Raw genomic sequence first — 51,537 nt, 5'->3', positions numbered from 1 at the left:
CGGGCCGTGTACACGGCCCGCCGCCCCTCACGTGTGTGGTGTGCCCTACAGCGCCTGCGCCGCCGGTTTCACCATGCCGCGCACCGTGCGCGACTTGACGAACTGCCCCATACCGGTCATTTCCCACTCGCCGGTGAACTGCTTGATGAGCTTGGCCATCATGACGCCCGTCTGGGCCTCGGCGCTGGTCAGGTCGAAGCGGACCAGCTCCTCGCCGGAGGCCGCGTCGATCAGGCGGCAGTACGCCTTCGCCACCTCCGTGAACTTCTGGCCCGAGAACGAGTTCACCGTGAAGACCAGGCCCGTGACGTCCTGCGGGAGGCGGCCGAGGTCGACGACGATCACCTCGTCGTCACCGCCGCCCTCGCCCGTGAGGTTGTCGCCGGAGTGCTTGATCGCGCCGTTCACGATCGACAGCTTGCCGAAGTAGCAGCTGTCCACGTGGTTGCGCTGCGGTCCGTACGCGATGACGGAGGCGTCCAGGTCGATGTCCTTGCCGCGGAACGCGGGCTCCCAGCCGAGGCCCATCTTGACCTGGGAGAGCAGCGGCTTGCCGCCCTTGACCAGCGACACCGTCTGGTTCTTCTGGAGGCTGACCCGGCCCTTGTCCAGGTTGATCTTCCCCGAGCCGGGCGCGGGCGCGGCGGGCGCCGGGGGAGCGGCGGCCGGCGGGGGCGGGCCCTGGACCGGCTGTCCCACCGGGGGAGCCATCGGGGCGGCGGGCGCGGCGGCCGGAGCGGCCGGGGCCGGGGCGGGCTCCTCGACCGAGACGCCGAAGTCCGTCGCGATGCCCGCGAGGCCGTTGGAGTACCCCTGGCCGACCGCGCGGGCCTTCCACGCGCCGTTGCGGAGGTAGATCTCGACGATCACCAGGGCCGTCTCGGAGCCGAGCTGCGGCGGGGTGAACGTCGCGAGGACCGAGCCGTCGTCGGCGTTGCGGATCGTGGCCGTGGGCTCGACGCCCTGGAAGCTCTGGCCGGCCGCGTCCGGGCTCGCGGTCACCACGATCTTCTCGATGCCGGACGGCACGGAGGCGGTGTCCACGGTGATCTTGTCGGGGGTCGTGCCGCCGCCCGACTGATAGGTCACACCGGGGCCGGAGGGCTGGTTGAAGAAGATGAAGTCGTCGTCGGAGCGCACCTTGCCGTCGGCGGTGAGCAGCAGGCCCGATACGTCGAGCCGCACCGGAGCGGCGACGTCCACCGCAACGCGGGCGGCGGTCAGCGGGATGTTCGAGCCGGGGGTCATAGCTGTCATGCCAGAGGTAACGAACGACCCCGCTTTGCCGTTCCCTTACCCGCGCAAGGTTTTTCTCAGCCGCGGTTACGAGGGTGCGCCCGCGCCGACCGTTCGTTGCCGCGCTTGTAGTTGCCGGTCCAGCGGGCCATGACGAGCTGCGGGTCCCCGCCGGCCACCTCCGCGAGGAACTGTTCGGCGCGGGGGCCGCGCAGCGTTCCGGCGGCGCGTGCGCCGTGGGTGATGACGACGGCGCCGTCGGCGCGCTGTTCGTAGGTGAATCCATGAGGTCTCGGCATGGCCGGGAGCGTATGTCCCGGCCATGCCGCCGCGGTAGCGGATTACGGCACGACGACGATCTTGCGGCCCACCCCGGCGGCGAACCGGTCCAGCGCCCGCGGGTAGTCGTCCAGCGGCAGCCGGTCGCTGATGAAGACCTCCGGGTCGAGGACGCCCGCCGCGAACAGCTCGGCGGCCCGCTCGTAGCTGTGCAGGACCGCCATCGAACCGGTGATGGTGATCTCCTGGTTGTAGATCCGGTATGGGTCGATGGTGACGCGTGTGGCGTAGTCGGCGACGCCGAACTGCAGGAAGGTGCCCGCCTTGGCGACCCGGTCGAGGCCGTCCTGGATGGCGGCCGCGTTGCCCGTCGCGTCGATCACCACGTCCCAGCCGTCGGGCCGGTCCAGCTCGTCGGCGCCGGCCGCCGACGCCGAGACGCCGAGCCGCGCCGCCGTGGCGAGCCGCTCCGGGTTGACGTCGACCACGTCGACGCTCGCGGCGCCGGTCCGCTTGGCGAGCTCCAGCATCATCAGGCCCATCGTCCCGGAGCCGTAGATCAGCACGTGCGCGCCGAGCCGGGACCGCAGGACGTCGTAGCCGCGCACCGCGCAGGACAGCGGCTCGATGAGGGCGGCGTCCTGGGTGCGTACGTGATCGGGCAGGCGCACGCAGTTGGCGGCGGGCGCGAGGGCGTACTGGGCGGCGCCGCCCGCCGTGGTCACCCCGATGGCGGCCCACCGTTCGCACAGGTTGCCCCGCCCGGCCCGGCACTGGCGGCACTCGTGGCAGTGCAGCGAGGGGTCGACGGCGACCCGGTCGCCGATGCCGAGCCCGGTGACGTCGCGGCCCCGCTCCACGACGGTGCCGGCGAACTCGTGGCCGGGCACCACCGGCAGCGTCGGCGCGAACTCGCCCTGGCGGATGTGGAGATCGGTGCCGCACAGGCCGCACGCGGCGACCTCCACGACGACGTCACGGGGTCCGGGCGCCGGGTCGGGCACCTCACCGACGACGACCTTGCCCACCGATTCGACGATCGCGGCCTTCATTTCACGGCTCCCAACGACAGGCCCTGGACCAGCTTGTCCTGGGCGGCGAACCCCGCGGCGAGCACCGGCAGGGAGATCACGAGCGACGCGGCGCACACCTTCGCCAGGAACAGGCCCTGGCTGGTGATGAAGCCGGTCAGGAAGACGGGCGCGGTCTGGGCGACGACGCCCGTGAGCACCCGTGCGAAGAGCAGTTCGTTCCAGCTGAAGATGAAGCAGATCAGGGAGGTCGCGGCGATGCCCGGCAGCGCGATGGGCGCCACTACGCGCGCGAGGACGGTCGGCAGCCGTGCCCCGTCGATCCGCGCGGCCTCGATGACCGCCTTCGGCACCTCGGCGAGGAAGGACTGCATCATCCACACCGCGATCGGCAGGTTCATCGAGGTGTAGAGCAGGACGAGCAGCCAGATGTTGTCGAGCAGCCCGGTGTTCTTGGCGAAGAGGTAGAGGGGCAGCAGGCCCGCCACGACCGGCAGCATCTTCGTCGACAGAAAGAAGAAGAGCACGTCCGTCCACTTCTTCACGGGCCTGATGGACAGGGCGTACGCGGCGGGCAGGGCCAGCACGAGCACGCACAGGGTCGAGGCGACCGAGGCCACGGTGGAGTTGATGAGCGACGGCCAGGGGCTCGCGCCGCCGCCCGCCCCGAAGAACTCGCGGTAGCCGTCGAGGGTGAGCGAGGCGGCGAGCGAGGGCGGGTTGGTGGCGGCGTCCTCCTCCGAGTGGAAGGAGGTCAGCGCCATCCAAGCAATGGGCAGGAAGAAGAGGATCCCGGCGAGCCAGGCGGCCAGGCCGAGTACGGACCCACGCGCGCGGGGACGGGCCTTCACGGGTGCGGCCATCAGCGGGAGGCCTCCTCACGGAACAGGGACGAGACGACCCGCAGCGCGAAGGTCGCGATGACGAGGGAGCCGATGACGACGAGCACGCCGGCCGCGGAGGCCAGGCCGTTCTCGTGCGCCTGGTAGAAGCTCTGGTAGACGGTGTAGGGCAGGTTCGCCGTGCCGAGGCCGCCCGAGGTGAGGGTGAAGACGGCGTCGAAGTTCTGCACGATGTAGATCGAGCCGAGCAGCGCGCCCAGTTCGAGGTAGCGGCGCAGGTGGGGCAGTGTCAGATGGCGGAAGACCTGCCAGTCGCTCGCGCCGTCCATGCGGGCCGCTTCGATCAGCTCGGTGTCTCGGCTCTGCAGCCCCGCGAGCAGGATCAGCATCATGAAGGGCGTCCACTGCCACACCAGGGAGGCCTCGATGGCCAGGAGCGGGGTGTCGGAGATCCAGTCGGGCTGTGCGGCCCCGTCGCCGCCCACCCAGTGCAGCAGGCCGTTGAAGAGGCCGTACTCGGGGTTGTAGAGCACGTGCTTCCACAGCAGCGCGGCGGCCACGGGCACCAGCAGGAACGGCGCGATGAGCAGCGTGCGCACGAGCCCGCGCCCCCTGAACCTCCGGTCGAGGAGCAGCGCGAGGCCGAGCCCGACGACCAGGCTCGCGAGGACGACGGAGGCCGTGAGCAGGATCGTGGTCAGGACGGACTTGCGCAGGCCGGGGTCGGTGAGGACCTCGGAGTAGTTGGCGAACCAGGTGAAGCCGCGGGCGTCCGGGTAGAGGGCGTTCCAGTCGAAGAAGGAGATCACCAGGGTGGCCACGAACGGCAGTTGCGTCACGGCGACCATGAAGATGAGCGCGGGCAGCAGGGGCGCCCTGGTGGCCCAGGCGCGCAAGCGGCCCGGGGTCTTGGCGGCGGGCACGCGCGCGTGGCCGACCGTGGCGGTGCTGGTGGCGGTGGCGGTCATCGTCCCTGGTACTCCTCGGAGATCTTCTCGGCGAGCTTCTGGGACTTGCTCAGGGCCGCGTCGACGGACTGGCGTCCGGCGATGGCCGCGCTGATCTCCTGGGAGACCCTGGTGCCGAGGTCGGTGAACTCGGGGATGCCGACGAACTGGATGCCGGGCGCCGGGCGGGGCTGTACGCCGGGGTCGCGGGGCCTGGCTCCTTCGATGGCGGCGCGGGTGACGTCCTGGAAGGCGGCGGCTTCCTTGCGGTAGGCGGGGTTCGCGTAGGTGGAGGCGCGTTTGCCCGCCGGGACGTCGGACCAGCCGGTCTGCTCGCCGACGAGCTTCTCGTACTCCTTGCCGGACGCCCAGGAGATGAACTTCCAGGCCTTGTCCGGGTTCCGTGAGGTCTTCTGCATGCCCCAGGCCCAGGTGTAGAGCCACCCGGAGCCAGCGGTCCGCACCACGGGGGCGGGTACGTAGCCGATCTTGCCCTTCACCGGGGACCTGGCGGACTCCAGGGAACCGGCGGCGGCCGTCGCGTCGTACCACATGGCGGTCTTGCCCTGGGTGAGGTTGTTGAGGCACTCGGCATAGCCGGACTGCGCGGCCCCGGACTGTCCGTGCTCGCGGACCAGGTCTACGTAGAAGCGAGTTGCCTTTTCGAACTCGGGGGAGTCGAGGCGGGCCTTCCAGTCCTTGTCGAACCACGTGCCCCCGAAGGTGTTCACCACGGTCGTCAGCGGCGCCATCAGCTCGCCCCAGCCGGGCAGGCCGCGCAGGCAGATGCCCTTCATCCCCGGCTCCTCGCCGTCCACCTGGGCGGCGAGCTTCGCCACCTGCTGCCAGGTGGGGCGCTCGGGCATGGTCAGGCCCGCCTTCTTGAAGACGTCCTTGCGGTACATCAGGAAGGACGACTCTCCATAGAAGGGCTGTCCGTAGAGCTTGCCGTCCTGGCCGGTGAGGGACTGGCGCATGGACGGCAGGATGTCCTTCTCGTCGTACGCGGTGTCCTCGCGGGCGTACGAACCGACCTCGTGCAGCCAGCCGTTCCTGGCGTAGATCGGTATCTCGTAGTTGCTGAGGGTGGCGACGTCGTACTGCCCGGCCTGGTTGGCGAAGTCCTGGCTGATCTTGTCGCGGACGTCGTTCTCCGGCAGGACGGTGAAGTTCACCTCGATGCCCGTCTCCTTGGTGAAGTGGGCGGCCGTGAGCTTGCGCAACTCCACCATCTGCGGGTTGTTCACCATGAGGACGTTCAGGGACTCGCCTGAACCGGCCCCGCCCGCGCCGGCCCAGCAGCCGGCGAGCAGCGGGGCGAGCAGCGTCCCTGCGGCGGCCGCGGCGAACGCGCGCGGCCCCCGTCGGCTCGGGGTTCGCATGAATCGCTCCTGGATATAGGGGTGATTTAGGGATGATTGGGGCATGCCGGGGTGTGTGGAGACCTGGGGCATACCGTGCGGGCGGGAGAAGGGGAGGGGCAGGAAGCGGCCGTCAGGCGCGGATGACCTGGGGGCCGAGAAGGGAGTAGCGGTGGGCCTCGGAGGCGGGCAGGCGGCTGCTCGTGACGATCGCGTCCAGGTCGCCGATCCCGGCGAACCGGCAGAAGCTCGTCGCGCCGAACTTGGTGTGCACGCCCAGGAAGACGGTGCGCCGCGACGCCCTGATCGCCTGCGCCTTCACCTCGCTGACCGCCGGGTCCGGCGTCGTCAGGCCGTGCTCGCGGGAGATGCCGTTGGCGCCGATGTACGCCAGGTCGATGACGAACCCGGCCAGCATGCGGGTCGTCCAGTGGTCGACGGTGGCGAGTGTTCCCGGACGGACCCGCCCGCCGAGCAGCAGCACGGTGACGTTCTCCGCCTCCGCGAGGGCGCCCGCGGTGGCCAGCGAGGCGGTGACGACGGTCAGCGCGCGTCCGGCCGCGGTCCCGGGCAGCGCCTCGGCGATCAGCTGGGGCGTGAACCCCTCGTCGACGAAGACCGTCTCGGCGTCGCCGAGCAGTTCGGCCGCGGCGGCGGCGATGCGCCGCTTCTCGGGGACGTGCATGGTCGTGCGGAAGGCGAGGGTGGTCTCGAAGCCCGCGCTCTCCACGGGGTAGGCGCCGCCGTGGGTGCGGCGGACCAGGCCGTGGTCCTCCAGGGCGCGCAGGTCGCGGCGGACGGTCTCCTTGGCGACGCCGAGCTGGGCGGCGAGCGCCGTCACGTCGACGGAGCCGGAGTGGCGGGCCGCGTTGACGATCCGCCGCTGACGTTCCTCCGCGGTCATCGGCGCCACCTTCTTCCCCTGGGTCACAGCGTGCCCGTTCGGGCCCTGTGGGGAAGTTCTACAGCGCGGGCAGGGGCGTGACCAGGTGCGCAGCGGGCGCGATGCTGCCCGCTTGTGCCCGCTCGTCGAGGCGGGGGCCTGCGGCGCGGGCGGCGGGCACGCCCGTTTCGGGTCGAGGGCTGCCCGCTCGCCGCCCGAACCGGCCTACTGGTTCAGTGCGGCCACACCGGCGGGTTGGTGCAGAAGTGGCCGCCCAGGTGCGCGTGGTCGGGGTTGGCGGGGTCCAGTTCGCCCTGCTCGGCGATGAGCTTCTCCGCGTACTGCTCGGAGTCGTCCTGAGGGTCGTAACCGAGCGCCCGCGCCGAGGAGAGGTCCCACCACAGGCGCGTGTTGGCGGACGAGCCGTGGACGACGGTGTGCCGCACGTCCTCGGCGGTGAGCGCCGCGTGGAAGAGCCGCGCGCCGTCGCCGGGGCTCATCCAGACCGACAGCATCCGTACGTTCGTCGGCTCCAGGAAGCAGGATCCGATGCGGACCGAGACGGTCTCGATGCCGTACTTGTCCCAGTAGAACTGGGCGAGATCCTCGCCGAAGGACTTCGACAGGCCGTAGAACGTGTCGGGGCGGTGCGGGGTGTCGACCGGGATCAGCGGGTCGTCGCCCCGCGGGCGCGGAGTGAAGCCCACCGCGTGGTTGGAGGAGGCGGAGACGATGCGCCGGACGCCCTCCGCGCGGGCCGCCTCGTAGAGGTTGTACGTCCCTTCGATGTTGGCCTTCAGGATCTTGTCGAAGGTGGACTCCAGGGAGATGCCCGCCAGATGGAGGACCGCGTCGACCCCGCGCACGGCCTCGCGCAGCGCGTCCTTGTCGGCGAGGTCGGCGGTGACCGCGTCCGGCTCGCCCTCGATGCCGCGCATGTCGAGCAGGCGCAGGTCGTAGCCGTAGGCCGGCAGGAGCCCGCGCATCAGCGTGCCGAGGCCGCCGGCGGCGCCGGTGAGCAGGAGGGTGCGGGGAGCGGGCATGCGGGATCTCCTCGGGGCGGGCATATGTATATCCACGTACAGGATTCACATTTGTAGACACGCTAGGGATCTCGGTCGCGCCGCGTCAAGTCTCTCGCGGAGGCGTCAAATCCGGTCCCGGGCGGGGAGTTCGCCCGCTTGACCAGCCCGAGAGCGCGCCTTAGCGTGGTCGCGTTCAGGGATATGGACACCAATCAGAAACGTGCACGCCTATGCGGCACACGTGCACGCTTAGGGAGAGCCCGTGACGTCAGCCCCTCTCGCTGCTCGACTTCGCGTCCCCAGTGGGCCGTTGTTCTTCCCGGTCACCGCGTACGGACGCGACGGCTCCGTCGACCTGGACGCCTTCCGCGCCCATGTGCGCGGCGGCGTCGAGGCGGGTTGCGCGGCCGTCTTCGCCTGCTGCGGCACGGGTGAGTTCCACGCCCTGACGCCCGAGGAGTTCCAGGAGTGCGTCGCCGCCGCCGTCGAGGAGGCGGCGGGGCGCGTGCCGGTCGTCGCGGGCGCCGGGTACGGCACCGCGCTCGCCGTGCGGTACGCGCGCCTGGCCGAGGAGGCGGGCGCCGACGGGCTGCTCGCCATGCCGCCCTACCTCGTCGTCGCCGGGCAGGAGGGGCTGGTCCGGCACTACACCGAACTGGCCGCCGCCACGTCCCTGGACGTCATCGTCTACCAGCGCGACAACGCCGTCTTCGCCCCGGAGACGGTCGTCGAACTCGCCCGCGCCGAGGGTGTCATCGGCTTCAAGGACGGCCTCGGCGACCTGGACCTGATGCAGCGCACCGTCAGCGCCGTACGCGGCGAGGTGCCGGGCGACTTCCTGTACTTCAACGGACTGCCGACCGCCGAACTGACCGGCCTCGCCTACCGAGGCATCGGCGTGAGCCTCTACTCCTCGGCCGTCTTCTGCTTCGCGCCCGACATCGCGCTCGCCTTCCACCGGGCGTTCAACGCCGGGACCCCGCAGGGCGACACCACCGTCAACCTCCTCATCGACGGCTTCTACCGCCCCTTCGTGGAGCTGCGCACCCTGGGTCGCGGCTATGCCGTCTCCCTCGTCAAGGCGGGCGTACGCCTCGGCGGCCTCGACGTCGGCCCCGTACGCCCACCGCTGCACGAGCCGGCCGACGAACACGTCAAGCGGCTCGCGGAGCTAGTGGAGAGGGGCCGTGAGTTGCTGCGTGATGGGGCTGTCGGTGACGAGGCCGTCGGTGACCTGTGCGACAGGGCCCCCGATGACCTGCGCACCGATGCCGACGGTGGCCCGGAGGCGGGTGCGTGAAGGCCGCCGCGTTTCTCTACCCCTGGGATGTCGTCGGTGATCCCGACGCGCCCGCACGTCTCGCCGCTCTCGGTGTCCGGCAGGTCACCCTCGCCTCCGCCTACCACTCCACGCGCGCGCTGACCCCGCGCCACCCGCGCCACCGGATCGTCACGGCCGCGCACGCCGCCGTGCTCTACCCGCCGGGCGAGCGGTGGCGGGGGCGCGAGCTGCGGCCGTACGCCGCCGGGGACTGGGCGCCGGGCGACGCCTATGGAGCGGCCGCCGAGGCGCTGGCCGCTGCCGGGCTCGACGTGCACAGCTGGGTCGTCCTCGCGCACAACTCCCGTATGGGCGACGACCATCCGGCCACCTCCGTGGTCAACGCCTACGGAGACCGCTACCCGTGGGCGCCGTGCATCGCGCAGGACGCCACGCGCGCGTACCTCGTCGACCTCGCCGCGGAGGCCGCCGTGCGCCCCGGAGCACACGGCACCGAACTGGAGTCGTGCGGCTGGTACGGCCTCGCGCATCTGCACGCCCACGACAAGACCGCGGGCGTCGGTCTCGGCGAGGCGGGCCAGTACCTGATGTCCCTGTGCTTCTGCCCCTCCTGCCGCCAGGGGTACGACGGAGCGGGCCTCGACCCGGACGAACTGGCCGCCACTGTCCGGCGCGCTCTGGAGCCCGTCTGGCGCGGCGAGGCAGAGGACACCGGCTGGGCGGCCGTCGAGAAGCTCATCGGCACGGACACGGCACAGGCCACGCGCGCGTGGCGGGACGAAACGGCCCGCACGCTCCAAGAGGCCGCCATCGGCGCCGTCCGCGCATCCGCCCCGCCGGGCTTCCAGGTGCTGCTGCACGCGGACCCGCTGTCGTACCACTGCGGGGCGAACGCGGGCGTGGACCCGGCGCACATCCTCTCCGTGGCCGACGGCGTGGTCGTGCCGTGCACGGGCGGCGCGCGGGCCCTGACGCCGTTCGCCGAACAGGCCGGGGCCGGGGCCGTCCTCGCCGCCAACCTCACCGTCGTGCGCGGCATGGGCGGCAGCCCCGCCACGCTCGCCGCCGACGCGGCCCGCGCCGCGGACCTCGGCGCCACGGAACTGCGGCTCTACCACGCGGGGTTGGCCTCGGACGCCGACCTCGCCCATGTCGCGGAGGCCCTGTCGCGCCCGCGGTGATCGCCGCTACGATCCGCGCACCACGAACCGTCGCTCCAGTACCAGGGGACAGAGGAGACAAGGTGCGCAACAAGGGGATATCCGCGCTGGTCTGCGCCGGACTGATGGCGGGTGCCGCGGTGCTCGGCGGCGCGGCACCCGCCGCCGCGCAGGCCACGTCGGCACCCGCCGCCGCGCGGCCCACGGCGGCGGATCGGCAGAGCGAGGCGGCCGACACCGTCCGCGAACGGCTGGAGAAGATACCCGGCATGAAGGTCGTCTCCGTCGCCGACAAGGAGGGCCACCCCCTCTACTCGCTGACGTACGTCCAGCCCGTCGACCACCGCAGGCCCCACGGCGCCACCTTCACGCAGCGCGCCACGCTCTGGCACAAGGCCACGGACAAGCCGACCGTGCTCTACACCGGCGGCTACACCCTCCCCGGCGGCACGGCCTCCCTCACCAGGCTGATCGACGCCAACCAGATCAGCGTCGAGCACCGCTACTTCGCCCGGTCCCGGCCCTCGGGCGCCGCGGGCGACGACTGGTCCAAGCTGACCGTCCGCCAGGAGGCCGCCGACGAGCACCGCCTCACCCGGGCCCTGCGCACCATCGAGAAGGGCAAATGGCTGGGTACCGGTGCCAGCAAGGGCGGCATGACGGCGACCTACCACGAGCGTTTCCACCCCGAGGACCTCGACGCGGTCGTCGCCTTCGTCACGCCCAATGACGCCAACAACCGTGACGACTCCGGCTACGAGCGCTTCTTCAAGACCGTCGGGACCAAGGAGTGCCGCGACGCGCTGAACGCCGTACAGCGCGAGATGCTCGTACGCCGCGACACACTGCTCCCCAAGTTCGAGGCGGACGCGAAGGCCAACGGCGACACCTTCGAGGAGACCCTCGGCACCACCGACCGCGCCTACGAGTTCGCGGTCCTGGACCAGGTGTGGAACTTCTGGCAGTCCGGCACCGCCGCCGACTGCCCGACCGTCCCCGATGCCAGGAAGGCAGGCGACGACCAGCTCTACGACTGGTCGAAGGAGCACGGCCTGAGCGTCTACCGCGACGAGGACCTCGGCGTCAACGGCTCCGGCCCCTACTACCGCCAGGCCGCCACCGAACTGGGCTGGGCCGACCTGAGGTTCAAGCACCTCAAGGGCGTCCGCCACTACCCGGACATCTACCAGCCCAACTCGGTGCTGCCCGCCGCCATGCGCGGCACCTACGACAACAGGACCGTCGCCGACGTCGACCGCTGGGTGAAGAGCCGCGGCCAGCGGATGATGTTCATCTACGGCCAGAACGACCCGTGGAGCGCGGAGCGGTTCACCCCGAGCCACCGCGACTCCTACCGCTACGAGGTGCCGGGCGCCAACCACGGCGCGTCCATCGCCAAGCTGCCCGAGGCCGAGCAGGCGGAGGCCGTCGCCACCATCAAGCGCTGGGCCGGCGTGAAGTAACCCGCCCCCGGGGTCTCAGCAGGGGCGCGGCGATCAGCAGCCGCGCCCCCGCGAGGACCGCCAGCAGGAGGCGGAAGTCGACGCACTCCACGAGGGCCGCGCCCGCCGCGACGCCGACCGCGGTCGGCGCGAACATCAGCGTGTTGGCGGTCGCCGCCACCCGGCCGAGCAGCTCGTTTGGGGCCTCCCGCTGCACCGCCGTCAGCCCGGCGATCAGTACGCAGGGCAGCCCGACGCCGTTCGCGAAGCTCCCCGCGAGGACCGCCGCGTCGCTCGGCAGCGCGCTCAGCACCGCCGCCACGCCGGTCAGCACAGTGCCCGCGCCGCCGAACCGCCACGCCCCGAGCCGCCGCGTCAGCGCCCCCGACGCCACGCCCACCGCGACGGAACCGGCGCCCTGCACGACGTACAGCACACCCGTGTACGCGGGTGAGTGGCCGAGCCCCTCCACGATCGCGTACACCGTCGCGCCGCTGATCCCCGACGTCAGCATCGTCAGGCCGCCCGCCACCACGAGGGGCCGCAGCCGCTCGTGCCCCCACAGGTAGCGGGCCCCCTCGGCGGTGCGGGCCCGCAGGGACGCGCGCTCGCGCACCGGGGCGGCCTCCCGCACCCGCAGCAGCGCGTACATGCCCGCGGCGAGTACGAACGTGACGGCGTCCAGGAGCGCCACCCGGGCGCCGCCGTACGCGGCGAACAGGCCCGCACCCGCGAGGGGCGCCACCAGCTTCATGCCCTCGTTCGCCGACATCCGCAGGCCGTTGAAGTCGCCGAGCAGCTCCTTGCCGACGGCCGTCGGGACCAGGGCGGCCTCCGCCGCGTCCGTGACGACGCCGCACGTGCCGTACACCAGGAGCACGGCGAAGAGGATCCAGAGCCGTCCCGCGCCGTCCACGGCGAACAGGGACAGGAGCAGCGCGCCGAGCGCGAGGTTGGCGGCCACTAGGAGCGGTCTGCGGCGCGTGCGGTCGGCGAGCGTGCCGAGCAGCGGGCCGATGAGGGTGGGCGCCCAGAGGGCGAACTGGCAGAGCGCGGCGAGCCCGTCGGAACCGGTCAGCTCCTTCACCCAGATGCCGGAGGCCAGCCACAGCGCGGAGGTCCCGAAGCCGGAGACCACCACCGCGCCGAGATAGAGGCCCGCGTCGCGGTCCCGCAGGACGCGCCCGATCGTCGATGTCATGCCAGGTGATGCTGGTTTCTAAGGCCCCCGGGGCGGAATCGGGCGCTTTCCCTACCGCGGACCGATGAGTTCGGGGAGCGGGGCCGGTCACCAGAGGAGACGTACCGAGAAAGCTGCCTTAAGTCCTTAGTGGAGGCCCTCATGACCGATGACACCGTGTCCGGTGACACCCTCGACCTCGGCCCGCAGGCCCGCCTGGTGGCGCGCCTCGCGGAGCAGGTCACGGACGAGCAGCTCGCGGCGCCCACGCCCTGCCCGGCATACGCCGTGCGGCATCTGCTGGGCCATGTGATCGGCCTCGCCCGGGCCTTCGAGCAGGCCGCGCGCAAGGAGTTCGGGCCGACGCTGGACCAGAACCCCGCGGGCGTCGTGCCGGACGTGGGCCCTGGCTGGCGCGGTGAGCTGCCCAAGGCCCTGGACGCCCTCGCCGAGGCCTGGCGCGACCCGGCCGCCCGGCAGGGCATGACCCGGGCGGGCGGCGTCGACCTGCCCGGCGAGGTCGCGGGCCTCGTCGCCCTCGACGAACTGGTCGTCCACGGCTGGGACCTGGCGCGCGCCACAGGCCAGGAGTACGCGCCCGACGAGGTGAGCCTGGAGGGCGCGCGGGCGCTCCTCGCCCCCACGGGGGAGGGGGACGAGGAGCCGGGCGGCCTGTTCGGACCGCCGGTCCCGGTGCCGGAGGGGGCGCCGCTCCTGGACCGGGTGATCGGCCTGAGCGGCCGCGACCCGGGGTGGCGCGCCGACCGCTGAGGGCGCGTACGTCAGGTATGGATCAGGTAAAGGGTCCGCCCACGGTCTCCCCAGACCCGGGTCAATGCGCGTAGACAGACGTTGACCTGCCCGAACCCTGATGCGGAGACGCAACGTATGCGGAAGTCCCTACGCGTGGCCGGCCTGGCCACGGCTTGTACCGTCGCCGGTGCCGCCCTCTACGCCACCGGTGTCGCGAGCGCCGACCAGGCCGGACCGCGCCCCACCAAGGAGCCCCACAACATCGGCCTCCTCGTCGGCGAGATCGACGCCTACTACGGCGCGACCAAGGGCGCCGACGGCGTGTGGAAGTCCTCGCCCGACAGCCCGTACGCCAAGGACCTGGCCCGCATCCAGGCCAAGGCGAAGAAGGACATGAGGAAGGCCGCGCACAAGACGCGGCACGGCAAGAAGCCCGCGATCGTCCTCGACGTCGACGACACCGCGCTGCTCAGCTTCGACTACGAGAAGTCCACCAACTTCACGTACGACAACGACAGCTGGGACGCCTACGTCAAGGCGGCCAAGCGCCCCGCCGTCTTCGGCATGCCCGAACTGGTGCAGTACGCCAAGAGCAAGGGCGTCGAGGTCTTCTTCCTCACCGGTCTCGCCGAGTCGCAGCGCGAGGGCGCCGTGACCAACCTCGCCAAGGCGGGCTACGCCACGAAGCTCGACCGCGCGCACGTCTTCACCAAGAACAAGCCGAACCCCCCGGCGTACCTGAGCCACTGCGCCACGCCCGCCGCCTGGAAGTGCGACACGGTCCAGTTCAAGGAGGGCACGCGCAAGCACATCGAGTCGACCGGCTACGACATAGTCGGCAGCTTCGGCGACCAGGCGTCGGACCTCGCGGGCGGCTACGCCGACAAGACGTACAAGCTGCCGAACCCGACGTACTTCGTGGGCTGAGCCTCAATCGGCAGTCAGCATGAGCAGTCGGCAGTCGGCAGTCGGCAGTCGGCAGTCGCCAGTCGCCAGTCGGCGGTCGTCAGTCAGTGACCCGAGATAGGTTGCATTCCTGTCTAGGTCGCCATACGGTCTAGGTAGCTCAGACGCTCAAGGGTCCGCGCGGCACGCGCCATTCCACATCCACGCGCTCGTGCCGTGCGGCCCTTTCGGGAAGGGGGATCCCATGACCATCTCGCCGGACTTCTCGGCCGCCGCGACGACCGTCACGGCCGCGCTCGCCGCCTATCTGCTCCTCGGCGAGCCCTGGCTCGGCCGCCGGATGTACGCCTCGCTGGCCCGGCGCAGGGACACCCAACCCCGCGCCCTCGTCCGCTACTTCGGCGTCGTGCTCGTCCTCTGGTGGGCCTTCGCCGCGACCGCGGTCGCCGCCCTGCTCCTCTCGCCCGGCGTCGACGCCGCCGACTTCGGTCTCGCGGCGCCCGAGAGGCCCATATACGCGGTCGCCGGAATCCTGCTCGTCACGGCGATCGCCGCGGCCTCCGCACGGAACTTCCACGACCTCGCCAAGCACGACAAGAACGTGCCGGGCCTCGCCGCCATCGAGGCGATGCTGCCCCGCACCGTCGAGGAGCGCAGGCTCGCGATCGCCGTCGCTGTCACGGACGGCGTCTGCGGCGAGCTCGTCTACCGGGGCCTGCTCATCGCCTTCGGCGTCGGCGCGCTCGGCCTGCCCCTCTACGCCGCGGCGGCCCTCTCCGTGCTCGTCCACGCGGTCGCCGGTCTCTACCAGGGCCGCAAGGGCGTCCTCGTCTTCGCCCTCTTCGGGGCGGTGCTCACCGGCCTCTACCTCGCCACGGGCAGCCTGCTGCTCCCCATCGCCGTGCACGCCGCGCTCTCCGTACGCGATCTGACGCTTCCCGCGCCGGACAAGCTGCGCGCCGCGCCCGCCGCGTGACTCCGTAAGCCATCGGTCAGCCCATCCGTAAGCCCCTCCGCGAGCCCTCGAAAGGCAGCCCCAGTGACAGATCGCCCAGACCGCCGCGCCAGCTGGTTCAAGGGCGTACTCGACCTCCTCGTGCTCGCGAGCCTCACCGACGGGGAGAGCTACGGCTACGAGATCGCCAAGCTCCTCGGCGCCGCCGGCTTCGGCCAGATCAAGGGCGGCACGCTCTACCCCGTACTCAACCGCCTGGAGGAGGCGGGCCTGGTCGCCGCGGAGTTCCGCGCCACCGAGAAGGGCCCCGGCCGGCGCTACTACCGGCTCACCGACGCCGGGCGCGAGACCCTCGGCGAGCAGGGCGGCCTCTGGCTCGCCTTCGACAAGTCCGTACGTGAGGTCCTCGCGAAGGCGGGGGTGGAGGCACGATGAACGCCCGGCACGAGTACGAGCGGGACGGCTATCTCATCGACCTCGCCGAGCGGCTGCGGGCGCACGGCCTGCCCGCCGACCACGTCGAGGCGACCGTCACGGACCTGGCCGCGCACCTGGAGGAGTCCGGCGCCGAGGACGCGGAGGCGGAGTTCGGCCCCGCCGAGGAGTTCGCCCGGCAACTGGCGCCCGAGACGGCCACCTCGGGGACGGCCACCTCGGGGACGGTCACCCCCGAAGGGTCCCCGGAGGGCCGCGTCGAGACCTGGCGCTGGACCGCCGACACCTACGTCGACGAGGAGCTGCTGAACCGCTTCGGCGACGAGGGCTGGGAGGTCGAGCGCGTCGACGCCATCGGCCGCTTCGTCAGCCACCGGGACGTGGCGCGGCCCCAGCGGTGGGAGTACCGCAGGGAGCTGATCACCCGCGGCCGCGAGGGGCTGGACGAACGCCTCGCCCCCGACGGCTGGGAGGCGTGCGGGACCTGGGTGGTCTACGCCTGGTTCAAGCGCCCGAGGGCGGCCAGCCTGGGCCCGGCGGCGGAGATCGCCTCACCGCCGCCGCCCGTGCCGGAACGGTCCAGATTCTTCAGCCGGAAGTTCTACGTACTGCTCGCGGCGTTGGCGGTGGCCGTCGTGGTGGCGGCCGTCGCGGTGGCCGTCGAGGACGGCGACGCGGACTCCGGCCTGGGCTTCGCGGTGGGCCTGCCGGCCGGCGCGGCAACAGTCGCGGCGGCACTGTGGACCACGCAGCGATGGCGAGGCCGCTCCTAGACGAGGCCGCTCCTGGACGCGCCCGCTCCTAGATGGCGAGCGGCGCGCGCCCCGAGAGGGGTCAGCGCTTGAGGGCCGCCTCCATCATCGCCTTCGCGATGGGGGCCGCCAGGCCGTTGCCGCTGACCTCGTCGCGGGCCGCGCTGGACGACTCGATCATCACCGCGACCGCCACCTCCTTGCCGTCGCCGCCCTTGGCGTACGAGGTGAACCACGCGTACGGCGTCTTGCTGTTGTTCTCGCCGTGCTGCGCCGTGCCCGTCTTGCCGCCGACCGTCGCGCCGTCGATCCGCGCGTTCGAGCCGGTGCCCTTCTCGACGACCGTCCGCATCGCGGACCGCAGGCCCTCGGCGGTGGAGCCGCTCATCACGCGCTGGGAGTCGCCGTCGCCGTACTTCTCCAGGACGTTGCCGTCCGAATCCGTGATCTGCGAGACCATGTGCGGCTCGGCCAGCTCGCCGCCGTTGGCGATCGCCGCCGACACCATCGACATCTGCAGCGGCGTCGCCGTCACGTCGAACTGGCCGATGCCCGACAGGCCCGTCTGTGCCTTGTCCATGTCGGAGGGGTACACGCTCTCGGCCGCGCGCACCGGCACGTCCAGCTTGTCCGCGTTGAAGCCCATCTTCTCCGCCATCGCCCTGACCTTGTCCTGGCCCAGGTCGACGGCCATCTTCGCGAAGACGTTGTTGCAGGAGTACTGGAGCGCCGTGCGGATGTCCGCGTTCTCGCAGGGCGCCGACCGGTTCTCGTTCTTCAGGACCGTCGCCGTGCCGGGCAGCGTGTAAGGGTTCGGGCTGTCCGTCTTGGTGTCCACCGAGTCGTAGAGGCCGTTCTCCAGGGCCGCCGCCGCGACGACCAGCTTGAACGTCGAACCGGGCGGCAGGGGCTGGCGCATCGCGCGGTTCACCATCGGCTTGTCCTTGTCGGACAGCAGATCCTTCCACTCCTCGGAGTCCGTGGAGCCGCTGATCTTCGACGGGTCGTACGACGGCGTCGAGACCATGCCGAGGATCTCGCCGGTCTTCGGGTCGACGGCGACCGCCGCGCCCTTGGTGTCACCGAGCGCCTTGTACCCGGCCTTCTGGACCGCCGGGTCGATGGTCGTCACGACGTCGCCGGGGTCGGCGCGCTTGTTGGTGACCGTGTCGAGCGGGTTCTTCAGGCGGTTGTCGGTGCCGTCCAGGAGGTCCTGGTAGATGCCTTCCAGCTGCGTGGCGCCGTACACCTGCGAGCTGTAGCCCGTGACGGGTGCGTACAGGTCACCGTCCTTGTACGTGCGCTTGTACGCGAGGTCGCCTCCCGTCGTCCTCTCGGAGCCGGTGATGGCCTCACCGCCCACGATGATGTCGCCCAGCGGGTTCGCGTACTGCTCGATCGCGTTGCGCCGGTTGTGCTTGTCGTCCGCGAGCGCCTTCGAGTCGTAGAACTGCACCCACGTCGCCCGCACCAGGAGGGCGAGCACGAGCAGCAGTGCGAAGACCGAGGCGCGCCTGATCGTCTTGTTCATCCCACGGAAGGACGAGCGGAGGGGAGGGGTTCGTTCCCTTCTGGTCCGCTTGCGGCCGTTTTCTCAGAAAGTCCTCATGGATCAGTCCGTGTTCATGAAGCCCGCCTCGTACGCCGCGATCACCGCCTGCGTGCGGTCCCGCGCGCCCGTCTTGGCCAGCACGGACGCCACGTGCGTCTTCACCGTCGCCGCGCCGACCCCCATCCGCCCGGCGATCTCCGCGTTGGTAAGCCCCGCGGCCATCAGCCGCAGCACCTCGCTCTCCCGGCCGGTGAGCCGCGCCACCCAGGCGGGTGGCGCGGGCCTGGCGCGCCCATGCTCGGCGGCCAGGGCGCGCACCGCCGCCGGGAAGAGCAGGGAGTCGCTGTGCGCGACGATGCGCACGGCCTGGACGAGCGAGTCCGCGTCCGCCCGCTTGAGCAGGAACCCGGCGGCGCCCGCGCGCAGCGCCTCGTACACGTACGAGTCGTTCTCGAAGGTCGTCACCACCACGACGCGCGGCGGCCGCCGCATCGTCTGGAGGATCTGCTCGGTGGCACGGATGCCGTCGATCTCCGGCATGCGTACGTCCATCAGGACGACGTCCGGCGCCAGCTCCCGTACGACCGACACCGCCTCGGCGCCGGTCGCCGCCTCGCCGACGACCTCGATGCCCGGCTCGGCGGAGAGGATCGCGCGCAGGGCGGTACGCACCATGCGCTCGTCGTCGGCGAGGACGATCCGGATGGCCGCGTTGCCGGGGCCGTCGGGGCCGTCGGGGACGCCGGGGACGCCGGGGTCGTCGGGGACGCCGGTGGGGGCGGGCGTGGTCGTCATGCGTGTCCCTTCAGTGGAAGTCGTACGTCCAGTCGCCAGTCGCCGTCCGCCGGGCCCGCCGAGGCGGTGCCGCCGAGCAGCCGCGCCCGGTCCGCGATGCCGCGCAGGCCGTGGCCGCCGCCGGGGCGGGGAGCGGGGGAGTGGGGAGGCAGGGGGTTCTCGGCCGTGACGGTCAGGTCGGGGCCGTCCAGGGCGATCCGGAGGGTCACGGAGGTGTCGTCACCGCCGTGCCGCAGGGCGTTGCTCAGCGCCTCCTGCACGATGCGGTACGCCTCGCGGGAGACCAGCGGGGGCAGGGCGTCGGGCTCCATGTCGACGGTGGCGCCGACCCGCAGGCCCCCCGCCCGGGTGCGGCGCAGCAGGCCGTCCAGGTCGGCGGCGAGCGTCGGCGCGGGCGCCGTGGAGCGGGCGTCGTCGGCCTCCCGCAACACGCCGAGCACGGCGTCGAGTTCGCCGACCGTGCGGCGCGTGGTGTCCTCGATGGCGGCGAGCGCCTCGCGGACGAACTCCGGGTCGTGGTCGATGACCCGGCGGGCCGCGCTCGCCTGGAGCGTGACGGCGCTCAGCGCGTGGCCCACCGAGTCGTGCAGCTCGCGTGCCAGGCGGTTGCGCACCGCGAGGTCGGCGGCGCGCTGTTCGGCGGCCGCGAGCCGGTCGGCGGGCGTCGGCCCGAGCAGCTCGGGCGCCCAGCGCGCGAGGAGCCCGCCGGCCGTGGCCGCGCACGCCGCGAGCGCCACCAGTGAGGCGCAGCCGATGACCGGGGAGAGCGCCACCATCCAGGGCTCGCCGAAGACCTCGGGCAGGCCGATGCGGCTGTCCCGGAACACGACGAAGAACGGCAGTGTGATCAGCACGCACGCGAACGGCGGCAGCGCGAGCGACATGCCGCTGATGATTCCGCCGAAGCCGAGGTGCAGCGTGAACCACGCGGCGGTCCGCCCGCGCGCCGCCCGCCCGCGCGCGGGCCCCTCGGCGAGGGAGTCGTCCGGGACCGCGCACAGCGCGCGGACGGCGGCCACCGACATCGGCCGGGTCAGCGGGAACAGCGCGGTGATCGCGGCCAGCGGCAGACCCGCGGCGAAAGCGGCGAGTTGAGAGGTCAGCGACCCGAAGATCTGGCCGTCGCCGACGAGCGGCCCGACGATCACGGAGCCGACGAAGACGTACGGCATGGCGAGCGCGCCGCCGAGGATCAGATGGATCCACCGGCGGCGCGCCGCACTCCCGAACAGGGCTGCGGGGAGGGCTGCGGAGAGGGCCTTCACGCCGTGGATCCCGACCGCTCCTTGAGGAAGCGCGCGCCGAGGGCGGCCACGAGTATGCCGATGATCATCTGCACAGAGTAGGCCAGCAGCGTCAGGCCGGTGGGCTGTCGGGAGAGGTCGTCGGCGGGGCCGACGAGCGAGGCGAGCAGCAGCCAGGCGCCCCAGCAGCCGACCGCGCCGGAGCCGATCCAGGTGAGCGCGAGCGGCACCTTGAGCGGCACCGTGAGCGGCATCTTCTTGAGCGGCAGCGCGGGTGCCCGCCGGACGGAGAGCAGCAGGGCGCCCGCCACGGCAGCCACGAGGTAGACCATGTCCAGGCACTCCAGGACGTAGAAGTCGGTGGTGCGTTCCCTGGCCTGTGCCGCGCTGAGTCCGGTGGTGGAGCCGGTGGCCCACAGCAGATGGAGGGTGAGGGGGACGAGCGCGAGCAGCGCGGCGGCGACGGCGCCGACCCGCCGGGGGCGGCCGCGTGGCAGGTCCCGTATGCGGCCGCGCCACAGGTGCCCCCAGCGGTCCCGCGCGTACAGCACGAAGAGGGAGCCGAGGGCGATGCCCTGGAGAATGAAGCCGCTGTAGACGACACCGAAGACCCAGTCATCGAGGAACGGCTCGGCACCGCTCCCCTGCGAGGAGCCCCGTACGCTCCCGCCGAACGCCCTGACCAGCAGCTGCAGCGGAAACCCGGCCATGATCGGCACGAGCAGTCCGGTGGCGCCCCACATCGGCGACACCAGCAGCCAGGCGGGCACCCGCAGACCCCACGGCCGCGTCAGGAGCAGCGCCAGCACGATGACGGTCCCATCCATCAGGACGGTCAGACCGTTGGCGAAGATCATCGCCGTGCGGTGGTCGAGCAGGGAACTGCCCTCGGGTATCCCGAGGTGACTCCCGCAGATCCAGGCGACCTTGAGGGCGAGATAGGGAACACAGGCAACGGTGACGAGGAGCCGCAGCGCGCGGCGGGGGCGGGTGAGGGCGAATGGGGCGGGGGCGGGGGCTGGGGGTGGTGAGGGCGAGGCGGTTGTCGGGGAGGGAGTCGGGGGCGAGGACGCCGGCGTCTGGGGCATGCCTCAACGGTCCCGCCCGGACACTCCCCGCACCTCCTGCGCCACGATGATCCGCCTCCGCCGCACGGCGGAGCCTCAGCCGCCGTTCAGGACGAGAGCGGCCCGGTCGTTCTCCAGTCCTCAGCCCGCATCCAGCACAAGCACGACCTCCTCGATCTCCGCCCCCCGCGCCGCCGCATACCCCCGCTCCCGCGTGGACTGGCGGAAGCCGCACTTCTCCAGGACCCGCAGCGAGCCGACGTTGTCCGCCGCCGCGCGGGCGTACAGCGGGCGTTCCGGGATCAGGGCGAGCAGCTCGCGCAGGGCGGCGGTGGCCAGGCCGCGGCCCCAGTAGGCGCGGTCGATCCAGTACGTGACCTCGCGCTCGCCCGGCTCCCCGTACACCGCGGCGTTGCCGACCACGTCCCCGTCGGCGAGGACCGTGCGTACGTCGACCCCGGACGACGCGCGTATCTTCGCCCAGTGCGCGTCGAAGCGGTTCCAGTCGGCCGGGTCCTCGGGGGTGAAGGCGGCCATGCGGCTGGACTCGGGGTCGTTCAACTGCCGGAAGAAGACGGGCAGATCGCTGTCGTGGACTTCGCGCAGGCTGACATCCATGCGGCAGAGCCTACGAGGCGTCAGAGCCTGCGCGTCGCCAGGGTCAGCCGGTCACGCGCGTCGAACAGGGCGTCCTTGACCATCTGTTCGTGCGCGGGCGTGAGCCGCGCCACCGGCACCGAGCAGCTGATCGCGTCCCGCGCCGGTGTGCGGTAGGGGATGGCGACGCCGAAGCAGCGCAGCCCGAGCGTGTTCTCCTCGCGGTCCACCGCGAAGCCCTGCTCGCGCACCGTGCGCAGCTCCTCGATGAGCTTCTCGCGGTCGGTGATGGTGTGCTCGGTGAGCGCGGGCAGCGCCTCCGGGAGCATCTTGCGTACCTGCTCGTCGGTGTGGGTGGCGAGCAGCGCCTTGCCGAGCGAGGTGGAGTGCGCGGGCAGCCGGCGCCCCACGCGGGTGAAGGGCCGCAGGTAGTGCTGCGACTGGCGGGTCGCGAGGTAGACGACGTTCGTGCCGTCGAGCCGCGCCAGGTGGATGGTCTCCGTGGTGTCGTCGGAGAGCCGGTCCAGGGTCGGCCGCGCGGCGGCCACCACCTCGTCGCCGTCGATGTACGAGGTGCCCACCAGCAGGGCGCGTACGCCGATGCCGTACCGTGTGCCGGTCGCGTCCGTCTCGACCCAGCCGAGGTCGACCAGGGTGCGCAGCAGCATGTAGAGGCTCGACTTCGGGTACCCGACCGCCTCCTGGACGGCGGCCAGGGAGTGCATGCCGGGACGGCCCGCGAAGTATTCGAGCAGCTCCACGGTCCGCACGGCGGACTTGACCTGCGCACCGCCTCCGGTCTCGCCAGCCGACATCGCCCTTGACCCCTTAGATCGCCGAGAAATAGTCTCCGAGTCCCCGCCCATTCATCAGCAGAGACAGCGTTCAGTATATCGAACGCCCTGGTGAGTGGCGTACCTCTGGCAGTACTTCTGGCAGTACTTCCGGCATTACCTCTGGCATTACCTCTGGAAAGGGAATCCGCGGTGGCAGCAGCACCAGTCTGGAGTGTCGACCCCCGAACCGGGAAGCAGCGCGAGCAGGTTGCGGTGGAAGCCACAGCCGAGGAGGTCGGCCGCGCCGTCCTCGCCGCCCGTGACGCGGCGCCCGCCCTCGCCGACCGCGCGGTCCGCGCCGCCTTCCTGCGCACCGCGGCCGAGCTGCTCTCGGAGGCGAAGGACCACCTCGTGGAGGCCGCGGACGCGGAGACCGCGCTCGGCTCCGTCCGTCTCACCGGCGAACTCGCCCGCACCTGCTACCAGCTGCGGGCCTTCGCGGACATAGTCGACGAGGGCGCCTTCCTCGGCGTCGTCATCGACCACCCCGACGCCTCCGCGACCCCGCCCATCCCGGACCTGCGCCGCTACAAGATCCCGCTCGGCGTCGTCGCGGTCTACTCGGCGTCCAACTTCCCCTTCGCCTTCTCCGTGCCCGGCGGCGACACCGCGAGCGCGCTCGCCGCGGGCTGCCCCGTCGTCGTCAAGGCCCACCCCGACCACCCGGGCACCTCCGAGCTGGTCGCCTCCGTGCTGCGCGGGGCCGCGGCGTGGCACGGCATCCCGGAGGGCGTCCTCGGCCTGGTGCACGGCTTCGAGGCGGGCGTCGAGCTGGTCAAGCACCCGCTGGTCGCCGGCGCCGGGTTCACCGGCTCCATCCGCGGCGGGCGCGCCCTCTTCGACGCGGCCGCCGCGCGGCCCGTGCCGATCCCCTTCCACGGCGAGCTGGGGTCCCTCAACCCCGTCGTCGTCACCGAGGCCGCCGCCGCCGAGCGCGGCGAGCAGATCGGCGCCGGCCTCGCGGGCTCGATGACGCTCGGCGTCGGCCAGTTCTGCGTCAAGCCGGGCCTGGTCCTCGCCCCCGAGGGCGCGGGCGGCGACCGGCTCGTGAAGTCCCTGACCGAGGCGGTCGGCGACACCGAGGCCGGGGTGCTCCTGGACCACCGGATGCGGGAGAACTTCGTCGCCGGGGTGCGTGAGCGCGCCGAACTCCCGGAGGTGGAGGCCCCGGTGACGCCCGGCGCCGACGGCGAGCACGCCGTCAGCGCCGGCTTTCTCACGGTCCCGGCAGCGCGGCTGACGAGCGAAGGGGCGTACGACGTGCTCCTGGAGGAGTGCTTCGGCCCGGTCACCGTCGTCGCGCGCTACGCCGACGACGCGGAGATCACCGCCGTCCTCTCACGCCTGCCCGGCAACCTCACCGCGACCGTGCAGCTCTCCTCCGACGAGGCGGCGGGCGTCAGCGACCGCGGCGCCGAGCTGGTCGCCGAGGTCACCCCGCTCGCCGGTCGCGTACTCGTCGACGGCTGGCCCACCGGCGTCGCCGTCGCCCCCGCCCAGCACCACGGCGGCCCCTACCCGGCGACCACGTCCACGTCGACGTCCGTCGGCGGCACGGCCATCGAACGCTGGCTGCGCCCGGTCGCCTACCAGAGCACCCCCGAGGCCCTGCTCCCGCCCGAACTGCGCGACGCCAACCCACTGGGGCTGCCGCGCCGGGTCGACGGCCGACCGGAACACTGACCGGCCGGGCGCCGGCTCAGACCACCACGCGACACCCCGTGGCCGCCGCGCGTCCGATCGCGTCCAGCAGCCGGTGGTGCCGGGCCGCGTGGGCGAAGTCCGGGGTGTGGGCGGTGCCCTCGGTGAGGTCGGTGTGGATACGGGCGTACCGCGCTCCTACGTTGTACGCCACCTCGTACGAGGGCAGCCCGCGCAGCTCGTCCAGTTCCGGGATGTCGAAGTAGCGGGCCGGTACGGGGAGTCCGGTGAGGCCCGTGTCCGTGCCGCGACCGCCGCGCACGGTCACCGCGGCCTGCTGGAGGTGGCCGGAGTCGCCCGTGACGACGAGGTCCCCGTCCGTGCCGTTGATCTCCCAGTGGAAGTTCGTGCCCCGGGACAGACCTGAGCGGAAGTGCGCCGTGGCGACGGCGCCCGACTCCAGGCGTCCCGAGACGGCGACCTGGTCGGCGGCCGTCATCGGCGCGGCGCGCCCCGTGCCCGACTCGCGCACGACGGGGCGCCGCGTCGCCAGGGTCGCGGAGACCTCGGTGAACTCCCCGAGCGCCATGGTCACCGCGTCGACGGTGTGCCCGAAGGGGATCGTCAGCATCGTGGCGCCGTTCTCCTCGTCCAGCAGATACGCGCCGCCCGGCTCGAACGTGGGCCCCCACCCGCGTCCCGAGGCGACCAGGCTGGTCGACAGGACCTCGCCCACATAGCCGTCGGCGACCAGATCCCGTACATGCCGGACCGCGGGCGCCGAGCGGGCCTGCAGGCCCACGAACGTCCGTACCCCCGTCCGGTCCGCTGCCGCCGCCAGCTCCTCGGCCTCGGCGAGGCCGTTGCCGAGCGGCCACTCGCAGAGCACCGCCTTGCCCGCGTCGAGCGCGGCGAGGACCACCGCGCGGTGCAGCGGCACGCGCACGCTCACCACCACGAGGTCGACCTGGTCGCTGCGGACGAGTTCCTCGGTCGAGCCGAAGGCCAGCGGCACCCCGTACTTCTCGCCCGCGGCCCGCGCGGAGTCCTCGCTCGACGCGGACAGGGCGCGCAGCTCGTACCCCTTGAGGCGGGTCAGCGCGGGCAGGTGGGAGCGGGGTGCCCAGCCGCCGCGGGCGGAGAGGCCGACGAGGCCGACGCGGACGGGCGGGGGAGGGGAAACAGCGGTGGAAGTCATGATCGGGACCGTAGGACGGACCGCCCGGTCACCCGCAAGGGACCCAACTATATTTTGGAAACCATGACTGGTCAGCCCCGCCATGACACCGCCCCCGGACCGCCCCGCCACGACATCTACGGCCTGCTCTGCCCCGGCCGCGCGATCTTCGAACTGCTCGTCCACAAATGGACGGGCCTCGCCATCACCGCCCTGGAGGACGGCCCGCGCCGCTTCGGCGAACTGCGCCGCAAGCTGGAGGGCGTCAGCCCCAAGGCGCTCACCCAGACCCTGCGCCGACTGGAGGAGAACGGCCTCGTCCTGCGCACCGTCCACGCCGAGGTCCCGCCCCGCGTCGAGTACGAACTGACCGAACTCGGCCGCGGCGCCCTGGAGCCGCTCGCCCACCTGCGCACCTGGATCAGGTCGAACACGGGAAAGTTCTCGGCGGGGGAATGAGCCGCTTTGCCCGTACGTTGACGCCCTGAGCGGAGGCTCCCTCCGCAGCGCCCTGACGTACGACCTGAAGAGAGCCACACATGCGCGTCGAGATCTGGAGCGACATCGCCTGCCCCTGAACCACGGGAACCATAGGTTACCGCGAAGCTCTGACCAGGGGCTATGACCAGGCAACGAAGGGCCCCGCCCATGCGCCACGGGGGAACGACGCACGAACGGGGCCCAGGCACCCTAGGGCCGGGGTGCTGGTCCCGACCGAAGGGGATCTAGGGGGTGGTACTGCGGGCAATCAACACGGTGACCACTGCGGCCCACGTGATCCACGCGATGAACACGAGAAGCCACCTCACAGCCACTCACCCGGCTGAAACGCGTAGTCCCGCGTGATGACCTCTCGGTACCCCGTGTGCTCCGGATTGACCTTGAGATGATCGGCGGCCCACGCGCTCCCGTCCTCGGCCCGCTCGCTGGCAGCGCTGCCCTGCTCGCACCCGAACGTCTTGCACTCCATGTGGGTCAGCACCGAATCTGACGCTGTGTCCGGCCGCAAGGTGAACGACCGGAACCGGAACGTGCGCGTTGCTCCCATCACGCTCCCTCTTGCTCATGACGGCACTGAGCACAGTTGGGGTACGGGCACGGTGGGAGCGAGTAGCGCAGGAATGCGACCATCCCCGATGCCTCATCTAGCGTTCCGCCGTACTCGACCCACCAAGGGGCCTGTATGACCGTTTGAGCCTCTGCGGGGGTGTCTGAGAGGCTGACTAGCTCTGGATCGGGTAAGGCGCCCTGTCGGGCGCGGACACGCTTTGACAGTGCTGTCATGACGGGCACTCGACGTGTTCGTACGGGCCGAGGGCGGGAGCACCGGACGCGCGGTCAACAACGACCCGTCGGCACAACTCCAATGACTTGATCAGCTTCCGGCACTTCCGGCACTTCTCGCCCTGGGGGGCGTAGGTGTTGTACTCGCGCGCCCTTGCATCAGTGTGTGTCTTCCCCGCCATGCCTGCCGTCCCCTCGCGTGGTCCGATGACAGCCACGCTAGGAACACCGAGGGGTCAACCCCCAGTCGGTTGCACGAGGTTGCACGGCAATCACGTCAGGCGCGTCAGGGCATCCGAGATCAGCGCACGGGCGTTCGCTCCGTAGACGGCCAGCGCTGCCAATTCCGCGAACGTTTCCGCATACATGGCCACTTCGCTGGGCTGAGTGATAGTGAGATAGCCAGAGATCAGCTCAACGTTGACTTGCGCCGTGTCATAAATCCAGAAGCCTTCGGCTGGCCAACGCTCCCTGTCAGGAAGCATGGGAACAACGCCCAAGCTGACATTGGGCAGCGAGGCTATCGAGACCAGATGGCCAAGCTGTCCGGCCATCACCTCAGCGCCGCCAATACCAGTGCGCAACACGGACTCCTCAATGAGGAACGCGAAACGCCGGTCACCCTCGTACAGAACCCGCTGGCGTTCCATGCGTGCGGCCACAGCTTCGGCCACATCGTCCACCATACCGCGCCGCCGCTGAATTGCTTGCAATGCCGCTGTTGTGTAGGGGCGCGTCTGAATCATGCCGGGAACGAGCCAGGATGAGTACGACCGGAAACGGTGAGTGCGTTGATACAGCGGTAGGCGGGCCTCTTGCGCCTGTTTCAGTCCGGCCCGTTCCATCCGGCGCCAGCCCACCCACATTCCCTCAGCCGTTCTCAGCGAGGCAATCAGGTCTTCGGTCTGGTCCTCAGCGCCGCATGCGCGACACCACGCCCGAATGTCGTCAGCAGATGGCGGAGTGCGGGCATTCATGATCCGTGATGACTTTGACCGGCTCCATTTGCAGCGCTCCGCAATATCAACACCGGTAAGGCCAGCATCCCGGCAGAGTTCCGCGAGACGATCCGCAAGAGCCTGCCGGGCCTGCTGAGCAGTGGAGTAGGGCGAGACAGCCATGTGTCAGGCTGGCCGGTATTCCGCGTGGGGAATGGCTCGCTCCCACGCTGCCTCATACGCCGTGGCGTACTGCCTTGCTAGTGCCGGGTCGCGCACCACTTCCATGCGTGGCCCAGTCCACTGACCCTCACCGCTGAAATGGTGCAGGATCACGGTTTCCTCATCCATGACCCATCCGTCCAACACGGGTAGCAGCAATCCACGTGCCAGCGAGCGAGGCAGCCAACGCACGTTTTCACCCGCTGCCACATTGGTGAAAGTGCCGTCGTACTCATAGCGCACGTAATCGCTGAGCGGCTCAGATACGACACGCAACCGGCGCATGACGACGCCACGGCCGGTTGTCTCGGCTACAACGTCCAACCACGGGCGCCACCACGAATCACGGTCGTCCGGGTTGTACCGGTGGCCCTCTTGCCAGCGGATGAACTCCGGGTCATCCCGCATGTAGCTGTCACGCATCTCAAGGTGCATCGCTGAGCGCTGCGCCTTAGCGAGACATTCACGTACCGCTGTTGCCACTGTTGCCCTCACTGTCCGGACGCGGGATGAACTGAAGCATGTTGGCGGGAAGCCGGATCACGGTTTCATGGTCCGGGACATCCGTGGAATGGCCGGGTGCCGAGCCGACTTCCTGTGCTTGCCGGATCGTCGCTTCGTCTGCTTTCCATGACTGGATGATCAGGTCCCCCGTCGTGTCGTCCAGCCAGATTGTGGGTGAACCGTCGTCCGGGGTGTTCGGCCAAATCCCCAAGAACTGTAGAGCCATTGGACACTCCTCTACCGAGTCGGTTGCACGTGTGTGCACGAGCCTCTCGCTGGCGCGTGATCATCGTCAAGAGGGCGTCGGTGCCCGGAAGCGCTCAGGCGACATGTTGGCTGACGATCCATCAGTTTGGATCTCGTCTGGCCTGAGCCATGTCGCCGTCCGCGAGCAGAGCAAGAGTCTCTGGTTTCCAGAACGGGAAACCGGGGTTGTCGACCAACGCCTAGGCTGCTGACTGCTCCCTCTGCGTGGGGCTGCCAACTGCCAGTGCGGAGGGAGCGTCAGGACGCAAAGACCCCCGTACCGGCCACCAGGCAACAGGTACGGGGCGTCGATTTACTTGCGCTCGGCATCTACACAAGGGTGCCCATTCAGGGCACCATCGCAACATGCTTACTAGTCTGCTGCCAGGATTCCGCCATTTCAGAACTCCATTCGCCGTCGGCACCTTGTGGGCCTTTCAAGTCTGGGTGCTGTTCGGTGAATGGATACCCGCGAAGAGTGAAGCCCAAGGTTTCATTAAGCGCCTATATGCGCTCGGAGACTTAGCCGGGCGGCCCGTAACAGCGGCTGCCATTGTATTCGCGCTGTATGTACTGGGCGACATAGTGAAGGTGTCAGCGGCAAGAATAGCTGCGAGAATCAACGCCTTGCGTCCTAGTATGCGAACGGCGCTTTTGACGAGGCAGTCATATCACGAGCTGCACTTGTTTGCGGAAACCCTTCGATCCCGTGTGGGCGAAACCTTCGATCTCATGGCCGCGATGAGCGCCGTAATGCGCGAGTTTCCAGAGATCAGGATGCGCCTCATTGCAAACCATCTAGATGTCTACCTGGAGCATGACCGCCTTGACTCGGAGGCAGAATTTCGGGTAAATCTGGCAGCCTACTCGGTCACTCTGTGGGTTATGTTGGCAGTGCTTTGGTCACCCTGGTGGCTGTTTGGCTTTACTGCTTCAGTAATGTTGGCTCTAAACGGTTTCCGGGCTCTTCGAGGAGCGAACGGAGTGCTGGTGCAGTCCCTTGCTTCGGGCATAGTTGAGTCGCGCGTGTATTCAGGCCATGGGCATCACCATCACTCCCACTCGGACAGCAATTAGGCTCCGCGTAAATCGGTCAGTTATGATTAGCGCATACCAAGATCATCCCGTGCAAATTGCTTAAGCTGCCACGCTAGAGTTTTCCCTCCCTGCCGCGCTTCTGTCAGGCCCGGAGGGGGTCCATCCCCAGGGGGCATGGGTCAGAACGGTGGCTCTTCGGTCTCAGCGTCGCGCTTCTCTGTCCAGTGCTGCCATTCACGCTGAGCCTGTGACTGCCTTCGACGCTCAGCGACAGCACCACCAGGCTGATGAGTGCCTGTCTCCCGGTTATGGCAGCGGACACAAAGGGCTCTCAGGTACTCATATGCATTCGGATCAGCAACACCACGCTTGACCAACTCCTTGCGACTCACAGGGAAATGGTCAGCAACCTTCGAAGGCTGAGCACAGAGAACGCACCACGGATTCATGTAAAGGAATGACTCACGCTTGCGCGGCCAGTCCTTGCCGTAAGTGCTGGTCCCCTTCTGCTCACGCCGTGCAGTGATCATGTGTCTGTGCTCAGGGCAAGCCCGCTCCTTACCGCTGATGCTGTTAGGGCAGTTGGGTACGGCAGGGCAATTGCGCCGGGGGCGGTATGGCATGAGGGGGCACCTACGGATTTTCGGAGGTGGGGTCATTGGTAATCGCGCTGAATAGGTCAGCGTCGCTCAGCCCATGGATAGCGGCCACAGCGTCAATGTGCGCCTGTGTGTCGTCCAGGGTGTCTAGGGCATCTTCGGCAGAGCACAGCATGTTGCGAACCGCTTGCACTAGATACGCGGCCTTTACAGGGTCTGGCTTTCCCTCAGCGAGCACGCGGCTTAGCGACTCGGCATAGTCATGTGCATAGCTCAGGGAGTCGACCAGGGAGGCCATGCGCTCAGGGGCGCTGTCGTCGGCCAGCATGGGAATCCTTCCCGCCAGCGAACACGCCAGCGAAGTCACGTTGCGGCATAAGCGCAGGTCAGGAAATGGGCAGGTTTTCGCCGGCTCGGGAGGTCTGGCGAGGACCAGGCCCGCGAGGGCGAGCGGCGGCTCGGTGAGAACGCCGCCGCGGAGGGCCTGGACTACCTCACCGAAGGCCGCGACCACGGCAGCACCTTCGACATGCACCGCGTCCTGCACCTCGCCAAGGCGCGGGGCCGGCAGGACGAGCTGATCGGTCTGCTCTACCGCGCCAACTTCGCCGAGGAGCGGTCCGTCTTCGAGGGCGACGAGCGCGTCGTGGAGCTCGCCGCCGACGCGGGCCTGGACGCGGACGAGGTGCGTGCCGTCCTCGCCGACCCCGAGAAGTACGCCGACGACGTCCGTGCCGACGAGCGCGAGGCCGCCGAACTGGGCGCGAACGGCGTGCCGTTCTTCGTCCTCGACCGCACGTACGGCGTCTCCGGCGCCCAGCCCGCCGAGGTCCTCGCGCAGGCCCTCGAGCAGGCGTGGGGCAACCGCTCGCCGCTGACCACCCTCGCGGACGCCGACGGAGGCGGGGCGTGCGGGCCGGACGGATGTGCGGTTCCGCAGAGCTGAGCGCCCACGTAGGTTGATCTTCATGACACTCATGGGGACCGACGACATCACCGGCCACGCGGGCGGCCTCGCGGGCGAGTTCGCTCCGACGACGACCTACCTCAACACCGCGAGCTACGGTCTGCTGCCGCGCCGCGCCGTCGCGGCCGTACAGGCCCTGGCGGCGGAGGTCGCCTCGGGCGAGCGCGCCAGTTCCGGCGACTTCGGGAAGGTCGACGCGGCCCGCCGGTCCTTCGCGCGGCTGGTGGGCGTGGACTCCTCGCGCGTGGCGACCGGCGGTTCGGTGGCCGTGCACGTCGGCCTCATCGCGGCGTCCGTCCCGGCGGGCGCCGAAGTGCTCCTCCCCGAAGGGGACTTCTCCTCCCTGATCAACCCCTTCGTGCTGCGCGGCGACCTGAAGCCCCGGTACGCGCCGCTGGAAAGGCTCGCGGAGGCGGTGGGGCCCGGGACCGCGCTGGTCGCGTTCTCCACCGTCCAGTCGGCCGACGGCCGCGAGGCGGACTGCGCGGCGATCCGCGAGGCCGCGGCCGCCCACGGCGCGCGCACCCTCGCCGACGCCACGCAGTCGGCGGGCTGGCTGCCGTTCGACGCGGCGGCGTACGACTACTCCGTGACCGGCGCCTTCAAGTGGCTGCTCTGCCCGCGCGGCACGTCCTTCCTGACGGTGGGCGAGGCGGCGCAGGAGTCCCTGGTGCCGCTGCACGGCGGCTGGCTCGCGGCGGCCGACGGATGGCGGTCGACGTACGGCCCGATAGGCGAAGTGGCCCCGGACGCCCGCAGGTTCGACGAACCGCCCGCCTTCCTCGCCTACCACGGGGCCGCCGCGGCGCTCTCGCTCGTCGAGGAGGTGGGCGTCGACGCGATCCACGCCCACGACGTGGCGCTCGCCGGCCGCTACCGCGCGGGACTCGCCGAGCTCGGGCACTCCCCGGTGCCGGGCACCTCGCCGATCGTCTCGGTCCCCGGGCTCGCGGACCGCGAGCCGGAGCTGGCCCGCGCGGGCGTCGTCGCGTCGGCGAGGGCGGGCCACCTGCGTGCCACGTTCCACCTGTACAACACGGAGGCCGACGTGGACCGGCTCCTCGACGTGCTCTCCGGCTGAGAGCCGCCCCCGCGGAGGCTCAGCCCCGCGCCGCCCGGTCCCGCGCCGCCGCCTCGGCCCTGCGCTCCGGGCAGTCCGCCGTCTCCGTGCAGAGGTTCGTCTCCACCTTGGTGAGCAGCCGCAGCAGTTCCGTACGCTCGTCCTCGTCCAGGCCGGCGAGCGTATGCCCCTCCAACTCGCCCCAGGCGCCCTCCACTTGGGCGAGGAGTCCGCAGCTCGCGTCGCTGGCCTCGACCAGGACCGCCCGGCGGTCGGCCGGGTCGGGGCGGCGGCGCACGTGCCCGGCCTGCTCCAGGCGCTGGAGCATCTTGGTGACCGTGGAGGGGTCCAGCTCGACGGCCTTGATCAGCTCGGACTGCCGCACCGGCCCGGCGTCCCACAGGTGCATCATCACGAACTCCTGGCCGGGATAGAGGCCGACCCCCTTCAGGAACTTGCCCGCGGCGATGCGGTGCAGCCGCGCCACTCTGCTGACCGCGTGGCTGACGGGCCCCGCCCGGGCCACCGCGGGCAGCCCGGGGGGACAGGCGGGGTCGGCGGGGGCGGCCCGGTCGGTGTCGGCCTTCATTACGTGCTCCTGCTGGTCACTGGACGTCTTCCAGAAGATTACCTTGGTCGGCCAAGGAATGGGTTACAGTGGCATCCGGCCCAGTTACTTGGCCGACCACATAAAACCTGCCCAGGAGACCTGATGACCACCGCGTTCGATCCGATCGACCTGTCCGGCACCCCGCTCGCCAACCGCATCGCCATGGCCCCCATGACCCGAAGCCGTGCTGGTCAGGGCGGTGTGGTCACGGACCTGACCGTGGAGTACTACGTCCAGCGCGCCTCCGCCGGACTGATCGTCACCGAGGGCATCCAGCCTTCTGTGGTCGGCCAGGGATACCCCGACACGCCGGGCCTGCACAGCGCGGAGCAGGTCGCCGCCTGGCGCAAGGTCACCGACGCCGTACACGCGGCGGGCGGCAAGATCTTCGCCCAGATCATGCACGCGGGCCGCATCGGCCACCCCGCCCTGCTCCCCGACGGCCTGGTCAACGTCGCCCCCTCGCCGGTCCAGGCCCAGGGCCAGGTCTACACCGCCGAGGGCCCCAAGGACTTCATCACGCCGCACGAGCTGACCGACGCCGAGATCCGCGCCACCATCGCCGACTTCGCCGCCGCCGCGCGCAACGCCGTCGAGGCGGGCTTCGACGGCGTGGAGCTGCACGGCGCCAACGGCTATCTGATCCACCAGTTCCTCGCGCCCGGCACCAACCGGCGCACCGACGCGTGGGGCGGCTCGGTCGAGAACCGGCTGCGCTTCGCCGTCGAGGTGGCCAAGGCCGTCACCACCGAGATCGGCGCCGCCCGCACCGCCATCCGCATCTCGCCCGGCAACCCCTTCAACGACATCTCCGAGCCCGACCCGGAGCCGACGTACACCGCCCTGGTCAAGGAGCTGGCCGCACTCGACCTCGCGTATCTGCACGTCATGGAGGTCGGCGAGATCCGCGAGCTGACCACCCGGCTGCGCCAGGACTTCGGCGGGACGTTCGTGCTGAACCCGCAGACCGAGGGCCCCACCGGCCGGGACGCGCTCGCCCTCGTCGAGGACGGCACGGCGGACGTCATCGCGTTCGGCGTGCTCTTCCTCGCCAACCCCGACCTGCCGGCCCGCCTGAAGGCCGGAGGCCCGTACAACACGCCCGACCAGGCGACCTTCTACGGCGGGACCGAGAAGGGCTACACGGACTACCCCGCGCTGTAGCACCGGCGACGGCAGTCGGCCCGGCACCCACGGGGGGTGCCGGGCCGATGGCGTGTACGTCAGGTCACCTCACCGGGGTGAAGTCCCGCGCCCCGATGAACTCGGGCCGCCGCACCGGCGCCGCGAACGGCTCGACCGCCGCGTTCTCCACGCTGTTGAAGACGATGAAGACGTTCGACCGCGGGTACGGGGTGATGTTGTCCCCGGAGCCGTGCATGGCGTTGCAGTCGAACCAGGTGGCCGAGCCCGCCTCACCGGTGAAGAGACGGATGCCGTGGTCGGCCGCGAGGTGGGTCAGCGTCTCGTCCGACGGGATGCCCGCGTCCTGCATCTGCAGCGACCGCTTGTAGTTGTCCTTCGGCGTGGCGCCCGCACAGCCGAGGAACGTCCTGTGCGACCCCGGCATGATCATGAGGCCGCCGTTGGTGTCGTGGTTCCTCGTCAGCGCGATCGACACCGAGACGGTGCGCATGTTCGGCAGGCCGTCCTCCGCGTGCCAGGTCTCGAAGTCCGAGTGCCAGTAGAACCCCGAGGCCCCGAAGCCCGGCTTCACGTTGATCCGGGACTGGTGCACGTACACGTCGGATCCGAGGATCTGCCGTGCCCGGCCCACCACGCGCGGGTCGGCCGCGAGCTTGCCGAACAGCTCACTGATCCTGTGCACCTCGAAGAGGGAACGGATCTCCTGCGAGCGAGGCTCGACGATGGAACGCTCGTCCGCACGCATCGCGGGGTCGTTCATCAGCCGTTCCAACTCGGCGTGGTACACGCTGACTTCGTCCGGGGTGATCAGCTGGTCGATGGCCAGGAAACCGTCCCGCTCGAACCCCGCCAGATCCCCGGCCGCGATGGGCCCTTCGGTACCCGGCTCGGACCACACCACCGGGTCCTTGCGTTCGATGAGCACCTCTTCGGCGCCTCGGGTCGGGTACAGGTCAGTGGTGCGTTCGGGTGCGGTGGTCATGGTGTTGCCTGCCTCTCCTCTCGTACGGCCCTGTGCGGGATGTCAGCCGACCTCAGCCGACCGGCGCGCGGCTCTCAGCCCTCGTCGTCCTCCGTGAGCAGCGGGTACACGCCGTTCTCGTCGTGGTCCTCACGGCCGGTGACGGGCGGGTTGAAGACACACAGGCAGTGGAAGTCCTCCTTGACGCGCATGGTGTGCTTCTCGTGCCCGTCGAGCAGGTACATGGTGCCCGGAGTGATCGTGTACTTCTCGCCGGTCGTGTCGTCGGTCAGCTCGGCCTCGCCCTTGGTGCAGACGACGGCCTCGATGTGGTTGGCGTACCACATCGACGTCTCCGTCCCCGCGTACAGGATGGTCTCGTGCAGGGAGAACCCCACGCGCTCCTTGGCGAGGACGATGCGCTTGCTCTCCCAGGTACCCGACGCGGCCTTCACATGCCGGTCGGTGCCTTCAATGTCCTTGAACGAACGGACGATCACGGTGAGTTGGTTCCTTTTCTCTTACGGTGTGAGGGACTCGGTCAGCTGCCGGCTCAGGCGGTCTCGCGTACCGCGCGGGCCAGCGTGCGCAGCCCCTCGTCCAGCTCGTCGGGGGTGATCGTCAGCGCCGGAAGGAGCTTGACGACCTCGCCCTCGGGGCCGGAGGTCTCGATGAGCAGGCCCAGTTCGAAGGCCCGCTTCGCCACGGCGCTCGCGCGGTCCTTGTCCAGGAACTCGATGCCCCACACCAGGCCGCGGCCGCGGAACTCCTTGATCTCCGCGCGGTTCTCGTCGACGATCGCGGTCAGCACCTGCTCGACCTGCTCGCCGCGGGCGCGGGTCTGCTTCTCCATCGCCGGGCCGTCGGTCCAGTACGCCTCCAGGGCGGCGGCGGCCGTGACGAACGCCGGGTTGTTGCCGCGGAACGTGCCGTTGTGCTCGCCCGGCTCCCACACGTCCAGCTCGGGCTTGAACAGGCAGAGCGACATGGGCATGCCGTAGCCGCTGATCGACTTCGACACCGTCACGATGTCCGGCGTGATGCCCGCCTCCTCGAAGGAGAAGAAGGCGCCGGTGCGGCCGCAGCCCATCTGGATGTCGTCGACGATCAGGAGCATGTCCCAGCGCTCGCACACCTCGGCGAGCTTGCGCAGCCACTCGACGCGGGCGACGTTGATGCCGCCCTCGCCCTGCACCGTCTCGACGATCACGGCGGCGGGCTGGTTGAGGCCGGAGCCCTGGTCCTCGAGCAGCCGCTCGAACCAGATGAAGTCGGGGGTCCGGCCGTCGAGGTAGTTGTCGAACGGCATCGGCGTGCCGTGCACCAGCGGGATGCCGGCGCCCGCCCGCTTGAAGGCGTTGCCGGTCACCGCGAGGGAGCCGAGCGACATGCCGTGGAAGGCGTTCGTGAACGACACGATCGACTCGCGGCCCTTGACCTTGCGGGCCAGCTTCAGCGCCGACTCCACGGCGTTGGTGCCCGTCGGGCCCGGGAACATGACCTTGTACGGCAGGTCGCGCGGGCGCAGGATGATGTTCTGGAACGACTCCAGGAAGGCGCGCTTCGCGGTCGTCGACATGTCGAGACCGTGCACGACGCCGTCGCGCTCCAGGTAGTCGATGAGCGCGCGTTTGAGGACCGGGTTGTTGTGGCCGTAGTTGAGTGAACCGGCTCCGGCGAAGAAGTCGAGGTACTCATGGCCGTCTTCGTCGAACATGCGGCTGCCCTGCGCGCGGTCGAAGACCGTAGGCCAACCGCGGCAGTAGCTGCGCACCTCCGACTCCAGGGTCTCGAAGACGCTCAGGTCGGGCTGGGTGATGGTCACAGCGAATCTCCTGGGAGATGGAAAGACGTGGGAGGTGGGGGGTGTACGGGACATGCAGGGGGGAGGGCGAGGAGGAGCGGGTGCGAGATGCGACGTGCTCGGTGCTCGGTACTCGCTGCTCGGCGCTCGGCGCTCGGTGCTCGGCGCGAAGATCAGGGGCTGATCGGGCCGATGCGGTAGAGCACCTCTGGCTCGTGCCCGTCATCGGGGAACAGGCCCGCGTCGAAGAGGACCTTCCGCTCGACCGACGCGCCGTGTCGCCGCGCGTAGGAGAGGAAGAGCCGCTCGGACGCGGTGTTGCCCGGCGTGATGGTCGTCTCGATCGTGCTCAGCGGGCGCCCGGCGGCGACCTTCGCGGTCAGCCCGTCGAGCAGGGCGCCGGCGAGGCCCCGGCCGCGCTGTCCGTGGTCGACGGCCACCTGCCAGACCAGCAGGGTGTCCGGGCGCTCGGGCCGGATGTAGCCGGTGACGAAACCGGCCGGCTCGCCGTCGGCGCCCCGGGCCACCACCGAGGTGGCCGCGAAGTCGCGGCACCACAGCAGGTAGCTGTACGAGGAGTTGAGGTCCAGCACCTTGGAGTCGCGGGCGATCCGCCAGATGGCGGCGCCGTCGGCGACAGCGGGACTGTCGAGTCGCAGCCCCTCCGGCATTTCCAGGAATTTCGCTCGCAGGTCGGTCGGTAGATCGGCTTGTGCAGCGGTCATGCGGATTGAATTTACCCAGCAATTTCTTGAATTGCATCGGGGGGAGGGGTTACGTCAGAGAGCCTTGTGTGTTATCGCGCGGGGGTGCGTGCCCGCATGAGGCCCTGGCGTTATGCCCGTGTTTGACCGGGTTATTGTGCGCAAATGGGATGCGTTGTGGAGTACGTCACATGGCCGTAACTCGCTCGTGGCGTGCCCGGATTGCGGTATTTCGCGCTGATGAAATCTTAGTGTTTAGGCTTCGAAAAAGCGGGCAGAAGGATACGGCGAGCTGTGTTCATAAAGAATTCGTGAGAATACGCGGATGAATTGAAGGGCCGTCCCGTTTTTCACGTTCCGGTTACGCCGTCGATGCGTTCCCGCAAGAGATCCGCATGGCCGTTGTGGCGTGCGTATTCCTCGATGAGGTGGACCAGGATCCAGCGGAGGCTGACCTCGTCGTCCCCGCCCGTGACGGCCGCCTCCTCGGCCCCGAGCCGCCCCGTGTCGTCGAGCGAACGCCCGGCGCAGATCTCCCGGTTCACGGCGACCTCGCCCTCCCACACCGCGAGCACCTCGGCGAACGTCCGCGTCCTGTCCACCGTGAAGCCGCCGGGCCGCGGCCCGTAGATCAGGGGTACGTCCCGTCGGGCGAACACCCGCTGTATCCAGTTCCGTTCGACCTCGGCGAGATGCTGCACGAGCCCGAACAGCGAGAGCGTGGACGGCTCCACGGACGTACGCAGCGTCTGCTCGTCGTCGAGCCCCGCGCACTTGGTGACGAGCGTGGCACGGTGCAGATCCAGCCAACTGGCCAGCATGGTGGGCTCGTCGGCGGTCAGGGGCGGGATACGACGGCCGTCGGGAAGCGTGGTCATGGCGGGCAGGTTGCCATGGCGGGGTGCTTTGAGGGAAGGGGGGCTGGGGGCGTCCGGGGCGTCCGGGGTGGGCGGGGTCGGTGGCCTGTCTGGCCCTGGTTGGGGTCGGCGTACGGTCTGCGACCGGCGGTCGCGCGGGCCTGCCCGGACGGGCCGTGGGGGCCTGCGCCAGGCGTTCGTGACCGCGCGACGCGAGGCCGTGGGGTCTACCCGCTGGGTGTTCGTCGTCGCGCGGTGCGAGGTCGTGGGGTCTGCCGTCAGGTGTTCGTCGCCGCGCGGTGCGAGGCTGTGGGGCCTACTGCCAGGCGTTCGTCACCGCGCGGCGCGCCGCCTCCAGGTCCACCGTGAGGCCCGTCTCGCCCATCGCGGCGCCCAGGGCCGCAAGGCAGGCGTGGACGACGCCGCGCGTCGCGTCGGGGCCGTAGTGGTTGACGCGGATCATCTCCTTCGCCAGCGGCCCGCCGCCGGCGACCAGCGGGAGCACCGGGTCCGCGGCGAGCGCCTTGGCGACCAGCTCCGAGGCGTCCGTGCCCGAGGGTGCCCGCAGGGTGGTGGCGACAGGGGCGGCGTCCCGCGCCTCGTGTACGTAGGGCTCCAGACCCCCGCCGAGCGCGAGCGCGCCCGCGCGGGTGGCGGCGGCAGCGGTGGCGTGCCGCGCCGTCACGGCGTCGAGGCCCTCCGCCTCGACGCGCTCCACGCAGGCCTCCAGGGCCAGCATCTCCAGCTGGGCGGGCGCGTGCAGCAGGGCCTTGCGGCCGCCGTCGATCCAGCGCTCCTTCCAGTCCAGGAGGGAGAGGTAGGAGCGGCGCGGCGCCTGCGGGTTGGCGGCGATCCGCTGCCAGGCCCGCTCGCTCACCGACACCGCGGAGACGCCCGCCGGGCCGCCCATCGCCTTCTGCGCGCCGATCACGCACAGGTCCACGCCCCACGCGTCGGGCAGCAGCGGCTCGGCGGCCACCGAGGCGACCGCGTCCAGCATGAACAGCGCGCCGTGCTCGCGTACGACCGCGCCGATCTCCGCGACCGGGTTGGTGTTGCCGGTGGCGGCCTCGGCGTGCACCAGCGAGACGAAGTCGATCTCCGGGTGCTCGGCGAGAGCCTGACGCACCTGGTCGGCCGTGACGGCCGCGTGGAAGGGGACGGCTAGGTCGACGACGGTCGCGCCGCAGTCCCGCAGCCAGTTCCCGAAGGTCTGGCCGTACGGCCCGGTGATCACGTTCAGGGCGGTCGTACCGGGCCGCGCGGCGCCCCGGATGCAGCCCTCCAGGGGCAGCAGGGCCTCACCCTGCATGATCACGACGTCCTGCTCGGTGGCGAGCAGCCGGGCCACTCGCGCCTCGATGGCGGCGAAGTGCTGGGCGCTCAGCGGCGCCAGGTCCAGAAAGGGATGCGTCACGGTGCTGCTCACGTCACTGCTCACTTCGCTCACGAGTTCGTTCGGGCCGGTACCGAGCGTACCCAGCGCCCCGCACGCGGCCCCGCACCCGGCGCCCCGTACCGCCCGTCCGGGGCGCCTCCTAAGCTGCTGCCATGAGCGATCACGCGGTGCTGCACGTGAAGGGGCGGGTGCTCGTCGGGCCCGATGACGTACGGGACGAACTGTGGGTCGTCGGGGGCAGAGTGACGTACGACCGCCCGGTCGCCCCGGCGACGGAGACCGTCACCGTCGAGGGCTGGGCGCTGCCCGGCCTGGTCGACGCGCACTGCCATGTCGGCCTCGACGCGCACGGTCCCGTGGACGCCGCCACCGCCGAGAAACAGGCCCTGACGGACCGGGAGATCGGCGCCCTCCTCCTCCGTGACGCGGGCTCACCCTCCGACACCCGCTGGATCGACGACCGCGAGGACCTGCCGAAGATCATCCGCGCGGGCCGGCACATCGCGCGCACGCGCCGCTACATCCGCAACTACGCCCATGAGATCGAGCCCGAGGACCTCGTGGCGTACGTCGCCCAGGAGGCGCGGCGCGGCGACGGCTGGGTCAAGCTCGTCGGCGACTGGATCGACCGCGAGGCCGGCGACCTGACGGCCTGCTGGCCCCGCGACGCGGTCGAGGCGGCGATCGCCGAGGCGCATCGGCTCGGCGCCCGCGTGACGGCCCACTGCTTCGCGGAGGACTCCCTGCGGGATCTGGTCGAGGCGGGCATCGACTGTATCGAGCACGCCACGGGTCTGACGGAGGAGACTATTCCGCTCTTCGCCGAGCGTGGCGTCGCGATCGTGCCCACGCTGGTGAACATCGCGACCTTCCCGGACCTGGCCGCGGGCGGCGAGAAGAAGTTCCCCCGCTGGTCGGCCCATATGCGTGGGCTCTACGACCGCCGCTACGACACGGTCCGCGCGGCGTACGACGCGGGCGTCCCGGTCTTCGCGGGCACCGACGCGGGCGGCTCCCTGGCCCACGGCCTGGTCGCCGCGGAGGTCGCCGAGCTGACGCTCGCGGGCATCCCGCCGGTGGCCGCGCTCTCCGCGACGACGTGGGGCGCGCGCGACTGGCTCGGCCGCCCCGGCCTGACGGAGGGGGCTCCGGCGGACCTCGTGGTGTACGAGGCGGATCCCCGGGAGGACGTACGGGTGCTGGCGGCGCCGCGGAGGGTGGTGCTGAACGGGAGGGTGGTCGGTTAGGGGCTTGGGGCCCTGGGTGGTGCCGTCTGCGCCTTCCGTTCGTCTGTGGGGCGGGGCCGCGGGGGTATGTGCGTGTTCGCCATCTTGGTGTGGGCGTTGCTCTGCTGCTGGGCTGGTGGTTCTACTGTGCTCCGCTCGCACATACCCCCACGTCCCCTCGCGCGCGCTCGCGACTGCGGGTGCGCCACAGCCATGTCGCGGTGCCGGCCAGCACTGCGAACGTGGCCAGGTTGGCCAGGTAGGCCGGGGTGTCGCCCGACGGGGCGGCGTCGGATGAGATCCAGATGCTGATGGCGGCGGTCGGCAGGACGGCGGCGAGCAGGACGCCGGTGGTCTTCTGGACAGAGGTCCAGTGCACCGAGGTGCAGAGCAGCACCGCGCCGACGACGCGGAACACGCTGCTGCAGAGCTGTGCGGCGTGGACGTCGGGGAGGAGCGCCGCGAGGAGGAACGGGAGGGTGAGCATCAGGAGTGGTATCAGGGGGTTTACTTTGCCGCGCCGGGTGGGTGCAGTGGCCCGGGAGGGGGCTTCGTTTCCCGCCTCCGTCAGTGCCGTTGTCGCGATCGTGCGGGGGTCCCCCAGCTCCGCGAGTATCTCGCCGATCGCGGCGTCGGGGCGTTCGGCGCGCGTCACCTCGATGTGTTCGGCGAGGTCGGCGAGGAGTTCCTGGCGGCGGTCGGCGGGGAGTGCGGAGGCCTCGCGCCCGACGGTGGAGAGGTAGTCGCGTACGGGGTCGGCAGAGGTCTTCATGCGAGGTCTCCGGTGGAGGGGTGGGGAGTGGTCAGGAAGGCGTCGACGGCGTTGCGGAAGCCCGGCCAGACGCGGGTGAACTCGTCGAGCGCGGCCCGGCCGCTGTCCGTGAGCGCGTAGTAGCGGCGGGGTGGCCCGGAGGCGGACTCCTGCCAGGTGGTGGTGACCAGGTCGTCGCGGCGGAGCCGGGAGAGCAGCGGGTAGACCGTGCCCTGGCTGGTGGCCAGGGCGCCGGAGTCCTCCAAGGCCTGGAGGAGTTCCACGCCGTAGCGGGGGCGGTCCCGCATCAGGGCGAGTACGCAGTACTCCAGGACACCCTTGCGCAGCTGGGCGGCTGCCCGAGCCTGCTTGGTCGAATCACCAGGTTCCATGCGATGCAAGATAGCTGGTTTCGTAAGGGAGAGGGAAGGGGGTTCCGAGTTCTCAGGTCTGCCCGGACGCGGCGAGACCGCCCCCGTCAGGGGCGAAGCGTCTTGGCGAGCGTGGTCAGGAAGCGGTCCGACGTGGCACGGTCACGGACCGCTAGCCGAACCCAGTCGGGCCCCAGGCCAGGAAACGTGTCGCCGCGCCGCACCGCGAACCCCGCCCCCCGCAGCCGATCACGTACGACCAAGGCCCCGGGAACCCGCACGAGCACGAAGGGCCCCTCCGCGGGCTCCACCGCGCGGACACCGAAGGGGGCCAACTCCGCGAGTCCCGCGAGGAGGTGTGTCCGGTCCGCCGTGACGCGGTGCGCCGCGTGACCGGCCTCCGCCAGCGCCCGAGGGCCGACACAGGCCCGCGCGGCGACCAGCGCCGGCGTGGACACCGGCCACAGCGGCTGCGCCTGGGCGAGCGCGGAGATCACGTCGGGCGGGGCGAGGACGTAGCCGATCCGGAGCCCCGCGAGGCCCCACGTCTTCGTGAGGCTGCGCAGCACCACGAGCCCTGGGACGTCCGTGCGGCCCGCCAGCGCCTCCCGCTCACCCGGCACCGCGTCCATGAACGCCTCGTCCACCACCAGGATCCGCCCGGGCCGCGCGAGCGCGGCGATGGACGCCGCCGGGTGGAGGACGGACGTCGGATTCGTCGGATTGCCGATCACGACCAGGTCGGCCTCCTCCGGGACCACCGCCGGCCCGTCGAGGCGGAACCCGTCCTCCTCCCGCAGCAGCACCCGCCCCACCTCATGCCCCGCGTCCCGCAACGCCGCCTCGGGCTCCGTGAACTGCGGGTGCACGGCGACGGGATGACGTACCTTCAGGGCGCGCGCCAGGAGGACGAAGGCCTCGGCGGCGCCCGATGTGAGCAGCACCCGGTCCGGGGTCAGAGCGTGCCGCGCCGCCACCGCCTGCCGCGCTTCCCTGCCGTCCGGATAGGCCGCCAAACCGTCCAGGGAGGCGGCGACGACCTCCTTCAGCCACGCCGGGGGAGTGTCGGCCCGTACGTTCACCGCCAGGTCGGTGAGGTCCGCGCCGTCGTCCCGCACCTCCGCGTCCCCGTGGTGACGCAGATCGTGGCCGAGGCCGGTCCCGCTGGCGGCGTCGTCGCGGCGCACCACCGCGCACGTCGCCATCGCAGGGCGCCCGGCCGGCGCCGACTTCCGCTTGGGGACGACGAGTTCACCGCCGCCCCGCAGCGCCGCCGCCTCCGCCACGGACGGCGTCCCCACGGCGGTACGGGACGCCACGGACGGGTTCGGCACCCGCACGTCCGCCAGCTCCCGCGCCGAGTACGCGACGAGCGGCACCCCGAGCCGCGCCGCCGCCCCGACGATCGCCGGCTCCTCGGCCTTCACGTCGACCGTCGCCAGCTCGGCGACCGCCCCTTCGGAGAAACCGGCCTCGCGGACCGCGTCCCGGACGAGCCCGAGCACCTCCTCCAGGGCAGCGCCCTCGCAGGCGCCGACGCCCACGACGAGTACTTGGGCGTCAGCCATGGAGAGGGTCCTTTCCTCAGGGGATTTGTAAGAGGTGGGGAAACACGGGGCGAGGGATGTGCGCGGCAGGGGGTCAATCGGCTAGCAAGGGCGCATGGCGGTGTTCGTGGCGCTCGGCGCCTTCCTCATGACCCTGGTGGGCGGCTGGACGGCCCAGCGGGTCACCGACCGGCGCCATCTCGTCCTGGGACTCGCGGGCGGCCTGATGCTCGGCGTCGTCGGTCTCGACCTGCTGCCGGAGGCGCTGGACGCCGCGGGCGGGCCGGTCTTCGGCGTACCGGCGGCGCTGCTTCTGTTCGTGGCCGGCTTCCTCGTCGCCCATCTGGTGGAACGCCTCCTCGCGGTCCGGCAGGCCGCGCACGGCGCCGCCGAGCACGCCAACGGCCGGGTCCCGCAGGTGGGCCTCACGGCGGCCGCCGCGATGGTGGGCCACAGCGTGATGGACGGCGTCGCGATCGGCGCCGCCTTCCAGGTGGGCGGCGGCATGGGCGTGGCCGTGGCGCTCGCGGTCATCGCCCATGACTTCGCGGACGGCTTCAACACGTACACGATCACCAGTCTGTACGGGAACGCCCGCCGCAAGGCCCTCGCGATGCTGTTCGCGGACGCGCTGGCCCCCGTGGCCGGCGCCGCATCGACGCTGCTCCTCACCATCCCGGAGCAGCTGCTCGGCGGCTACCTCGGCTTCTTCGGCGGAGCACTGCTCTACCTCGCGGCGGCCGAGATCCTGCCCGAGGCGCACCATGACCACCCGGCCCGCTCGACGCTGCTGTGCACGGTGGCGGGCGCGGCGTTCATCTGGGCCGTGGTGGGCATCGCCGAATGAGCCGCCGCGCGCCTCCGAGCCGCCGCGCGTGTTCACGGCGTACATCTCTCGACGAAGCGGCGCGCGACCTCCGGCCGCGATGCCCAGTGCGTGTGCAGATAACTGGCGTGTACGTTCCCCTGTACGAAGCCTTCGACGCGCCGCTCCGGGGCGTGCAGGCCCCACGCGGGAGCCGCCCCGGCGCCGGGCTCCACCACCGTGCGGTGGAACTCATGGCCCCGCATCCGCGTCCCCACCACCGCCAGCACACTGTCCGACACGGCGACCGCCTCGCGGTAACCCAGCGTCAGCCGCTGCGACATCCGCGCCTCGGCGTCCAGCACCCCGCACATCGGCTTCCCGTCCAGCTCACGGGAGAGGTACAGGAGCCCCGCGCACTCGGCGGCCACGGGCGCCCCGGAGCGCGCCAGCTCCGCCACCGACTTGCGCAGCGGCTCGTTGGCGGACAACTCGGGCGCGTACACCTCGGGAAACCCGCCCCCGACGACCACCCCGGCGGTCCCGTCGGGCAGCTCCTCGTCATGGAGAGGGTCGAACGTCACGACCTCGGCCCCGGCAGCTCGCAGCAATTCGGCGTGCTCGGCATAGGAGAACGTAAAGGCGGCCCCACCCGCGACAGCGATGCGGGGAGCGGACCCAGCCAGAGCGAGTCCCGTCGCGGGGTCCCACGCCTCCCCCGGCAGGGACGCCGCACTCCGGGCAAGGGCAAGAAGCGCGTCCAGATCGCAACCGTCCCGCACCCGCGAGGCCAGCGCGGCGACGGACTCCACCGCCTCCCCCCGCCGCTCGGCAACCGGCACGAGCCCCAGATGCCGTGAGGGCGCGCCCACCTGAGGGGTGCGACGCAGCGCGCCGAGCACCGGCACCCCGGACTCGTCCAGGGCCTCCCGCAGCAGCGCCTCGTGCCGGTCGGAGCCGACCTTGTTGAGGATGACGCCCGCGACCCGCACCTCGGGGTCCCAGGACGCGAAGCCGTGCACCAGCGCCGCCACCGAACGCGACTGCGACGACGCGTCGACGACCAGCACGACCGGCGCCCGCAGCAGCTTGGCGACATGCGCCGTCGACGCCAGTTCGCCCTGGCCCGCGGCACCGTCGTACATCCCCATCACGCCCTCGACCACGGCGAGGTCGCACCCGGCCGCCCCGTGCGCGAAGAGCGGCGCGATCAGGTCGGGCCCGCACAGGTACGCGTCGAGATTGCGGCCGGGGCGGCCGGTCGCCAGCGCGTGGTAGCCGGGGTCGATGTAGTCGGGCCCGACCTTGTGCGGGGAGACGGCGAGCCCGGCCGCCGTGAACGCGGCCATCAGGCCCGTCGCGACGGTCGTCTTGCCGCTGCCGGACGACGGCGCCGCGATGACGAGGCGAGCTACCACTCGATGCCCCTCTGGCCCTTCTGCCCGGCGTCCATGGGGTGCTTGACCTTGGACATGTCGGTCACCAGATCGGCGAAGTCGATCAGCTCCTGCGGCGCGTTGCGGCCGGTAATGACGACATGCTGGGTGCCGGGGCGGTTCCGCAGCACCTCCACGACCTCGTCCGTGTCGATCCAGCCCCAGTGCATCGGATAGGCGAACTCATCGAGGACGTACAGCTTGTACGTCTCCTCGGCGAGGTCCCGCTTGACCTGCTCCCAGCCCTCGCGGGCCTTGTCCTCGTTGGTCAACTCGCCCTCGGCGGGGGCGCGTTGGATCCACGACCAGCCCTCGCCCATCTTGTGCCAGGCGACCGAGCCGCCCTCGCCGGAGGCGCCGAGCACCTTCAGCGCGTTCTCCTCGCCGACCTTCCACTTCGCCGACTTCACGAACTGGAAGACGCCGATCGGCCACCCCTGATTCCAGGCCCGCAGCGCGAGCCCGAACGCGGCGGTCGACTTGCCCTTGCCGACGCCCGTGTGGACGAAGACGAGCGGGCGGTTGCGGCGCTGCCGCGTCGTGAGTCCGTCGTCCGGTACGACACTCGGCTGTCCCTGCGGCATTACGCGGCCTTCCTGGAGTAGTTCCCTTGTCCTTGCACGTCCTTGACGAGTCCGGCGATCGAGTCGGCCCGCAGTTCGTCGAGGGTCACGGCCGTACCGCCCAGTTCGCCGGCCAGCTGCCCGGCCAGACCGAGGCGTACATAGCCCGACTCGCAGTCCACGACCACGGAGGCGACGCCGTCGGCCGCGAACAGCCGTGCCGCGCGCTCTGCCCGCGCCACCGGCTCCACGCCGCCCGTGGCCCGCCCGTCCGTCACCACGACCACCAGCGGCCGCCGCGCCGCGTCCCGCAGCCGCTCGATCCGCAGCACGTCGTGCGCCTTCAGCAGGCCCGCGGCCAGCGGGGTGCGCCCGCCGGTCGGCAGCGATTCGAGCCGGGCGGCGGCCGCGTCCACCGACGACGTCGGCGGCAGCGCCACCTCGGCCGCCGAGCCGCGGAACGTCACGAGTCCCACCTTGTCGCGCCGCTGGTAGGCGTCCAGGAGGAGGGAGAGCACGGCGCCTTTGACGGCGCTCATCCGCTGCCGCGCCGCCATCGACCCGGAGGCGTCCACGACGAACAGCACGAGATTGCCCTCGCGCCCCTCCCGCGTCGCCTGCCGCAGATCGTCACGGCGTACGACGAGACCCGTCCCGGAGCGCCCGCGCGCCCGCTGGTGCGGGGCCGCGGCCTGCACGGTCGCCGCCAGGTGCAGCTTGGTCAGCGCACCTCGGGGGCGCCGCGAACCCGTCGTACGCCCGTGTTCGGTACGGGCACGGGAGCGCCGCCCCGCCGCGCCCTCGCCGATGCCGGGCACGCTCAGCATCTTCGTGCGGAAGGGCTCGGCGGCGCGTACGGCCTGCTGCTCGCCCGCCCCCGCTCCCGCCCCCGTGGTCGGGGCGGGCTCCTGCGGGGCCGGTGCCTCGTCGGAGTCCGGTCCCTGCTGCTGGGAGGGCAGCTCGGGGGAGTCGGGGCCGTCCGACGGGGGCTGCCCGCCGCCACCGTCAGGACCGCCACCACCGTCAGGACCGCCGCCGTCGGGATCATCGTCGCCCTCAGGAGGCTCCGGAGCCTCGGCAGCCCCGGCAGCCTCGTCCTCGCGCGCCTCCTCCAGCGTCTCGTCGAGCTTGTCCTCGTCGAGCCCCGGCGCGTCGAAGGGGTTGCGGCGCCGCCGGTGCGGCAGCGCGAGCAGCGCGGCCTGCCGCACGTCCTCGCTCCGCACCTCGGTACGTCCCGCCCAGGCGGCCAGCGCCGTCGCCGTGCGCGCCATCACGATGTCCGCGCGCATCCCGTCGACCTCGAACGCCGCGCAGGTCGCCGCGATCTGCCGCAGCGCCCCGTCGCCGAGGACGACTTGGGGCAGCAGCGCCCGCGCCACCACGACCCGCTCGCGCAGCGCGCCCTCGTCCTCGGCCCAGCGCCCCGCGAACCCGTCGGGGTCGTCGTCGTACGCGAGCCGCCGCCGCACGACCTCGACACGCTGGTCCGTCTCGCGGGACGCGGCGACCTCGACGGTGAGGCCGAACCGGTCGAGCAACTGCGGCCGCAGCTCGCCCTCCTCGGGGTTCATGGTGCCGACGAGCAGGAAGCGCGCGGCGTGCCGGACGGAGACGCCCTCGCGTTCGACGTACGAGGCGCCCATCGCGGCCGCGTCGAGGAGCAGGTCGACCAGGTGGTCGTGGAGCAGATTGACCTCGTCGACGTAGAGGATGCCGCGGTGCGCGTCGGCGAGCAGTCCGGGCTCGAAGGCCTTCACGCCCTCCGAGAGCGCCCGTTCGATGTCGAGGGCGCCGACCAGCCGGTCCTCCGAGGCGCCGACCGGCAGCTCCACCATGCGCGCGGGCCGCGCCGTGCCGCCGCCCGCCTCGTGCGGGCCGTCGGGACAGTTCGGATCGGGCGCCGCCGGGTCGCACGAGAAGCGGCACCCGGCGATCACCGGCACCTGCGGCAGCAGCGCCGAAAGGGCGCGTACGGCGGTGGACTTGGCGGTGCCCTTCTCACCCCGTACGAGTACGCCGCCGACGGCGGGCGAGACAGCGTTCAGCAAGAGCGCGAGCCGCAGGTCGTCCTGCCCGACGAGAGCGGTGAACGGGTACGGGGTACTCACAGAGCCTCCTTGGAGAAGTGGTGCGTGGTGGCGCTCGGGACAAGGCTCATGACGGGGCTCCTCATGACGGCGCTCCGGGAGCGATGAACGGCAGCCCGGTGGGCGGGCCGTTCTCGATCAGGCCAAGGAGTGCGTCCGTGTCCGCGTGTTCCTCGATCAGGTCACCGAGCAGATCGAGCTGTTCCTCGCGCAGCGCGCCGAAGCTGGTGTCCGGCGCCGGCACGAAGCGGCGCCCGGCCGCGCGCGCCACCTCGGTGAGGAAACGGCGCCGGAACGCGTCGCTCTCCAGCGACCCGTGCCAGTGCGTGCCCCACACCTCGCCGACCCGGCAGCCGTCCAAGAAGGTCTCCCCGCCAAGGACTTCGGCCACGCCATGATGGATCTCGTACCCCTCGACCGGTTCCCCGAGGGCCTCGCCCACCGGCCGCGCCAGGGTCTTCTCGCGGGCGAACCGCACCCGCACCGGCAGCAGCCCGAGCCCGTCCACGGAGCCCGCCCGCGACTCGACCTCGTCCACGATGTGCTCGCCGAGGAGCTGGAAGCCGCCGCAGATCCCGAGCACCGGCCGCCCCTCGGCGGCGCGGCGCGCGAGGGCGGCGGCAAGACCGCGCTCGCGCAGCCACTCAAGCGCCCGTACGGTGCCGCGCGTTCCGGGTACGACCACGAGGTCCGCGTCGACGAGTTCCTCGGCCCGGTCCACGAACCGCACGACGACGCCCGGCTCGGCGGCCAGCGCGTCCACGTCCGTGAAGTTGGACATCAGCGGCACCGCGCACACGGCGACCCGCAGCACGTCCTCGCCGACGGGCGGCGCGACCACGGACTCGCGGACCGCGCCCCTCAGGGAGACCCGGAGGCCGTCCTCCTCGTCGATGCCGAGCCCGTGCTGGAACGGCAGCACGCCGTACGTGCGCCGCCCGGTGAGGCCGTGCAGCATGTCGAGCCCCGGTTCGAGGAGCGAGACGTCGCCGCGGAACTTGTTGACGAGATACCCGGCCACCAGCTCCTGGTCGGCCGCGCTCAGCAGCGCCGTCGTCCCGAAGAAGGAGGCGAACACCCCGCCCCGGTCGATGTCCCCGACCACAAGGACGGGGAAGCGGGCGGCCCGCGCGATGCCCATGTTCACGATGTCGGTGCGCCGCAGATTGATCTCGGCGGGGCTGCCCGCGCCCTCACAGATCACGGCGTCGTAGCTGCCCCGGAGTTCTTCGAGGCAGCCCACGACGGTGTCGAGTAGCGTCGCCTGGCGCCCCCCGCGCAGTCTCTCCCCGGGGGACGACCCCCCCGACCCCCCGAAGAACCCGCGCGCGCTCATCTCGCCCACCGGCTTGCCCATGAGTACGACCTGACTCGACCGGTCGCTGCCCGGCTTGAGCAGTACGGGGTTCATCAGGGCGCTCGGCTCGACGCGGGCGGCCTGCGCCTGCATGGCCTGCGCCCGGCCGATCTCGGCGCCCTCGCGGGTGACGAAGGAGTTGAGGGACATGTTCTGCGCCTTGAACGGCGCGACGGCGACGCCCTTGCGGGCCAGCCACCGGCAGATCCCCGCGGTGACGACGCTCTTCCCGGCGTCCGAGGTGGTCCCGGCGACCAGTAGTCCACCACTCATGAGCTTCTTCACGGGGTTCTCCTTGACCGTGACCGACGGAGTATTTCCCGCGCGCCCACCGCGACGCCGAGCGCCAGCCAGCCGACCCGGCGGGAGAGTTTCGCGGCCCGCTCGATGTCCGCGGCGTCGACGTCCCGTCCGTCCGTGTTCAGGACGGGCCGGTGCTCGACCCGTCCCGCGTACGAGAGGGTCCCGCCGAGCCGCACGCCGAGAGCGCCCGCGAAGGCGGCCTCGACGGGTCCGGCGTTGGGGCTCGGGTGCTTGGCGGCGTCCGCGCGCCAGGCCCGCAGGGCGCCCCGGGGCGAATCCCCGGCCAGCGCCGCGAGGCCCGCCGTGAGCCGCGCTCCGGGCCACCCGAAGACGTCGTCGAGCCGTGCGGAAGCCCACCCGTACCGCCGGTACCTGGGCGACTTGTGCCCGACCATGGCGTCCAGGGTGTTCACGGCGCGGAAGGCGACAAGTCCGGGCACTCCGCCGACGGCGCCCCACACCAGCGCCCCGACCACCGCGTCCGAGGTGTTCTCGGCGACGGACTCGACGACGGCCCGCGCGATCCCGTCGGCGTCCAGCGCCTGCGGGTCCCGTCCGCACAGATGCGGCAGCCGCTCCCTGGCCACCTCGATGTCCCCGGCCTCGAGCGCGCCGCCGATGGCCCGCGCCTCCCGCCCGAGCGAGGTCCCGCCGACGACGGCCCAGGTGGCGGCGGCGGTCAGCGCGATGGACGCGGTGGGGCAGCGGCGTACAAGTCGAGAGGCGAGCGCGGCGGCACCCGCGGCGCCCCCGGCGCACACCACGGCGTGCAGCGCGCCCCACCCGCGGTGGTCCCGCCACAGCACCCGCTCGACGGCACCCGCCGCACGCCCGAACGCGGCGACCGGGTGGCCCCGGCGGGGATCGCCGAGCAGCAGGTCACCGAGGAGGCCGGCGGCGGCGCCGTACGCGAAGTCGCGATCGGCACTCATGGGCTCAGCCGGCCGCTGTGCCGAGGAGGGAGCTGACGCTCGGGAACTGGTCCGGCAGTGGGCGGCCGCGCATGGCGATATGTCCTCACTCAGGGTGTCCGCGCCCTGGTTCGACGTGATCGGCGGCGAGAGTTCCTGGCTGACGGGAGCGTCGGGGACGGTTTCCCGGTGACAGTGGCGGGACCGCGCCGGATTCGCACCGGCTTCCTCTTCTGCCGCCGTAGTTGGCCCCGGAAGTCCACCACGCCCCGCGAACGCCCGTCAACTCGCCGTTGACCTGCGGCGGGAGAGTGTGCGGAGCCCCACAGCGGAGCCTCACAGCAGAGCCCCACGACGGGGCCCCGGACATGACGGTGGGGTTGGTGGGGGGTAGATCCCCCGGTGCCCCACACCCACCACCACAAACAAACAAACACAATCGAATAAAAAATATATACTAAAT

51 protein-coding genes, 1 pseudogene and 1 riboswitch are annotated in these 51,537 nt (G+C 71.2%); of the genes and pseudogenes, 16 read left to right on the top strand and 36 right to left on the bottom strand.

What is annotated here, in order from left to right; all coding sequences use genetic code 11:
- Positions 1 to 45: 45 nt before the first annotated feature.
- The 8 genes from ACWDZ7_RS37285 to ACWDZ7_RS37250 form a co-directional block, all read right to left on the bottom strand.
- Positions 46 to 1,248, bottom strand: a complete 1,203-nt coding sequence (locus tag ACWDZ7_RS37285; RefSeq protein ID WP_451803189.1) for a TerD family protein — start codon at positions 1,246 to 1,248, stop codon at positions 46 to 48.
- Positions 1,249 to 1,313: 65 nt separating this feature from the next.
- On the bottom strand, positions 1,314 to 1,535 hold the full coding sequence (locus tag ACWDZ7_RS37280) for a hypothetical protein (RefSeq protein ID WP_451803186.1): 222 nt from the start codon (positions 1,533 to 1,535) through the stop codon (positions 1,314 to 1,316).
- A gap of 42 nt (positions 1,536 to 1,577) precedes the next feature.
- Positions 1,578 to 2,567, bottom strand: a complete 990-nt coding sequence (locus ACWDZ7_RS37275; protein ID WP_451803185.1) for a zinc-dependent alcohol dehydrogenase family protein — start codon at positions 2,565 to 2,567, stop codon at positions 1,578 to 1,580.
- Positions 2,564 to 3,409 (bottom strand): carbohydrate ABC transporter permease, encoded by an 846-nt coding sequence (locus ACWDZ7_RS37270; protein ID WP_451803184.1) that lies wholly within the window; start codon positions 3,407 to 3,409, stop codon positions 2,564 to 2,566. The genes ACWDZ7_RS37275 and ACWDZ7_RS37270 overlap by 4 nt, the downstream gene beginning before the upstream one ends.
- Positions 3,409 to 4,356, bottom strand: coding sequence for a carbohydrate ABC transporter permease (locus tag ACWDZ7_RS37265; protein ID WP_451803183.1), 948 nt, complete (start codon positions 4,354 to 4,356; stop codon positions 3,409 to 3,411). The genes ACWDZ7_RS37270 and ACWDZ7_RS37265 overlap by 1 nt, the downstream gene beginning before the upstream one ends.
- Positions 4,353 to 5,717: an ABC transporter substrate-binding protein gene (locus ACWDZ7_RS37260; RefSeq protein ID WP_451803182.1), complete on the bottom strand. Its 1,365-nt coding sequence runs from the start codon at positions 5,715 to 5,717 to the stop codon at positions 4,353 to 4,355. Before ACWDZ7_RS37260 ends, ACWDZ7_RS37265 begins: the two co-directional genes overlap by 4 nt.
- 112 nt (positions 5,718 to 5,829) lie before the next feature.
- Positions 5,830 to 6,600, bottom strand: coding sequence for a DeoR/GlpR family DNA-binding transcription regulator (locus ACWDZ7_RS37255; protein WP_451803181.1), 771 nt, complete (start codon positions 6,598 to 6,600; stop codon positions 5,830 to 5,832).
- Positions 6,601 to 6,812: 212 nt separating this feature from the next.
- Positions 6,813 to 7,622, bottom strand: a complete 810-nt coding sequence (locus tag ACWDZ7_RS37250) for an NAD-dependent epimerase/dehydratase family protein (protein WP_451803180.1) — start codon at positions 7,620 to 7,622, stop codon at positions 6,813 to 6,815.
- A gap of 244 nt (positions 7,623 to 7,866) precedes the next feature.
- Between ACWDZ7_RS37250 and ACWDZ7_RS37245 the strand changes: the two genes are divergently transcribed.
- From ACWDZ7_RS37245 to ACWDZ7_RS37235, 3 genes are all read left to right on the top strand, one after another.
- A complete protein-coding gene (locus ACWDZ7_RS37245; protein ID WP_451803179.1) occupies positions 7,867 to 8,904 on the top strand; it encodes a 5-dehydro-4-deoxyglucarate dehydratase in 1,038 nt (345 codons plus the stop codon).
- A complete protein-coding gene (locus ACWDZ7_RS37240; protein WP_451803178.1) occupies positions 8,901 to 10,067 on the top strand; it encodes a hypothetical protein in 1,167 nt (388 codons plus the stop codon). Before ACWDZ7_RS37245 ends, ACWDZ7_RS37240 begins: the two co-directional genes overlap by 4 nt.
- A 62-nt stretch (positions 10,068 to 10,129) precedes the next feature.
- Entirely contained in the window at positions 10,130 to 11,509 is a 1,380-nt protein-coding gene (locus tag ACWDZ7_RS37235; protein ID WP_451803177.1) for a S28 family serine protease, read from the top strand.
- On the opposite strand, the gene ACWDZ7_RS37230 is transcribed toward ACWDZ7_RS37235, so the two are convergent.
- Positions 11,484 to 12,689 carry an MFS transporter gene (locus tag ACWDZ7_RS37230; protein WP_451803176.1) on the bottom strand — a complete coding sequence of 402 codons (1,206 nt, stop codon included), beginning with the start codon at positions 12,687 to 12,689 and terminating at the stop codon, positions 11,484 to 11,486. The genes ACWDZ7_RS37235 and ACWDZ7_RS37230 overlap by 26 nt on opposite strands.
- 141 nt (positions 12,690 to 12,830) lie before the next feature.
- Here ACWDZ7_RS37230 and ACWDZ7_RS37225 point away from each other — a divergent pair, with 141 nt between their 5' ends.
- The 5 genes from ACWDZ7_RS37225 to ACWDZ7_RS37205 all read left to right on the top strand — a co-directional run bounded on the left by ACWDZ7_RS37225 (position 12,831) and on the right by ACWDZ7_RS37205 (position 16,490).
- Positions 12,831 to 13,439, top strand: coding sequence for a TIGR03086 family metal-binding protein (locus ACWDZ7_RS37225; protein WP_451803175.1), 609 nt, complete (start codon positions 12,831 to 12,833; stop codon positions 13,437 to 13,439).
- A gap of 117 nt (positions 13,440 to 13,556) precedes the next feature.
- The gene (locus ACWDZ7_RS37220) at positions 13,557 to 14,348 is read left to right on the top strand and encodes an HAD family acid phosphatase (protein WP_451803174.1); all 792 of its coding nucleotides are present in this window, start codon (positions 13,557 to 13,559) and stop codon (positions 14,346 to 14,348) included.
- A 223-nt stretch (positions 14,349 to 14,571) separates the two neighbouring features.
- A complete protein-coding gene (locus tag ACWDZ7_RS37215; protein ID WP_451803173.1) occupies positions 14,572 to 15,303 on the top strand; it encodes a CPBP family intramembrane glutamic endopeptidase in 732 nt (243 codons plus the stop codon).
- Positions 15,304 to 15,366: 63 nt separating this feature from the next.
- A complete protein-coding gene (locus ACWDZ7_RS37210) occupies positions 15,367 to 15,717 on the top strand; it encodes a PadR family transcriptional regulator (RefSeq protein WP_451517515.1) in 351 nt (116 codons plus the stop codon).
- Positions 15,714 to 16,490, top strand: coding sequence for a hypothetical protein (locus ACWDZ7_RS37205; protein ID WP_451803172.1), 777 nt, complete (start codon positions 15,714 to 15,716; stop codon positions 16,488 to 16,490). Before ACWDZ7_RS37210 ends, ACWDZ7_RS37205 begins: the two co-directional genes overlap by 4 nt.
- 61 nt (positions 16,491 to 16,551) lie before the next feature.
- On the opposite strand, the gene ACWDZ7_RS37200 is transcribed toward ACWDZ7_RS37205, so the two are convergent.
- From ACWDZ7_RS37200 to ACWDZ7_RS37175, 6 genes are all read right to left on the bottom strand, one after another.
- Positions 16,552 to 18,000, bottom strand: a complete 1,449-nt coding sequence (locus ACWDZ7_RS37200; RefSeq protein ID WP_451803171.1) for a peptidoglycan D,D-transpeptidase FtsI family protein — start codon at positions 17,998 to 18,000, stop codon at positions 16,552 to 16,554.
- An 81-nt stretch (positions 18,001 to 18,081) separates the two neighbouring features.
- Positions 18,082 to 18,816 carry a response regulator transcription factor gene (locus tag ACWDZ7_RS37195; protein WP_451803170.1) on the bottom strand — a complete coding sequence of 245 codons (735 nt, stop codon included), beginning with the start codon at positions 18,814 to 18,816 and terminating at the stop codon, positions 18,082 to 18,084.
- Positions 18,813 to 20,081 (bottom strand): sensor histidine kinase, encoded by a 1,269-nt coding sequence (locus ACWDZ7_RS37190; RefSeq protein WP_451803169.1) that lies wholly within the window; start codon positions 20,079 to 20,081, stop codon positions 18,813 to 18,815. Before ACWDZ7_RS37190 ends, ACWDZ7_RS37195 begins: the two co-directional genes overlap by 4 nt.
- Positions 20,078 to 21,148, bottom strand: a complete 1,071-nt coding sequence (locus ACWDZ7_RS37185) for a hypothetical protein (RefSeq protein WP_451803168.1) — start codon at positions 21,146 to 21,148, stop codon at positions 20,078 to 20,080. The genes ACWDZ7_RS37190 and ACWDZ7_RS37185 overlap by 4 nt, the downstream gene beginning before the upstream one ends.
- 120 nt (positions 21,149 to 21,268) lie before the next feature.
- A complete protein-coding gene (locus ACWDZ7_RS37180; RefSeq protein ID WP_451803167.1) occupies positions 21,269 to 21,745 on the bottom strand; it encodes a GNAT family N-acetyltransferase in 477 nt (158 codons plus the stop codon).
- Between the two features lie 20 nt (positions 21,746 to 21,765).
- Positions 21,766 to 22,539, bottom strand: a complete 774-nt coding sequence (locus tag ACWDZ7_RS37175; protein WP_451803166.1) for an IclR family transcriptional regulator — start codon at positions 22,537 to 22,539, stop codon at positions 21,766 to 21,768.
- Positions 22,540 to 22,710: 171 nt separating this feature from the next.
- Between ACWDZ7_RS37175 and ACWDZ7_RS37170 the strand changes: the two genes are divergently transcribed.
- Positions 22,711 to 24,243, top strand: coding sequence for an aldehyde dehydrogenase (NADP(+)) (locus ACWDZ7_RS37170; protein ID WP_451803165.1), 1,533 nt, complete (start codon positions 22,711 to 22,713; stop codon positions 24,241 to 24,243).
- A 16-nt stretch (positions 24,244 to 24,259) separates the two neighbouring features.
- Here the strand turns inward: ACWDZ7_RS37170 and ACWDZ7_RS37165 are convergent, their stop codons facing one another.
- Entirely contained in the window at positions 24,260 to 25,399 is a 1,140-nt protein-coding gene (locus ACWDZ7_RS37165) for a Gfo/Idh/MocA family protein (RefSeq protein ID WP_451803164.1), read from the bottom strand.
- A 63-nt stretch (positions 25,400 to 25,462) separates the two neighbouring features.
- Here ACWDZ7_RS37165 and ACWDZ7_RS37160 point away from each other — a divergent pair, with 63 nt between their 5' ends.
- The gene (locus ACWDZ7_RS37160) at positions 25,463 to 25,837 is read left to right on the top strand and encodes a winged helix-turn-helix transcriptional regulator (protein WP_451803163.1); all 375 of its coding nucleotides are present in this window, start codon (positions 25,463 to 25,465) and stop codon (positions 25,835 to 25,837) included.
- A 346-nt stretch (positions 25,838 to 26,183) separates the two neighbouring features.
- Here the strand turns inward: ACWDZ7_RS37160 and ACWDZ7_RS37155 are convergent, their stop codons facing one another.
- The 4 genes from ACWDZ7_RS37155 to ACWDZ7_RS37140 form a co-directional block, all read right to left on the bottom strand.
- A complete protein-coding gene (locus tag ACWDZ7_RS37155; protein ID WP_451803162.1) occupies positions 26,184 to 26,426 on the bottom strand; it encodes a DUF7848 domain-containing protein in 243 nt (80 codons plus the stop codon).
- A gap of 508 nt (positions 26,427 to 26,934) precedes the next feature.
- Complete coding sequence (locus ACWDZ7_RS37150) at positions 26,935 to 27,783, bottom strand: helix-turn-helix domain-containing protein (protein WP_451803161.1); 849 nt, start codon at positions 27,781 to 27,783, stop codon at positions 26,935 to 26,937.
- 3 nt (positions 27,784 to 27,786) lie between these two features.
- On the bottom strand, positions 27,787 to 28,305 hold the full coding sequence (locus ACWDZ7_RS37145) for a DUF6879 family protein (RefSeq protein ID WP_451803160.1): 519 nt from the start codon (positions 28,303 to 28,305) through the stop codon (positions 27,787 to 27,789).
- A complete protein-coding gene (locus ACWDZ7_RS37140) occupies positions 28,286 to 28,552 on the bottom strand; it encodes a hypothetical protein (RefSeq protein ID WP_451803159.1) in 267 nt (88 codons plus the stop codon). The genes ACWDZ7_RS37145 and ACWDZ7_RS37140 overlap by 20 nt, the downstream gene beginning before the upstream one ends.
- 386 nt (positions 28,553 to 28,938) lie before the next feature.
- Between ACWDZ7_RS37140 and ACWDZ7_RS37135 the strand changes: the two genes are divergently transcribed.
- Positions 28,939 to 29,649: a hypothetical protein gene (locus tag ACWDZ7_RS37135; RefSeq protein WP_451803158.1), complete on the top strand. Its 711-nt coding sequence runs from the start codon at positions 28,939 to 28,941 to the stop codon at positions 29,647 to 29,649.
- 594 nt (positions 29,650 to 30,243) lie between these two features.
- Here the strand turns inward: ACWDZ7_RS37135 and ACWDZ7_RS37130 are convergent.
- Positions 30,244 to 30,723, bottom strand: a complete 480-nt coding sequence (locus ACWDZ7_RS37130; protein ID WP_451803157.1) for a hypothetical protein — start codon at positions 30,721 to 30,723, stop codon at positions 30,244 to 30,246.
- On the opposite strand from ACWDZ7_RS37130, the pseudogene ACWDZ7_RS37125 reads away from it, so the two are divergent.
- Both ACWDZ7_RS37125 and ACWDZ7_RS37120 read left to right on the top strand, forming a co-directional pair.
- A pseudogene (locus tag ACWDZ7_RS37125) lies at positions 30,637 to 31,155 on the top strand (DsbA family oxidoreductase); the annotation flags it as partial. The gene ACWDZ7_RS37130 and the pseudogene ACWDZ7_RS37125 sit on opposite strands and share 87 nt — an antisense overlap.
- 22 nt (positions 31,156 to 31,177) lie before the next feature.
- Positions 31,178 to 32,257 carry an aminotransferase class V-fold PLP-dependent enzyme gene (locus ACWDZ7_RS37120; protein WP_451803156.1) on the top strand — a complete coding sequence of 360 codons (1,080 nt, stop codon included), beginning with the start codon at positions 31,178 to 31,180 and terminating at the stop codon, positions 32,255 to 32,257.
- Between the two features lie 19 nt (positions 32,258 to 32,276).
- Here the strand turns inward: ACWDZ7_RS37120 and ACWDZ7_RS37115 are convergent, their stop codons facing one another.
- Entirely contained in the window at positions 32,277 to 32,825 is a 549-nt protein-coding gene (locus ACWDZ7_RS37115) for a MarR family winged helix-turn-helix transcriptional regulator (RefSeq protein WP_451803155.1), read from the bottom strand.
- A gap of 123 nt (positions 32,826 to 32,948) precedes the next feature.
- Here ACWDZ7_RS37115 and ACWDZ7_RS37110 point away from each other — a divergent pair, with 123 nt between their 5' ends.
- Positions 32,949 to 34,010, top strand: coding sequence for an alkene reductase (locus tag ACWDZ7_RS37110; RefSeq protein WP_451803154.1), 1,062 nt, complete (start codon positions 32,949 to 32,951; stop codon positions 34,008 to 34,010).
- A gap of 64 nt (positions 34,011 to 34,074) precedes the next feature.
- Here ACWDZ7_RS37110 and thpD read toward each other — a convergent pair whose 3' ends face one another.
- From thpD to ACWDZ7_RS37080, 6 genes are all read right to left on the bottom strand, one after another.
- Entirely contained in the window at positions 34,075 to 34,974 is a 900-nt protein-coding gene (gene thpD / locus ACWDZ7_RS37105) for an ectoine hydroxylase (RefSeq protein WP_451803153.1), read from the bottom strand.
- Positions 34,975 to 35,048: 74 nt separating this feature from the next.
- Entirely contained in the window at positions 35,049 to 35,453 is a 405-nt protein-coding gene (locus tag ACWDZ7_RS37100; protein ID WP_451803152.1) for an ectoine synthase, read from the bottom strand.
- A 53-nt stretch (positions 35,454 to 35,506) separates the two neighbouring features.
- Positions 35,507 to 36,778 carry a diaminobutyrate--2-oxoglutarate transaminase gene (gene ectB, locus ACWDZ7_RS37095; RefSeq protein ID WP_451803151.1) on the bottom strand — a complete coding sequence of 424 codons (1,272 nt, stop codon included), beginning with the start codon at positions 36,776 to 36,778 and terminating at the stop codon, positions 35,507 to 35,509.
- 152 nt (positions 36,779 to 36,930) lie between these two features.
- Positions 36,931 to 37,482 (bottom strand): diaminobutyrate acetyltransferase, encoded by a 552-nt coding sequence (ectA, locus tag ACWDZ7_RS37090; protein ID WP_451803150.1) that lies wholly within the window; start codon positions 37,480 to 37,482, stop codon positions 36,931 to 36,933.
- 329 nt (positions 37,483 to 37,811) lie between these two features.
- A complete protein-coding gene (locus ACWDZ7_RS37085; protein ID WP_451803149.1) occupies positions 37,812 to 38,339 on the bottom strand; it encodes a DinB family protein in 528 nt (175 codons plus the stop codon).
- A gap of 295 nt (positions 38,340 to 38,634) precedes the next feature.
- On the bottom strand, positions 38,635 to 39,735 hold the full coding sequence (locus ACWDZ7_RS37080) for a pyridoxal-phosphate-dependent aminotransferase family protein (protein ID WP_451803188.1): 1,101 nt from the start codon (positions 39,733 to 39,735) through the stop codon (positions 38,635 to 38,637).
- 134 nt (positions 39,736 to 39,869) lie between these two features.
- Here ACWDZ7_RS37080 and ACWDZ7_RS37075 point away from each other — a divergent pair, with 134 nt between their 5' ends.
- Entirely contained in the window at positions 39,870 to 40,964 is a 1,095-nt protein-coding gene (locus ACWDZ7_RS37075; RefSeq protein ID WP_451803148.1) for an amidohydrolase family protein, read from the top strand.
- 121 nt (positions 40,965 to 41,085) lie between these two features.
- Here ACWDZ7_RS37075 and ACWDZ7_RS37070 read toward each other — a convergent pair whose 3' ends face one another.
- The 3 genes from ACWDZ7_RS37070 to cobC form a co-directional block, all read right to left on the bottom strand.
- Complete coding sequence (locus ACWDZ7_RS37070) at positions 41,086 to 41,715, bottom strand: HAAS signaling domain-containing protein (protein ID WP_451803147.1); 630 nt, start codon at positions 41,713 to 41,715, stop codon at positions 41,086 to 41,088.
- Positions 41,712 to 42,086 (bottom strand): PadR family transcriptional regulator, encoded by a 375-nt coding sequence (locus tag ACWDZ7_RS37065; protein ID WP_451803146.1) that lies wholly within the window; start codon positions 42,084 to 42,086, stop codon positions 41,712 to 41,714. The genes ACWDZ7_RS37070 and ACWDZ7_RS37065 overlap by 4 nt, the downstream gene beginning before the upstream one ends.
- A gap of 86 nt (positions 42,087 to 42,172) precedes the next feature.
- Positions 42,173 to 43,633, bottom strand: a complete 1,461-nt coding sequence (gene cobC / locus ACWDZ7_RS37060) for an Rv2231c family pyridoxal phosphate-dependent protein CobC (RefSeq protein WP_451803145.1) — start codon at positions 43,631 to 43,633, stop codon at positions 42,173 to 42,175.
- A 94-nt stretch (positions 43,634 to 43,727) separates the two neighbouring features.
- On the opposite strand from cobC, the gene ACWDZ7_RS37055 reads away from it, so the two are divergent.
- A complete protein-coding gene (locus tag ACWDZ7_RS37055) occupies positions 43,728 to 44,459 on the top strand; it encodes a ZIP family metal transporter (protein ID WP_451803144.1) in 732 nt (243 codons plus the stop codon).
- 32 nt (positions 44,460 to 44,491) lie between these two features.
- Here the strand turns inward: ACWDZ7_RS37055 and ACWDZ7_RS37050 are convergent, their stop codons facing one another.
- The 5 genes from ACWDZ7_RS37050 to ACWDZ7_RS37030 form a co-directional block, all read right to left on the bottom strand.
- Positions 44,492 to 45,835, bottom strand: coding sequence for a cobyrinate a,c-diamide synthase (locus ACWDZ7_RS37050; RefSeq protein WP_451803143.1), 1,344 nt, complete (start codon positions 45,833 to 45,835; stop codon positions 44,492 to 44,494).
- Positions 45,829 to 46,437, bottom strand: a complete 609-nt coding sequence (gene cobO, locus ACWDZ7_RS37045; RefSeq protein WP_451803142.1) for a cob(I)yrinic acid a,c-diamide adenosyltransferase — start codon at positions 46,435 to 46,437, stop codon at positions 45,829 to 45,831. The genes ACWDZ7_RS37050 and cobO overlap by 7 nt, the downstream gene beginning before the upstream one ends.
- Complete coding sequence (locus ACWDZ7_RS37040; RefSeq protein WP_451803141.1) at positions 46,437 to 48,524, bottom strand: putative cobaltochelatase; 2,088 nt, start codon at positions 48,522 to 48,524, stop codon at positions 46,437 to 46,439. The genes cobO and ACWDZ7_RS37040 overlap by 1 nt, the downstream gene beginning before the upstream one ends.
- 61 nt (positions 48,525 to 48,585) lie before the next feature.
- A complete protein-coding gene (locus tag ACWDZ7_RS37035) occupies positions 48,586 to 50,133 on the bottom strand; it encodes a cobyric acid synthase (protein WP_451803187.1) in 1,548 nt (515 codons plus the stop codon).
- Positions 50,134 to 50,141: 8 nt separating this feature from the next.
- The gene (locus ACWDZ7_RS37030) at positions 50,142 to 51,095 is read right to left on the bottom strand and encodes a cobalamin biosynthesis protein (RefSeq protein WP_451803140.1); all 954 of its coding nucleotides are present in this window, start codon (positions 51,093 to 51,095) and stop codon (positions 50,142 to 50,144) included.
- Positions 51,096 to 51,202: 107 nt separating this feature from the next.
- Positions 51,203 to 51,353: riboswitch (cobalamin riboswitch) on the bottom strand.
- Positions 51,354 to 51,537: the final 184 nt, after the last annotated feature.

Source organism: Streptomyces sp. NPDC003032 (genome assembly GCF_053591415.1).
Note: the sequence above shows the minus strand (reverse complement) of the source record. Positions and strands in the feature narration are given on the sequence as shown.

Bases quoted from the DNA above. Each gene is read 5' to 3' on its own strand.
- ACWDZ7_RS37175 (WP_451803166.1), bottom strand. From the start codon at position 22,539: ATGTCGGCTGGCGAGACCGGAGGCGGTGCGCAGGTCAAGTCCGCCGTG.
- ACWDZ7_RS37115 (WP_451803155.1), bottom strand. From the start codon at position 32,825: ATGAAGGCCGACACCGACCGGGCCGCCCCCGCCGACCCCGCCTGTCCC.
- ACWDZ7_RS37275 (WP_451803185.1), bottom strand. From the start codon at position 2,567: ATGAAGGCCGCGATCGTCGAATCGGTGGGCAAGGTCGTCGTCGGTGAG.
- ACWDZ7_RS37155 (WP_451803162.1), bottom strand. From the start codon at position 26,426: ATGGGAGCAACGCGCACGTTCCGGTTCCGGTCGTTCACCTTGCGGCCG.
- ACWDZ7_RS37205 (WP_451803172.1), top strand. From the start codon at position 15,714: ATGAACGCCCGGCACGAGTACGAGCGGGACGGCTATCTCATCGACCTC.
- ACWDZ7_RS37285 (WP_451803189.1), bottom strand. From the start codon at position 1,248: ATGACCCCCGGCTCGAACATCCCGCTGACCGCCGCCCGCGTTGCGGTG.
- ACWDZ7_RS37280 (WP_451803186.1), bottom strand. From the start codon at position 1,535: ATGCCGAGACCTCATGGATTCACCTACGAACAGCGCGCCGACGGCGCC.
- cobO (WP_451803142.1), bottom strand. From the start codon at position 46,437: ATGCCGCAGGGACAGCCGAGTGTCGTACCGGACGACGGACTCACGACG.
- ACWDZ7_RS37215 (WP_451803173.1), top strand. From the start codon at position 14,572: ATGACCATCTCGCCGGACTTCTCGGCCGCCGCGACGACCGTCACGGCC.
- thpD (WP_451803153.1), bottom strand. From the start codon at position 34,974: ATGACCACCGCACCCGAACGCACCACTGACCTGTACCCGACCCGAGGC.
- ACWDZ7_RS37185 (WP_451803168.1), bottom strand. From the start codon at position 21,148: ATGCCCCAGACGCCGGCGTCCTCGCCCCCGACTCCCTCCCCGACAACC.
- ACWDZ7_RS37065 (WP_451803146.1), bottom strand. From the start codon at position 42,086: ATGGAACCTGGTGATTCGACCAAGCAGGCTCGGGCAGCCGCCCAGCTG.
- ACWDZ7_RS37110 (WP_451803154.1), top strand. From the start codon at position 32,949: ATGACCACCGCGTTCGATCCGATCGACCTGTCCGGCACCCCGCTCGCC.
- ectA (WP_451803150.1), bottom strand. From the start codon at position 37,482: ATGACCGCTGCACAAGCCGATCTACCGACCGACCTGCGAGCGAAATTC.
- ACWDZ7_RS37070 (WP_451803147.1), bottom strand. From the start codon at position 41,715: ATGAAGACCTCTGCCGACCCCGTACGCGACTACCTCTCCACCGTCGGG.
- ACWDZ7_RS37030 (WP_451803140.1), bottom strand. From the start codon at position 51,095: ATGAGTGCCGATCGCGACTTCGCGTACGGCGCCGCCGCCGGCCTCCTC.
- ACWDZ7_RS37165 (WP_451803164.1), bottom strand. From the start codon at position 25,399: ATGACTTCCACCGCTGTTTCCCCTCCCCCGCCCGTCCGCGTCGGCCTC.
- ACWDZ7_RS37270 (WP_451803184.1), bottom strand. From the start codon at position 3,409: ATGGCCGCACCCGTGAAGGCCCGTCCCCGCGCGCGTGGGTCCGTACTC.
- ACWDZ7_RS37265 (WP_451803183.1), bottom strand. From the start codon at position 4,356: ATGACCGCCACCGCCACCAGCACCGCCACGGTCGGCCACGCGCGCGTG.
- cobC (WP_451803145.1), bottom strand. From the start codon at position 43,633: ATGGCTGACGCCCAAGTACTCGTCGTGGGCGTCGGCGCCTGCGAGGGC.
- ACWDZ7_RS37120 (WP_451803156.1), top strand. From the start codon at position 31,178: ATGACACTCATGGGGACCGACGACATCACCGGCCACGCGGGCGGCCTC.
- ACWDZ7_RS37200 (WP_451803171.1), bottom strand. From the start codon at position 18,000: ATGAACAAGACGATCAGGCGCGCCTCGGTCTTCGCACTGCTGCTCGTG.
- ACWDZ7_RS37230 (WP_451803176.1), bottom strand. From the start codon at position 12,689: ATGACATCGACGATCGGGCGCGTCCTGCGGGACCGCGACGCGGGCCTC.
- ACWDZ7_RS37255 (WP_451803181.1), bottom strand. From the start codon at position 6,600: ATGACCGCGGAGGAACGTCAGCGGCGGATCGTCAACGCGGCCCGCCAC.
- ACWDZ7_RS37225 (WP_451803175.1), top strand. From the start codon at position 12,831: ATGACCGATGACACCGTGTCCGGTGACACCCTCGACCTCGGCCCGCAG.
- ACWDZ7_RS37260 (WP_451803182.1), bottom strand. From the start codon at position 5,717: ATGCGAACCCCGAGCCGACGGGGGCCGCGCGCGTTCGCCGCGGCCGCC.
- ACWDZ7_RS37075 (WP_451803148.1), top strand. From the start codon at position 39,870: ATGAGCGATCACGCGGTGCTGCACGTGAAGGGGCGGGTGCTCGTCGGG.
- ACWDZ7_RS37250 (WP_451803180.1), bottom strand. From the start codon at position 7,622: ATGCCCGCTCCCCGCACCCTCCTGCTCACCGGCGCCGCCGGCGGCCTC.
- ACWDZ7_RS37055 (WP_451803144.1), top strand. From the start codon at position 43,728: ATGGCGGTGTTCGTGGCGCTCGGCGCCTTCCTCATGACCCTGGTGGGC.
- ACWDZ7_RS37160 (WP_451803163.1), top strand. From the start codon at position 25,463: ATGACTGGTCAGCCCCGCCATGACACCGCCCCCGGACCGCCCCGCCAC.
- ACWDZ7_RS37195 (WP_451803170.1), bottom strand. From the start codon at position 18,816: ATGACGACCACGCCCGCCCCCACCGGCGTCCCCGACGACCCCGGCGTC.
- ACWDZ7_RS37135 (WP_451803158.1), top strand. From the start codon at position 28,939: ATGCTTACTAGTCTGCTGCCAGGATTCCGCCATTTCAGAACTCCATTC.
- ACWDZ7_RS37085 (WP_451803149.1), bottom strand. From the start codon at position 38,339: ATGACCACGCTTCCCGACGGCCGTCGTATCCCGCCCCTGACCGCCGAC.
- ACWDZ7_RS37140 (WP_451803159.1), bottom strand. From the start codon at position 28,552: ATGGCTCTACAGTTCTTGGGGATTTGGCCGAACACCCCGGACGACGGT.
- ACWDZ7_RS37180 (WP_451803167.1), bottom strand. From the start codon at position 21,745: ATGGATGTCAGCCTGCGCGAAGTCCACGACAGCGATCTGCCCGTCTTC.
- ACWDZ7_RS37220 (WP_451803174.1), top strand. From the start codon at position 13,557: ATGCGGAAGTCCCTACGCGTGGCCGGCCTGGCCACGGCTTGTACCGTC.
- ACWDZ7_RS37150 (WP_451803161.1), bottom strand. From the start codon at position 27,783: ATGGCTGTCTCGCCCTACTCCACTGCTCAGCAGGCCCGGCAGGCTCTT.
- ACWDZ7_RS37035 (WP_451803187.1), bottom strand. From the start codon at position 50,133: ATGAGTGGTGGACTACTGGTCGCCGGGACCACCTCGGACGCCGGGAAG.